We start from the raw sequence: 55192 nt of genomic DNA, 5'->3' as shown, positions 1-55192 counted from the left end.
GGCTGGAGAACAGCACCACGATTCGCGCCAGCGCGCCGGGCTCGTTGCGCAGCAACAGGGAAAGCGAATGTCTGGTCATCACTCTTCCTCGTCGAACAGGGGCCGGATGCCCCGTGCGGCCATGATCTCGTCGTTGCCCGCGCCCGCGGCGACCATCGGCCAGACCTGGGCGTCCTGCCCCACCACGAAGTCGACGACGACGGGCCGGTCGTGGACCGCCATCGCCTCCAGGATGATGCCGTCCACTTCGGACTGGCTCTCGCAGCGCAGCCCGACGCAGCCGAGCGCGTCGGCCAGCTTCACGAAGTCGGGGTGGCGCTGGTGCGTGCCGAGCCGGGTGTTGGAGTACCGGCCCTCGTAGAACAGGGTCTGCCACTGGCGCACCATGCCGAGGTTGCCGTTGTTGATGATCGCGACCTTGATCGGGATGCCCTCGGCGGCGCAGGTCGCGAGTTCCTGGTTGGTCATCTGGAAGCAGCCGTCGCCGTCGATGGCCCACACCGTGCGGTCCGGTGCGCCCGCCTGCGCGCCCATCGCCGCCGGCACCGCGAAGCCCATCGTGCCCGCGCCGCCGGAGTTGATGAACGAGCCGGGGCGTTCGTACTTCACGTACTGCGCCGCCCACATCTGGTGCTGCCCGACACCGGAGGTGTAGATGGCCTCGGGACCGGCGAGCTTGCTGATGCGTTCGATCACGTACTGCGGCGCGAGCATGCCGTCCGCCGGCCAGTCGTAGCCGAGCGGGTAGGTCGTGAGCAGGCCGCCGAGGTAGTTCCACCAGTCCGTGAGATCGGTTTTCCGCGTTATCACCGCTGAGAGCGCGGCCATGACGTCGCGGCAGTCGCCGACGATGCCGACGTCCGCCTTGCGGTTCTTGGAGATCTCGGCGGGATCGATGTCGGCGTGGACCACCGCAGCGTGCGGGGCGAACTCCGGCAGCAGACCGGTGACCCGGTCGTCGAACCGGGTCCCGAGCGCGATCAGCAGGTCGGCCCGCTGCAGTGCGGCCACGGCGGGCACCGTGCCGTGCATGCCGGGCATCCCCAGGTGCAGCGGGTGCGAGTCGGGGAACGCACCTCGGGCCATGAGCGTGGTGACGACCGGGATCCCGGTCTTCTCCGCCAGTTTCCGGAGCTCCTGCGCCGCACCGCTGCGGATCACACCGCCACCCACGTAGAACACCGGCCGCTTCGACGAACCGATGAGCTGGGCGGCGTTGCGGATCTGCACCGGCGAGAGCACAGGGCGCGACGGCGTCGTGAGCTTCGGCGGTGTGTAGGTCGTGGCGGTGGCCAGCACGTCCTTGGGCAGGTCCACCAGCACCGGGCCCGGCCGCCCCGTGGACGCGAGCGTGAACGCCTCGGCGATCACCCGCGGAATGTCGGCCGGGTCGTGCACCTGGAAGCTGTGCTTGGTGATCGGCAGCGTGATGCTGCGGATGTCCGCCTCCTGGAAGGCGTCCGTCCCGATCATCGACCTGGCGACCTGGCCGGTGATCGCCACGATCGGCACCGAGTCCATGTAGGCGTCCGCGAGCGGCGTCACCAGGTTGGTCGCCCCCGGCCCCGATGTCGCCATGCAGACGCCCACTCGTCCGGTCGCCTGCGCGTACCCCTGGGCGGCGTGCCCGGCGCCCTGTTCGTGGCGCACCAGCACGTGCCGGATCTTCGAGTCGTACAGCGGGTCGTACGCGGGCAGGATCGCCCCGCCCGGCATCCCGAAGATCACTTCGCAGCCGACGTCCTCGAGCGCCTTGATCAACGCACCTGCACCGGTGGTATCCACGGTTGCTCCCGAACGGATCTCAGCCCGCGAGCTGGCGCTCCAGCTGGCGAGGCGACAACGGCTTGTCGAGCGACGGCTCGGAGCTCAGGATCGCCCGCTGCAACTGACGCAGCCTTTCGGACGGCTCAAGCCCCAGCTCCTCGATCAGCGTGTCGCGCAGCGACTGGTAGGCCTCCAGCGACTTCCACTGCCGTCCCGCCCGGTAGAGCGCGAGCATGTACTGCGCACAGAGGTTCTCGTGCATCGGGTGCTGCGCGGTGAGCACCGACAGTTCGGACAGCAGCGACTGGTGCTTGCCCAGCTGCAGGTCGGCCTCGATGCGGGTCTCCAGCACGCCGAGGCGGCTTTCCTGCAACCGGGTGACCTCCATGCCGAGCCGGACGCCGATCTGCACGTCCACGAGCACCGGTCCGCGCCACACCTCGGCGGCGCTGCGCAGCAACCTGCTGGCGGACTCCAGGTCGCCGATCTCGAACGCGCGCTGACCGGCACTCGCGAGCCGCTCGTAGCTGCGGACGTCGACGCTCTCCGGCGGAACGTCCAGCATGTAGCCGCCGTACCGGGTCACCAGAACGTTCTTCGCGACACCGGGACCCTCGCCCGGCATGGCCGCCTCGATGCGCCGGCGGACCTGCAGCACGTACGTCTGCAAAGTCGTGAGTGCGCTGCGTGGCGGTGTCATTCCCCAAAGCTCTTCGATCAACGTCGGAACCGTGACGACGTGTCCTGCCTGCAGTCCGAGCAGCGAGAGCACCTGCCTGGGCTTCACCGCGCTCGGCGCGATCGAAACGCCGTTCTCCCGTGCCTCCAGCGGTCCAAGAACCTTGATCTCCATTGGAGCCTCCCCTGCTCAGCGGCGGTCGACTTGGTCGTGCCACCAAGTTCACCTGAGCGGGGCTATCGAACGCCACGTATGCGGCCACGACTCTCGGATGGCGAACTACTGCGCCCGGCGTGAGATATTCATATACTCGGACGAACCCAAACCGTCCCGCCCGGTAATCGTTCGAACACAAGCCGTGACGGCTACCGATAAATACTCGTCCATTGGCGTGACATTGAGCGGCGAGTCAATGCGACTTCGCATTCTGAACCGATTCAGTTGCCGTCCCGAACTGCCTTCGCATGTCTAGTATTCGGCCTTGGGCGCGCGCCGTGCGAGGTCTTTGACCGGCGTTGACTCTCAGACTTTGCTCTGGAGCAGTTGCTCTTGGGGGGGCACGTGAATGCTTCGCCTGCGATACCGAGATACCGCGCGATCATCGTCGCGGTCTTCGTCGCGGTGTGCCTGACCGACCTGACCCGCGCGCTACTCGTCACGGGTGAAGTCACCGAATTGGCGGTGTCGGTCATTGATTTAGTGGTACTTGTCCTGCTGCAAGTGTCGTATTTCCGGCATCTGAGCACACTGCGCCGGCACCTCGCACTGGGCGCCCAAGCGGTACTGCTGGTCCTGCCCTTCGTCCTCTTCGGCCATTCCTGGGCGGGTGTCGCGGGCCTGGTCGCCGGCAACGCCCTGCTGGTCCTGCGCCCGGTTTTCGGCTGGTCGGTGTTCGTCCTGACCGTGGTCGCCACAGGCCTCGCCCAGGCCGTCCACGGCGAGGCGATGGTGGCCACCGCGGCCACCGCCCTGCTCCTCGCGGGCCTGGCCACGGGCTTCGCGACCCACCGCGACTGGCCCGCCGCCCCCGAGCCCCGGCCGAGCGCCCCTCCGGCCGCTCAGGAGACCGCCGCCACCCCGGACACCGCGGTCACCACCACCGCCGCGGTGACCGCCGAACGCGTCCGCGTGGCCCGCGACCTGCACGACCTGCTCGGCTACAGCCTCAGCGCGATCAAGCTGAAGAGCGAACTGGCCCACCGGATCGTCGCCGACCGCCCGGACCACGTCTGGGAGTTCATGCAGGAGCACATCACCGACATCCTGGACATCACCCACCACGCCCTGGCCGACGTGCGCTCCATCGCCCGCGCCTACCGCCCGCTGTCCCTGGCGGACACCTCGGACTCGGCCAAGGCGATGCTGGCGGCGTCGAACATCGACGTCCGCGTCGAACTGGCGCACGACCCGCTCCCGGAGCCGGTCGAGACCGTCCTGGCCGCCGTCCTGTGCGAGGCCGTCACGAACGTCCTGCGCCACAGCGACGCCAGCACCTGCACCATCGGCGTGCACCAGCGAGGCGCCACGATCCTGCTCGACGTCATCAACGACGGCGCCGCCGACCGCCCTGCCTCAGCCGACTGCAACGGCGTCCGCAACCAGGCCGAACGCGTCCGGGCGGCCGGCGGCACGTTCACGGCCCGCCACATCGGCGACGGCTCGTTCCACGTGCACGCCGCCATCCCGGCCGCCGCCCCGAAGCCCTAGCTTCCGAGCCCTCCGCCGCCGTTCACCCCGAAGACGATCTTCACGCAAGGCTCTGACCTGGCCCCTAGCAATGACTCTTTGGACTTCGTCGGCAAAAGAGTCGTTGCAAGGGCCAGGTGAAGATCAGCACGGGCCGCCGGAGAGAGGTCAGAACCAGCCGGACTTGCGGGCGATGCGGACCGCGTCGACCCGGTTGCGGGCGTCGAGCTTGGCCGTCGCCGCCGTCAGGTAGTTGCGGACCGTGCCGACCGACAGGAACAGCGTCGTGGCGATTTCCATGGCGTCCGCGCCGTCCGAGGCGAGCCTCAGCACTTCCAGTTCGCGGGGCGTCAGCGGGCACTCGTCGGTGTCCCACGCGGAAAGCGCGAGCTGCGAGTCGATCACGCGCCGACCAATTGAGACGCCGCGAATGGCGTCAGCGAGTTCTCCAACCGGAGCATCCTTGAGGATGAACCCGTTGACGCGTGCGTTGAGCGCGCGGCGCAGAGTGCCCGGCCGGCCGAGGCTCGTGAGAATGAGAGTGCGCGTCTCCGGTGCGGTGTCGTGGATGACGGTGGCGGCGGAAAGGCCGTCCATACCGGGCAGGTCGATGTCGAGCACCGCTACGTCCGGTTTGTTCTTCTCCACTGCGGAGATGATTTCGTCACCCGTGGCCACGGACGCGACGACCTCAATATCCGGTTCGAGATTCAACAAGGCGACCAAAGCACCGCGGACCATTTGCACGTCCTCGGCTAGTAGCACTCTGATCATCCGACCCCCTTGCTTGCCCCCAGGTCACCATTTCGAGTCTTACACTCGGTCACCATGCAGGACAAGCATTGAGTCCGGCTGCGCCGAGCGTTACTCCAAATGCGCTAGGAGCAATTAATAAGGGTAATCGGCGGATGACTTGGGGTCACCACTCGCTCACAGATAGCTCAAGGGCCGAATCGCGAACCGGTACGGCTCGAGCGGTGCCCGAGCACAAAGCGGTACAAGCGATTCGGCCCCTGAAGCGAGTCTCGGAGCGTGCGCGGTGATGGCGACTCAGCGCGTCTCGCCCCACCGCTCCAGCAGTTCCAGTCCACCGTCGACAGTGATCACCTGACCCTGAATCCACGCGGCTTCGTCGGTGCACAGCAACGAAACGGCGTTCGCAATGTCCTGGGGCAGCGTGACGCGACCTGACGGGCTCTTGATCGCGAGCCGGTCCACCAGGTCCGGGTCGATGTTCATGGGGCCGTTGTCGACGACGGTGGTGACGACGGCGTTCACCGCGACCTTGTACCAAGCCATTTCCAGCGCCAGCGTCCGGATCACGCCGTGGACCGGCGTCACCGTGTAGCCGGCGATGACGACGCGGCCGCCGTCGACGAGTGCCTTGGCGAGCGGCTCCACGATGTTGAGCAACGGCGTGAGGTCCGGCGACACGGCGTGGTGGACGAACACGTCCAGCTGGCCGCGCTCTTCCTTGACCCGGTCGAGCAGCAGCCGGACCGAGTGCTCGTCGTGGATGTTGAGCTTGGTGACCGTCACCGAGCCGGGCTTGCCCGCGAGCACGGTCTTCGCGCGCTCCAGGTCGACGTTGTCCTCGTCGGAGGTCGTGAGGATGACGTGGGCGCCGTTGTCGCAGAGCTTGCTCGCGATGGCGAGACCGAGCCCGTGCGTTCCCGACGTGACAACTGCGATCTTGCCGTCGAGGCCCAGGCGCGTGTTGACAGGTTCGATCATGATGCCGACCACCTCTGTTGTCCGCGTGGTGATCGACGTTGCGCCCGGCCGCTAGGGCCCAACTCGACTACTTCTTGCGCAAACCTTCCAAAACACGCAGGATCGCTCCTTCGACCTCGCGGCCGGTGCGCTTCGGATCGGACGAACTCGCGATGGTGCTGGCACCCGCGGACAGCGCCCCGAACAGCAGCCGGGCCATGATCTCGACCGGCGCCTCCTCGATCTCACCGGCGTCCACCAGCAGTTGCACGGCCGTCCGGAGCAGACCGAAGCTGAACTGCTCTTCCGCCTCACGCCAGCGTTCCCAGCCCATCACCACCGGCGCCTCGTGGACGATGATCCGCTGGTACTCCGGCTCCAGGCACTTGCGGACGTACGCGCGCAGGCCTCCCACCGCGGTCTCCCACGGGTCGCCGTCCGCCGTGATCAGCGCGGTCAGCGAGGAGATCGACTGGGTCTCGACCTGGGTGAAGGCCGCCTCGAACAACGCCTGCTTGCCGCTGAAGTGGTGGTAGAGCGCGCCTTTTGTCACGCGGGCGCGTTTGACGACCTCGTCGAGCGAGGTGCCGGCGTAGCCGCGTTTGGTGAACAGGTGCACGGCGCTGTCTACGAGCGCCTGCCTGGTCGACTCCGAGTACTCGGCGCGTCGTGTTCGCACACACGAAACGTATCTCACATACCGCCGGTACGTACCGGTGGTATGGTCGTGTCATACCGACAGTATGCGAGAGACCGGGGGTACGAGACATGGGCTGGGCAGACCACTACCGCCGCCGTGACGCGCTGGACGCCGTCCTGAGCGACGCCCGCCGCGACCCGTCCGCACCGCTGATCGTGGATCCGGACGTCTTCGGCTCACTGCACGAACTGCTGCTGGCGCTCGACCACCGCTGGCAGAACAAGCTGACCGCACGCATGGAGAGCGCCAGGCTCGACGGCCACGTGGACGAGGACCGCGTCGCCGCCGAACTCGCCGCCGAGGAGCCGGTGTTGCGAGCAGTACTGGACGCACACCTTTCGCTCGGCAGTTACCGGACGGTAGGAATGACTCCATGAGTCGTTGGACCGAAGCCGACATCCCCGACCAGACCGGCCGCACAGTCCTGGTGACCGGTGCGAACTCCGGCCTGGGCCTGCGCACCGCCCAGGTGCTCGCGGCCAAGGGGGCCCACGTGATCATGGGCTGTCGCTCGGTCCAGCGCGGCGAGACCGCGCGCCGCACGGTCGAGGGCTCGGCCGAGGTCCTCGAACTCGACCTCGCCGACCTCTCCTCCGTGCGCGCCGCCGCGGAGCAGGTCGAAGCACTCGACGTCCTCGTCAACAACGCCGGCATCATGGCCGTCCCGAACGGCCGGACCGTCGACGGCTTCGAGCGCCAGTTCGGCACGAACCACCTGGGCCACGCCGCTCTGACGTGGCTGCTGCTGCCCGCGCTGAGGCAACGCCCCGGCGCCCGCGTCGTCACCGTCTCGTCGCTGATGCACCGGGCCGGCCGCATCGACTTCGAGGACCCCAACTGGGATCGGCGCCCGTACAGCCTCCAGGGCTCCTACGGGCAGTCGAAGCTCGCCAACCTCCTGTTCGCACGGGAGCTGGAACGCCGCTCGCCGGACGTGACGTCCATCGCGGCGCACCCCGGCATGACCGCCACCGAGCTCACGAACAACATGGCCGACGCGCACAAGTCCGCGGTCATGAAGATCGGCGGCAAGATCGGCAGCCTGATCTCGCAGTCCGTGGAGATGGGCGCGCTGCCACAGCTCTACGCGGCGACGGCACCCGAGGCACGCGGCGGCGAGTACTACGGCCCGGGCGGGTTCAAGGGCCTGCGCGGCTACCCCGCCGTCGCGCCGATGACCGCCGCGGCCCGCGACGACCTCGCCGCCAACCGACTCTGGGAGCTCACGATCAAGCTGACCGGAATCGCTCCAGATCTTCCGTAGGGGTGTCGGCGCTCTCGCCCTGGAAGGCGCCGACGAGGCCCGGTCGTCACCTCCGGGCCGGGAACATCTTCGGCCCGGCGGGGTTGTTCATGTTCGACGGACCTGCGTCAACAACAGATCGTGAACAACGAGCGCTCCACCGGAAGCCCGGTTTCAGCACTTGGCCTGACCTGGGAGTGCGTGACCCCGGACACTTGAGCGCGCAGCGTAGGGTGAGGACGTGACTGTGGTACCTGAGGGTCGGAAGCTGCTGCGGCTCGAGGTCCGCAACAGCCAGACGCCGATCGAGAAGAAGCCCTCGTGGATCAAGACGCGGGCGAAGATGGGCCCCGAGTACCGAGAGCTCAAGGGCCTGGTCAAACGCGAAGGCCTGCACACGGTCTGCGAAGAGGCCGGTTGTCCCAACATCTACGAGTGCTGGGAAGACCGCGAGGCCACGTTCCTGATCGGCGGCGAGCAGTGCACCAGGCGCTGCGACTTCTGCCAGATCGACACGGGCAAGCCCGCCGACCTCGACCGCGACGAACCCCGCCGCGTCGCCGAGTCGGTCCAGGCGATGGGCCTGCGTTACTCCACGGTCACCGGCGTAGCCCGTGACGACCTGGAGGACGGCGGCGCGTGGCTCTACGCGGAGACCGTTCGCCAGATCCACGAGATGAACCCCGGCACGGGCGTCGAGCTGCTGATTCCGGACTTCAACGCGGTCCCGGAGCAGCTGGCCGAGGTCTTCGAGTCCCGTCCCGAGGTGCTCGCGCACAACCTGGAGACCGTCCCGCGGATCTTCAAGCGCATCCGCCCGGCGTTCCGCTACGAGCGTTCCCTCGAGGTCATCACCAAGGCCCGCGAGTTCGGCCTGGTCACCAAGTCGAACCTGATCCTCGGCATGGGCGAGACCCCCGAGGAGGTCACGGAGGCGCTCGCCGACCTCCACGACGCGGGCTGCGACATCATCACCATCACCCAGTACCTGCGCCCGTCGCCGCGGCACCACCCGGTCGAGCGCTGGGTGAAGCCGGAGGAGTTCGTCCAGCACAAGGAGACGGCCGAGGAGATCGGCTTCCTCGGTGTGATGGCGGGCCCGCTCGTCCGCTCCTCCTACCGCGCCGGCCGCCTCTACGCGCAGGCGAAGCAGAAGCGCGGCGAGGACCTGCCGGAGAACCTCCAGCACCTGCTGACGGTGTCGGCGTCCCAGGAGATCACGAGCCTGCTCGCCCCGCGCTAGGCGGAGTGAACGGCGGAGCAACCGATATATCAGCTGGTCACCCACCTAGGGTGACCAGCTGTTTTGCATCCGGATGCAAAAAACGTTTGCGGACGTCCGCAAACGTTTTTTGCACAACCGATATATCAGTGCACTCGGGCGTCGGCCCTGGAGGCCGACATCCGGAACTCCACGACGGCCCGGAGGTCGGGCGTGCCGAGTGCCTCGCGGAGGCGAGGAAGGCCCTCGTCGTCGATGCGGCGGCGGATCCCCCGCAGATCGGCGTCGCCGTGGGCGCGGACGACGAGGGCCAGGCGTGGAGCGGTGTGCGGACCGGTCAGCGCGGCCTCGACCTTGCGCACACCGGGGTAGGCGGTGATCTCTTCGGCGAACGGCGCGGCGGCCGTCGCCGTGCTGATGCGGGTGGTGCCGGCCTCGTCGGCCCAGCGCCAGGTCGCGACCTTGCGGCGCGGGATCTGGGCGGCGAGCCAGCGCAGGCACACGAGCGCGACGACGACCGCCGCGGCCGCGACCACCCACAGCACCCACGTCGGTGGCAACGCCGTGCCGGGCAGCACCGCGGCGTTGCGGTCCACCTGGGGCACGCGGCCCAGGTGGACGGCGATCGCGGAACCACCCGCGACCAGCAGGACGAGGCCCAGCAGGCCCAGCGAGAACCGGTTCATGACGTGCTCCTGAGGGCCTTGACCCGCACCACGACCTGCGGCGGCCGGGCGAGGGCGAACTCTCCGACGCGGTTTTCCAGCGCGGTGCGGACGGCGTCACCGAGACCGTCGGCCACGGAGCGCCGGGTGCGCACGACCGCGCGGACCCGGCGGCGGCGCACCTTCACCGCCGCGGACTCGACGCCGTCCACCTGGGCGGCGGACCGCAGCGCGTTGCGCAGGCCGCGCACCGACACGGCGGTGTGCTCGTCCAGTGCCGCGGTCCGCGCCTTTCCGGGCACCACCGCGACGAGGAGCAGGAGGAGCCCGATGGCCGCGACGACCCCGCTCGCCACGGCCACCTCCCGCGCCGACCACGTCATGTCGTGCAACGAGCCGACGAGCGAGTCGTACGGCAGCAACGGGCGTTCGCCGAGCGCGAGCTGGATCGCGCACACCGCGACCAGCACCGACGCTGCCAGCAGGACGAACGCCGTGAGCGTGGCGGGCAGGGCCCGGCGGGAGCGGCGGGTCACTGGACCCTCCGCACCGGGGCCGTGTCCGCGCGCAGCACGCCGACCGACACGTCCACCACGGAGACTCGCAGGCCGGTGAGGGCGGCCACCCGTTCGACCAGGTGAGCACGCACACGAGCGGCGGTCGACGCGACCGGCGCCGGGTAGCGCAGGTCGACGCGTGCGTCGAGCGTCGCCACTCCGCCGGTCACCCGTGCGGTGACGGCGCAGTCGAGCACGTCCGGGACCTCCATGGCGGCACGTCCGGCGATGCGGCCCACCGCGCGGTCGGCGACGGTGGTCAATCCTGGCTGTGCGGTGAGCGTCGTCATGGTCAGTCCCGATCCCTGCCCAGCAACTGCGCGAGGTCGAGCTTGCCCTCGGCGACCCGGCCCGCGATCAGGCCGAGCGCGCCGAAGACGAGCACGAGCAGGAACGCGCTGAAGCCCCCGAACGCGGCGGCCAGGCCGAGCGCGAGCCCGGTCAGCAGGCCCAGTGCGGTGGTGCTCATGGCGTTTCCTCTCACTGCACGCGGGCGGTTTCGGGCTCTTCGCCCTCGGAGTCGCTCGGGATGTGCACGTCGTTGACGTTGATGTTGACCTCGACGACCTCGAGGCCGGTGATCTGCTCGATCGCGGTGATCACGTTGGTGCGCACCGACTTCGCGAGGTCCGCGATCGGCACGCCGTACTCGACCACGAGCTCCAGGTCGACGGCGGCCTGCTTCTCGCCGACCTCGACCGACACGCCCTGGCCCGCGCTCGCGGTGGCGCCGGGGATCCGGTCGCGCAACGCGCTCAGCGCACGCGTCGCGCCGCCGCCCAGCGCGTGCACGCCGCGGATCTCCCGCGCCGCGAGGCCCGCGACCTTCTGGACCACGACGTCCGCGATGGTGGTGGATCCCTTGTCGGTCACCAGCTTCCCGCCCGTGACACCGTTCTTCTCCACAGTCTGCGTGCTCATCACAATTCCTTCCTTCGAAGCGTCCACAACAGAGAGACATCGACTGAGGACGAAACGTCACGACCCGTTCAGGTGATCGAGGGCACGTTTGTCCACATCGGTCACAACGATGCGCACGACGGCGCTTTCCCACTGCGTGCCAAGGAGAACGGACCGCAGCGCCGCGCCTGCCTCCGTGAGCGCCAGCGGGAGCCGGGTGGCGACGACCCGGACGCACACCAGGCCGTCCTCGACGTCGACGGCCAACGTGTCGACGTCCCAGGAGATCCAGGAACGCGCGGGCTCGGGCACCGACGGCCGCAGTCCGTCGACCTTCTCCAGTGCCTTCAACAACTCCGTCACGATCACCATGCGACGTCCACCACCGTGACCACCACGGACTCCACCGCGACACCGGTCAGTTCCGGCACGAGCGCGCACACCGACCGTTGCACGGCACGAGCCACGGCTGCGGCCTGGTCCTGGCCCGAGATCACCACGTCCACCTCCAGCAACGCGACGGCACCGGACCACCGCACCCGCACGCCCTCCACCGGCGCCGGCTGCAGCCCCTTGATCTGCTGCCGCGCCGCGCGCACCACCGAACTCACCAGGCCCGCCACGCCGGGCTGCACCCGCACGCCCGCGACCTTCTCGGCCGCGTGCACCGCGACCGCCGCCACCGCCGGAGCGGACACGACTGTTTCGATCACTCGCTCATCCTTCGAGAACGTCGGCCACGACGAGGTCCAGGCGGGCGAGCCGCACACCGATCCGCGCGGAGGCCGCCGCCAGCACCCGGCGCCGCACCTCGTCGTACACCTCGTGCGTGACGAGGCCCGCGGTGATCGCGATGCTCAGCTCGACCTCGATCACCGGATCTGACACGGTCGACTCCGGCGCTTCCGTGACACGGCACGCGCGCGCTCGCACGCCGTCCACGCCGTCCGCCGCGTACCGCAGCACCGCCGCGACGGCGCGCGTGCTGATCCGAGCCAGGCCGTCACCGGGCAACGGCACGACGTCGGACCTCCGCACGTCGGCGCGCACTGCGGACATCACGCGGCTGACCAGGTCGAACGGTGGCTCGACCTCTTCGCGGACCATCTCGTCGGTGGCCGCGCGCAACACCAGAAGGCTCTCTCTCACGGCCGCGCAGTGCGGGCACGAGCGCGTGTGCTCGTCAGAGAGGTCGATCGCCTCCCAGACTTCTTCGACGTCCCGACCGCATGGCAGGACGTAGTCGGACGTCACCGCCACGGCGCCATCACCTCCGCGAGTTGTGCCCGTGCTCGCGCGAGCCTGCCGCGCACCGACTGCTGGGTCGTGCCGATCGCCTCGGCGATCTCGTCGTAGGACCGGCCGTGGACCTCGCGCAGCACCCAGCACGCCCGCTGTTCCGGTGTGAGATCGCGCAGTGCGGCTTGCAGCGCGTCGAGCTGCGCGTTCACCTCCACCGCGCGTTCGGGCCGGGTGCGCGGTGCCGCCGACTCCTGCTCGTCGAGCTCGGTGTCGGCGTGCGGTTTGCGCTTGCGCAGCACGTTCAGGCACTGGTTGGTGGTGGTGCGGTAGAGCCAGCCGAGGAACGCCCCGTCGTCGTTGAGCTGCCCGAGCCGCCTCCACGCGGTCAGGAACACGTCCTGCACCGCGTCCTCAGCGTCACCGCTGCTGCCCACGATGCGCAACGCCAGCCGGTACATCGGTCTCTGGTAACGACGGACAAGCTGCTCATAGGCACGCATGTCACCGTCACGAGACCTTGCCACCAGCGTGGCATCGTCGAGTGCGGCTGCCTCAGCCACGCCCATGCGCACACCCCCGCCCCAATTTGCTTCGTCGCCCGATGGACACGTTCGATCGCGGAACGTCACGCGGTTCCCAGATTTCCCGCCGGTGACCACACTCACCCGGTTTTCACCCGACCGTGGCGTGACGAAGGGACTGCGGCGCGTATCGAACAGACGTCAGACGAACTCAAGCCCAGGAGGACGCGATGTCTCTGTCGGACAAGATCGGCAACAAGGCGGAAGAGCTCGGCGGCAAGGCCAAGGAGACCGCGGGTGAGGTCACCGGCGACGAGCAGCTCGCCAATGAGGGCCGCGCCGATCAGGCGAAGGCGGCCGTGAAGGACGGCGTGGAGAAGGTGAAGGACGCTGTCGGCGGAGTCGTCGACAGCGTCGCCAAGCACCTCAAGAAGTGAAGCGGACCTCACTCGCGACGACGCCGTCGAGCTCGCGCACGAAGTCGGCGCCGAACGCGCTGGACGGCGTGTGCGAGCCGGGCGCCACGCCGTCGATCCTGCCGACGGCGCGGAGCACGGAGTCCGCGGTGAGGCTGTAGGCGTTCGGGGTGGTGATCGCGCATTCGACCTTCGTCTGCGCGTCCCACGCCTCGCCGAACACCTCGGCCCTGGTGTTCGCGCGCTTGCGTTCGTCAGGGCCTTTGACCTTGCCGGCGAGGTTCTTCGCGACGTTCTGCACGAGCGATGTCCGCAGCACGGGCGCGAACACCTGCTGCAACTGACCGAGCATGCCCGGCACGGTGGTGAACGTGGTGATGTTCGGGATGCCGGTCGAGCGGTAGGCGGTGCTCACATCGCCCCACGGGATGCTGCCGACCTCGCGCGACCCCGACCGGAAGTGCGCGGTGCGCCTGCGGTGGCCGATGCGGACGCTCCTCAGTTCGCCGTTCACCCGGATCCGCCCACCCACCGCGGCGCCCTCGACGGACGTCTTGGTCGTGCCGGCGCTCGCCCCTCCGCCGACGACGAACGCGAGGTCGAGGTGCGTGGCGGACGGCAGGGCGTTCTTCAGGATCACGGCGAGGCAGTCCGTCGGCACGACGTCGAACCCCGCACCGGGCAACAGCACGATGCCCGCCTCGCGCGCGTCGGAGTCCCTCAGTGCGATGGACTCGAAGACGTCGATCTCACCGGTGATGTCGAGGTAGTGCGTGCGGGTCTGCAGGCAGGCGTCGACCATCGCGCTGGACGTGCGCGAGAACGGTCCCGCGCAGTGCACGACGGCCTCGACGTCCTCGAGGTTGCTCCGCGCCTGGTCCAGGTCGAACGCCCGGTGCTCCAGCCCCAGTGCGGCGGCGATCGGCTCGACCTTCTCGAGCGAGCGTCCGGCGAGGATCGGCCGCTCCCCGCGTTGGACCGCGAGCTCGGCGATGAGACGTCCGGTGTAGCCGTTGGCGCCGTAGACCATCCACGTCATGCCGCGACCTTACCGGCGAGTAGCCCGTCGGGAACCGACCAAAGAGCCGATCAGCAGCAACGCGCCGAGCCCGATCACCGGCAACCCCCACAGCAGCCGGCGGTGCCGCAGGTCGGCGCAGATGTCCACATAGGCCGGACCGGCCGCGGACGCCACCGGCTCCTCGAACCCGATGCCCAGGCTGTTGCCGCACGGGATCAGTGCCCCGCTCGGCGCCTCGACGGCCAGCATCACGAACAGGATCGCACCCCCACCGAGCAAGAACGCGAGACCGACCACGACGGCGAAGGTGCGCACTGACATGAGCAAAAGTTACGTCTCAAATGGACTTTGGGATAGCCCTGGTCAGACGCATTGGGGTTGATCCCCTAATCCCCCGCTGAACGCCATCACGCCCCCGGATCCCACGATGCGGGCGAGAACGCGTAACGCTGCTCCACCCGGCCGTCACGCGGATGCGGCACAGGGTCGCCGACCTTGATCCAGCCGAGGCGCTCGTAGAGCCGCACGCCACGGACGTTGTCGACGTAGACCATCAACTCGGCCTTCTCGTATCCATTCTTGATCAACACTTCGGGCAGCGCCCGCAACAGCGCCTCACCGACGCCCTTGCCCCACGCGTCGGGGTGCACGCCGACGTAGTTGACGAAGGCGGTGTTCGTCTCTTGTGGACCTCCGGCGAGGAAGCCCACCGCCCGGCCGCCTTCCCAGGCGAGCAGCAGCAACGACGGCTCGTTCGCGAGAGCGCTCTCCAGACCCGGCCGTGCCAGTTCGAGCGACGGAACCTCGTCGTAGCCGTCCCTCTCGGCGACCGCGTGCGCCCAGAGCATCGCCGCCGTGTCGACGTGCTCGGGGCCGCCTTGAATGATCTCCATGCCGGCCAGCCTGTCAGCGCCTGAGCACGACCGGTAGCGATTTGAGGCTGGCCATGATGTCGTTGTGCGTCACCTCGGGCTGCCCGTCGCCCGCGTAGACGGTGCGCGGGAACCGGCTCGTCAGCTGCCGCAGCACGGTCTCGGTCTCCAGCCGCGCGAGCGCCGACCCGAGGCAGAAGTGCGGGCCGTGCCCGAACGTCGCGTGGCCGGTCGTCTCGCGGTCCAGCCGGTACTCCCCGGCCTTCTCGTGCGCCTGCGGACAGCGTCCGGCGGCGCCGAGGTTGATCAGCAGCAGCGTGTTCGCGGGGATGGTCGTGCCACCGATCTCGACCGGTTCGGTGGCGATGCGATGCGTGGCACTGCGGACGGGCGAGTTGTGGCGCAACGTCTCCTCCACGAGCCGTGGCACCAGTTCGGGATCTTCAGCGACCTCGTGCCACAGACCGTTGTCCAACGCGTCATGCACAACGTTCGCGATGAGGCCCGCCGACGTCTCATGGCCGGCGACCACGAGCAGGAACGCCATCGCCATCAGTTCGTCGTGGCTGAGGTGGTCACCATCGTCATCGGCGGCCAAGGCCAGCACGCCGAACAACGACCGCGGATCCAGACCGTCGCCGGTGAGCAGTGCGTGGAAGTAGCCGCCCAGCTCGTCGCTCGCCGGCTGCGACACCTCGGGTTCCATCGACATCATCGTCTCGATCAACGTGCGGACGTGCGCGCGATCTTGCGCCGGCAGCCCGAGAACCTCACCGATGACGTGCATGGGCATCGGCACGGTCAGCTCTTCGACGAGGTCGATCTCCTCGTTCTCGGGAAGCCCGGCGACCAGTTCCGCGCAGATCTCCTCGATGCGCGGCGCGAGCTGCTGCACCGCCTTGCCGTTGAACGCCTTCACCGCCAACGCCCTGAGGCGCGCGTGCTGCGGGTTGTCGCTGTTGAGCATGCTCGGCCCGAACAACCCGGCAAGGTTCTCCTGCGCACTTCCGCGTTCCGCGAGCTGCCGCTTGATCTCGCGTTGCAGCTTCGCGCTGTCCTTGGAGAGCCGCTGGTCGGCGAGCAGCTGACGGGTGAGCTCCAGCCCGACCGTCACCACCTGCATCCTCACGCCGTTGGGCAACGTCACGGGATGCAGCGGCCCCTCTTCGCGTGCGTCGTCCTCAATCCGGTGGTGGTCACGTGCGCGCAAGTCGCCGCCGGTCAACAGGTTCGACATGGCCGGTCTCCGCCTCCGTTTGGATTCGACTAAGACCGTTCTACCGGGCTACTGCAGCGCGTCCAACGCCCTGATCGTCTCGACCGACGGCAACCGAGGCGGCTCCGCGGCGATGGCCTTCCGCCCGAGCACCCACTCCGGCAGGTGGTGCCGCAGCGCGGCCCTTCCTTGCACCGTGATGTCGACCGGCGCCGCCATCCCGTGGTCCATGTCCCGCTCGGGCCTGACCCACGTGATCCAGTCCCTGACGCGGAGGATCTCCAGGTCGTCCGCGTCCCACTGCTTGGCGGGCCGGTGCTCCAGGTACCAGCTCGTTGCGCCGCGGTGCACGCCTCCCTGTTCCACCAGGGCGAGCAGCTTGATCTGCTCCTGCGTGATGGTGGCGGTGTCGGGCTTCGCGGCCTTGGCCTTGCGTCTCACAGGTGGACGTCCTTCGGAGCTGGCGGGTCCAAACGTCCCCGACGAACTCGAACAAGGTACGGCACGGTCCCGGCTCGTTCCAGACGTCAGCCAGCGGTCATCGACTTAAGGATTCAACGTACTTGTCGACGTCGAACCCGTGGTCTTCGAGACGCTGGCGTGCCACACGCAGTTCCTCTTCGGAAAAGAGCACCGCGTACTTCGGTCGGAGCACGTAAGCCTCGACGCTGTGGCCGAGTTCGCCCTCTTGCCACAGCCGGACGAAACCATCGTGGGTATGGGGCCCGCGGAGGAGGATCTGCGCAGCACCAACACCTTTGTGCAGTGCCACCATCTCTATGAAGGCCTTGGCGCGATACCTGATCTTGCGCACCAGGTAGCGGTAGCTCTCATGCAAGTCGTCCGTGAACTCGCGGGCGAGCTGCTCGATGTTCGGCTCCGTGCCAGCCATCAGACCACTCCTCGTCAGGTAGCACCCCTATCGGCCGACGGCCCATGCGCGTTAGCGAGCTCGTTGAGCGCCGACACGGAAGCGATGACCCGAAACCGAACCGCAAGACCTCTCGGCCTGCGGGGTACGAACGAGATCGGAAGTGGTGGGCTTCGTTGAGGCCCATTCACACCACGCGACCACCGCTGGGGGTCCGGGGGCGAAGCCCGCCGGGCGGGGCCTGGGGGTTGCACCCCCAGAAAGCACTGAGGCGACGTGGTCTGCGCTGTCCGCAGACACACGTCGCCCGAGACGAGTGGGCGCGACAGGGTTCGAACCTGCGACCGCTCGGGTGTAAGCCGAGTGCTCTTCCGCTGAGCTACACGCCCCGACCCCAGAGGGGTTACAGCTACATCATGCCTTGAGAGAGGCTACGGCCTTCTTCCAGGCGTCCTGATCGCGGGCCTGACCGGGCGCGTTCACCTGGGCGAAGCGCACGACGCCGGAGACGTCGATCAGGAACGTGCCGCGCAGCGCCATGCCCACGGCCTCGTTGAACACGCCGTAGGACTGCGCGACGGCCCCGTGCGGCCAGAAGTCGGACAGCAGCGGGAACTGGAAGCCCTCCTGGTTCGCCCACGCCTTCAGTGCGAACGGCGAGTCCACGGAGACGCCCAGCACCTGGACGTTCTCGTCCTCGTAGGTCGCCAGTTCGTCACGCAGCTGGCAGAGCTCGCCACGGCAGGTGCCGCTGAAGGCGAACGGGTAGAACACCAGCAGCACGGCCCGGGAGCCTCGGAACGACGACAACGTCACGCGTTGCTTGTTGTAGTCGTTCAGCGTGAAGTCCGGGGCCTCCGAACCGACCTCGACCGCCATGAGACAAGAACCTCCGGTGCGACACAGGACCACGAGCGGGTGAGCGCCCGTGGTTCAACCCTATGTCAACGAAGATCAGCGCTTGGCCTTGGCCGACTTCGGCCACACCAGGCGGATGCCGGCCCAGTCGTCGCCCACGCTGATGTTGGAGGTCTGCGACAGGCCGGCGGTCGGGACCGCTTCGGCGACGTCGCTCGGCTCCACGTGGCCGGGGCGGCCGGTCTTCGGGGTGAGAACCCAGATCACGCCGTCCTCGGCGAGCACGCCGGTGGCTTCGAGGAGAGCGTCGACCAGGTCGCCGTCGTCCTCCCGCCACCAGAGCAGGACGACGCTCACCGTCTCGTCGGCATCCTCGTCGAGGAGGTCGCCCCCGATTCGCTCCTCGACAGCGGCACGCAAGGCGTCGTCGACGTCCTCGTCCCAGCCGAGTTCCTGGACGACCATGCCTGATTCGATCCCGAGCTTGTCGGCGACGCCGAGCTTGCCGGCGTCTTCCGCGGCGACCACGGTTTTCACTCCTCCAACTACGCAAGAGCGACAGCCCTAAGACTGCCGCTGAAGTCTGTTACTCCGGCTAGCGAACACTGTCAGCTACCTCCGGCGCAACTGTTGACCACGTGACACGCCGTAAGGGGCACCCCTGTGGAGATCTCTACACTGGCATGAGGCACGCTCTACATACCTCTTATCGCGCGCGCGTGAGCGACACGATCCAGAACTACCGACCGGTAGCGATGACGAAGTCGTCGCGCAAGGACAACGATAGGGGCGCGTGGCACGGTTTCCGGGCCAGCGCGAGTACCGCCAACGAAGCCGAGGAGACACCTTGAGCCCGCAGAACACCGGCCCCGAGCGGGTGCGTGTCATTCGCGACGGTCTGGCAGCGCACCTGCCGGACATCGACCCCGAGGAGACCTCGGAATGGCTCGAGTCGTTCGACGAGGTGCTCAAGGGCGGCGGTCAGCAACGTGCTCGCTATCTGATGCTGCGGCTGCTCGAACGTGCTGGTGAGAACCAGGTCGGCATGCCCTCGCTGATCAGCACCGACTACGTCAACACCATCCCCACCGAGCGGGAGCCGTGGTTCCCCGGTGACGAGGAGGTGGAGCGTCGTTACCGTGCGTGGATCCGCTGGAACGCCGCGATGACGGTGCACCGCGCGCAGCGACCCGGCGTGGGTGTCGGTGGACACATTTCGACCTACGCCTCCAGCGCCTCGCTCTACGAGGTCGGCTTCAACCACTTCTTCCGCGGCAAGAACCACCCCGGTGGCGGCGACCAGATCTTCATCCAGGGTCACGCCTCCCCCGGTGTCTACGCCCGCGCGTACCTCGAGGGCCGCCTGTCCGAGCACCAGCTCGACGGCTTCCGCCAGGAGTACTCGCACGCCGGACCGGGCGGCGGCCTGCCGTCGTACCCGCACCCGCGCCTCATGCCGGACTTCTGGGAGTTCCCCACGGTCTCCATGGGCATCGGCCCGATGAACGCGATCTACCAGGCGCGGTTCAACCGCTACCTGCGTGACCGCGGCATCAAGGACACGTCCGACCAGCACGTGTGGGCGTTCCTCGGCGACGGTGAGATGGACGAGCCCGAGTCGCGCGGCCTGCTGCAGCTCGCCGCGAACGAGCAGCTCGACAACCTGACGTTCGTGGTCAACTGCAACCTGCAGCGCCTCGACGGCCCGGTGCGCGGCAACGGCAAGATCATCCAGGAGCTGGAGTCGTTCTTCCGCGGCGCCGGCTGGAACGTCATCAAGGTCGTCTGGGGCCGCGAGTGGGACGCGCTGCTGCACGCCGACCGCGACGGCGCTCTCGTCAACCTGATGAACAACACGCCCGACGGCGACTACCAGACGTACAAGGCGAACGACGGCGCGTACATCAAGGAGCACTTCTTCGGCCGCGACCCGCGGACGAAGGCGCTCGTCGAGCCGATGACCGACGACGAGGTGTGGAACCTCAAGCGCGGCGGCCACGACTACCGCAAGGTCTACGCGGCCTACAAGGCGGCGACCGAGACCGTCGGCCAGCCGACCGTCATCCTCGCGAAGACGATCAAGGGCTACTCGCTCGGCAAGCACTTCGCGGCGCGCAACGCGACGCACCAGATGAAGAAGATGACCCTGGACGACCTCAAGGGCTTCCGGGACAGCCTGCGCATCCCGATCTCCGACGAGGTCCTCGAGAAGGACCCGTACCTGCCGCCGTACTACCACCCCGGGCAGGACAACCCGGAGATCCAGTACATGCTGGAGCGCCGCCGTCAGCTGGGTGGCTTCCTGCCGGAGCGCCGCACGAAGTCCAAGGCGCTCGTGCTGCCGGGCGACAAGGTCTACGACGGCATCAAGCGCGGCTCCGGCAAGCAGGAGGTCGCCACGACGATGGCGTTCGTCCGGCTCGTCCGCGACCTCGCGAAGGACCCGGAGATCGGCCCGCGCATCGTGCCGATCATCCCGGACGAGGCACGAACGTTCGGCATGGACTCCATGTTCCCGACGCAGAAGATCTACAACCCGAACGGCCAGGCGTACACCTCGGTGGACGCCAACCTGATGCTCGCCTACAAGGAGTCCGAGCAGGGCCAGATCCTGCACGAGGGCATCAACGAGGCGGGTTCCACGGCGTCGTTCACGGCGGTCGGCACGTCCTACGCCACGCAGGGCGAGCCGATGATCCCGATCTACATCTTCTACTCGATGTTCGGCTTCCAGCGCACGGGCGACGGCCTGTGGGCGGCGGCGGACCAGATGGCGCGCGGCTTCGTGCTGGGTGCCACCGCGGGCCGCACCACGCTGACCGGTGAGGGCCTGCAGCACGCCGACGGCCACTCGCTGCTGCTGGCGCACACGAACCCGGCCGTCGTCTCGTACGACCCGGCGTGGTCCTTCGAGGTGGCGCACATCGTCAAGGACGGTCTGCGCAGGATGTACGGCGAGAACGCCGAGAACATCTTCTACTACATGACGGTCTACAACGAGCCGTACGTGCAGCCGGCCGAGCCGGAGGGCCTGGACGTGGAAGGCCTCCTGCGGGGCCTCTACAAGTACCAGGACGGCCCGCAGACCGGTGGCCCCCGTGCCCAGATCCTCGGCTCGGGTGTCGGCCTCCCGTGGGCTCTCAAGGCCCAGAAGATGCTCGCCGAGGAGTGGGGCGTGTCCGCGGACGTGTGGTCCGCGACGTCGTACTCGGAGCTGCGCCGCGACGCCGTCGAGACCGACCGCCACAACCTGCTGCACGTGGACGCCGAGCCGCGCGTGCCGTACGTGACGCAGGTGCTGAAGGACGTGCAGGGCCCGGTGATCGCCGTGTCCGACTGGGCGTCGGCGATCCCGGACCTGATCCGCCCGTACGTCCCGACCGACATGACGACCCTGGGCACGGACGGCTTCGGCTTCTCCGACACCCGCCCGGCCGCCCGCCGCCACTTCCTGGTGGACGCGGAGTCCGTCGTCGTCGCCACGCTGGCCGCACTGGCCCGCCGCGGCGAGGTCGAGCAGGCCAAGGTCGTCGAGGCGGCCCGCAAGTACCGCATCGACGACGTGCAGGCGGCCGGCCCGTCCACGGGCGACGCGGGCCTCGCGTAGTCACTCGCTGAACCGAGGGGCCGCTCCGCACGCGCGGGGCGGCCCCTCTTCACGCCCTGAGGGCGTACTCGGTGAACTGACCGGCGATGGTGAACCCGAGACGCCGGTAGACGGTCTCGCCGTCCTCAGAGGCTTGCAGGACGGCTATGCGGTACCCCTCGGCGCGTGCGGTGCGCAACGCGGCCACGGTGATGGCACCGCCGTAGCCGCGGCGGCGATCTCCGGCGAGGGTCGCGATGTTGTAGATCCCGGCGACTCCCGCGTGCAGGAACACCTCCGCCGAGCACACCGCACGACCATCCACGTAGCCGACGAGGTAACGCGCTGAGCTGGTCAACGCGTGCGGAGCGGCCTCGGCGTAGAAGCGGCGGACCGTGTCGGCGGGCGGGTCCCAGTTGGCGGCGAGAACCGCGGCGTAGTCGGCGAGCTCCGCCTCCGTGGTCACCCGGCGGATCTTCAGCCCCTCGGCACCGAGCTCGGGCAGGGCGGCGTCGGCGAGGTCCAGCCACATCGCGGCCTCGGTCTCCGCCGCCGCGATGCCGGACTGCACCAGCACCGCGCCCAGGTCAGCCGGGGTGGAGGCGGGTCCGACCCACCACGAGCAGGGCCTCCTGATCGACCGCAGGGTCTCGGCGACGCGGACCCCGACGTTCGACGCGGTGAACCGGGCCGCCGCGACGATGTTGAACGTGTCGTCGTCCAGACCGCTGTCCGCGATCAGCAGGTCGTCCGTCTCGGTCACGGTGGCGCCCGCCAGACGCCTGTGCAGGTGACACGCGTGCTCGGCGAGGTTCTGTTCCATGCTCGTCAGCAGGGTGGCGGTGACCTGCCTCAACGGTTCGTCGGCAGGCTCGACGTAGTCGTACTCGTCGACGTCGAGCGAAGCACGCACGGACGTGAGGAAGGCCAGAGCTTCGGCAGAGATCCACCAGCCGAGGTCCGCGCCGTCGCCGTCGCGGCAAAAGCGCACGACGACCAGACTGGCTGACATGTCGGACATCGCTGTGAGCGCGACGAGTTCGTCGCGGATGGGAAGCAGCCGATCGACGACGTTCTGGATCTTCTCGTCGAGCCGCCCTGCGCCGCGGTCGACGATCTTCCACGCGTGCACCCGTGGAACGTCGTGCTCCGGCCGCTTGCTGCCCCGGACGAGCACCTCGTCCGGCTCCAGTCCCAGACGCTGAGCGATCTCGGCGGCGGACACGGTGTCGCTCTCGAGAGCGAAGTAGGCGTACTGATCGACACGCACGACGCCCATCGGACCACGCCGCCGAGATCACTCGCGAGCGATATACGCCCTAGCACTGCGCGACGGGCTGGGCCTTCAGCAGCGGCTCGTCGGCGCGGGCGTCCATCAGCAACGGGATCAGGGCGCGGGCCTCCTGCTTCAGCGGCACGATGCGGTCGCCGCCCCGCAGGTACTGGGACTTGACGCCGTGCAGAGCCAACTCGTCCCGCACGTCGGCGTACTGCGCACCGGTCAGGACATACCCGCACGGAGGCGTCGCGACGACGTCCGCGGGGTCGGGAGCCTGGTTGTCCGCCCCGCCGAAGTAGATCGGACCGGACCGCACGGCCCGGGACGCGGCGTTGGCGGCCTCGATGGCCGGGCGGTTCGCGCCGACGAACGACTGCGTGCCGTCCAGCGCCTTCAGGTGCGAGTCGACGCGGAAGAGCGGCGTGTTGTCGACGTTGGTCTCGACCAGCAGGCCCATGCCGTGCTTCAACCCGCCCGTGTTGCGCAGGATGCGTTCCTGGCCGTCGCCGGCGACCTGGCGGACGGGCTCGCCGGTCACCGGGTCGACGTAGATGCCGTAGACGCCGGAGGTGCGGCCGGCGGCTTCGACGGACGGCCGCACGTAGGAGCGGGAGAGCGTCTCCGACAGGTCGTGCACGCCGTCGGCGACGTTGAGGTTGCGCGGCCACAGCCAGAGGACGTCCTTCACGTAGTAGGGCGCGGAAGGGCCGAACTCGTGCAGGTCGTGGATGACGTCGGGCTGCCAGTCGCGGATCACGGAGGCCATCGCGCGCGCCTCGGCGGTGCGCAGCAGCAGGTGGTCGCGGTTGATGTCGATGCCGGCGGAGTTGCCGCGGGTGTCGGCCGCGCGGCCGTCCGGGTTGGCGTTCGGCACGAAGAGGTAGGTCGTGTCGGACGAGCGCGGCAGTGAGCGCATGCGGATCAGGCACGCCTCACGACCGGCGGGTTCGTCGCCGTGCTGGGAACAGATGAAGAGCACCACCGTGCGCGCGGAGCGGGAACCCACGCGCACGAGCTGGACGGGACGGCCTTGGGAGGTCGTGCCGATCTGGGTCACGGGGAGGCCGGTGGCGCGCAGGTACGCCTGCTCCTCGGCCTCGGTGGTCCACTTGCCGGTGAGCTCGAACCCGGTGCGCGGCGGAGGAGCAGCGACGGCCGGAACAGCGACCAGCAACGAGACAGCAGCCAGTAAAGCGATCAACAGTCCCCTCATAGGGGAGACTTTGCCGCCTGTGTCAACCGGTGGGCGGTGCGGTTCCAGTCGATGAAACCGTGGATCACCAGGCCCGCGAAGATCACGTAGACGAACGCGCTGAAGTACAGGCCCGACTGGATCTGCAGCGGCACGCCGACGGCGTCGACCACCAGCCACACCAGCCAGAACTCCACCAGGCCGAGGCCCTGCAACGCGAAAGCCAGGATGGTGCCGATGAAGATCGCGGCGTCCGGCCAGGGCGCCCATGAGGCGTCCAGGGCGTCCAGCACCAGCGCGAACGCGACCGTGCCGGCGACGAAGGCGCCGGCGATCGCGAGCCGTTCGCGCCGGGAGCCCTTGCGCACCACCACGCCGAAGACCGGGTCACGCCGGCGCACCCACGCGTACCAGCCGTAGACGGCGATCGCACCGACGGCGACCTGCCTGGTGGCCAGGCCGCCCAGGTGCGCCGACAGGTAGACGGTGAAGAGCAGTGCGACCGAGACCAGCTGAACGGGCCAGGTCAAGAGTGAACGGCGCTGCGCCAGGAACACGACCGCGAGCGCCAGCACCTGCCCGACCAGCTCCGTGTACGCGATCTTCTGCCCGAAGATCGTCAGTCCTGTCTCGTACCACACGGCTTGTTCCCCCGCGGTTCAGTCGCAGTACATCGGTGTTTCCTACGGTCGCACCATGTCATCTTCCTTAGCGCTGGCGCTCGTGCCTTTGTTCCTCACCGCTCCCGCGACCCCCGTCATCACACCGACGGTCATCACGCAGACGTTCGAGGAGCCCGCCGACGCGGACGACCCGGCCATCTGGGTGAACCCGCGCAACACCGAACGCAGTGTGGTCCTGGGCACGCTGAAGGAAGGCGGCCTGGCGGCGTTCGACCTGAACGGCCGCACGATCGGCGTCCACCCGGCCCCGCAGCCGCCGACGCCGGACGCGAAGCCCGGCCGCTTCAACAACGTCGACGTCCTCGGCGACCTCGCGTTCGTCAGCGACCGCGGCCGCGACCGCATCCGGGTGTTCCAAGTGGACGAACGTGGCGTGAAGGACGTCACGAACCCCGCCACCAAGCCGGTGTTCTCCGGGACCGAGGCCGAGGTCGACGACCAGCACACCGTCTACGGCCTGGCCGCCGGACGCGTCGACGGCAGGGACGTCGTCGTCACCAGCCGCCGCAACGAGACCAGCATCGCACTCCTCCAGGTCGTGAAGGGCGCCCGGTACGACACCAGGAAGGTGTCCACTCTGGACCTGCCGAGCACCTTCACCCTTCCGAACGGCAAGCAGTGGACCGTGTGCGGCGAGCCCGGTGAGGGCCCGCAGGTCGAGGGCATGGTGATCGACGAACGCACGAACACTCTTTACGCCGCACAGGAGGACGTCGGCATCTGGCGCATCCCGTTGCGCTCCAACGGCTTCGGCAGGCCGCAGCTCGTCGACAAGGTCCGCACCTGGGGCGCGCCGCAGAAGTACGACCCCGAGACCGAGGAGTGCGAGGCGGACGGCCCGAACCCCGGCTTCGGCGGCCAGTGGCTCGAAGCGGACGCCGAGGGCCTCACGATCGCGGGCGACGTGCTGCTCGCGTCCAGCCAGGGTGACTCGCGGTTCGTCGCGTACCGCAAGGCCGACATGAAGCCGCTGAAGGACTTCAAGGTCGACGGCGTCGAGCACTCCGACGGCGCCGACATCGTCCTGGGCAAGCTCAACCTGCTCGTCGTCCACGACGGAGAACGCCCGAACGGCACCGGATTCGCGTTCATCAGAATTTCCTCTGTGGATGCCCAGGCCTTCAGGCCGGGAGGAAACGGACCCCTGTGGAGCAGGGCAGGGTTTCGCCCCTAGGGCGAAAAAACGTGCTCTGACCCGCGGGTGTGGCGGTTGACGGAGCGGCTGGTACGGTTGTCGCGCCCGTTCGGCGATAGCCAAGTCGGCGGGTCTACCGCCGGGCTGGTGGGATGTCAGGTCTGTGGAGCTTGTGTAGGACCGTGGGCGGTACACCGTCCCTTGCTGGTAACCCAGGCGGCAACGGGCTGTGAAGCAGAAAGTCAACCCGCGAGGGAAGAATCTCCTTGCTTCAGCTGGGAGAGATGTCAACAGGTTCTAGTCTGTCCCGATGGGGACGCTCAGCCAGGACCAGCTCAACAGAGCACTGATCGAACGCCAGATGCTGCGCGAGCGCGCCGGCATGAGCGCGCTCGCCACCATCGAGCACCTCTTCGGCATCCAGGCGCAGGAACCGAAGTCGCCCTACCTCGGCCTCTGGACCCGCCTCCGGAACTTCCAGCCGAAAGAGCTCGAAGACCTCCTGACCAACCGCGAAGCCGTCCGCATGCTGCTGATGCGTGGCACGATCCACCTGGTCAGCGCACGGGACGCGCTCGGCCTGCGCCCCCACACCCAGCTCAAGCTCGACCGCGAACTGCAGAGCGGCCCGTTCGCCGCCCGCCTGAAGGGCCTCGACTTCGACGAGATCGCCGAGGCGGGCCGCAAGATCCTCGACGACACCCCGCAGGGCACCGCGGACGCCGGCAGGCGACTCAAAGAACGCTGGCCCGACCGCGAGCACACCGTCCTGGGCAACGCCCTGCGCAACAAGCTCGCCCTCGTCCAGCTCCCGCCGCGCGGCCTGTGGCACAGCAGCGGCAGGGCCGTCTGCACGACCGTCGAGAACTGGCTCGGCAGACCGCAGCAGGCCATGGACAAGGAAGAGCTCGTCCTGCGCTACCTCGGGGCTTTCGGCCCGGCCACCGTCATGGACGCCCAGCAGTGGTCCGGCCTCACCAGGCTCGCCGAGACGTTCGCGGCGCTGCGCCCGCGGCTCGTGACGTTCCGCACCGAGGCGGGCAAGGAGCTCTTCGACCTCCCCGACGCCCCGCGCCCCGACCCGGACACCCCTGTCCCGGTGCGGCTTCTGCCCGAGTTCGACAACATCCTGCTCGCCCACGCCGACCGCAGGAGGGTCATCGCGGACGACCGGCTCGGCGTCGTCATCGGCGGCAAGCCCACGGTCCTCGTCGACGGCTACGTCGTCGCCACCTGGGCCATTTCCAAGGAGCGCACGATCTCCGTCGACTACATCGACCAACAGCCGAAGAGCAGGCAGAAGGCGGTCGCCGAGGAGTGCGACCGCCTTCGGGACTGGATTCGAGGCTAGGCGCTAGGCGGCGACCTCGACGTGTGCGCCGTCACCGACGACCAGCCGGTGCTGGCGCGCCGAGCCGACGCGGGCCCGGCGCCCGATCAACGACGTCTCGATGCCGGACACGTTCTGCACGGTGGCCTCGTTCAGCACGATCGAGTCGGCCAGCCCGGAGTCGACGATCCGGCAGTCCGCCCCGATCGACGTGTACGGCCCGATGATCGACTCCTCGACCAGCGTCCCGGCACCGATGATCGCGGGCCCGACGATGCACGACCGCACCACGCGCGCACCCTCCTCGACCACGACGTCACCGATCAGCCGCGACTCGTCGTCGACGATGCCCTGGATGTCGGTCCGCAGCCCCATCAGCAGCTCGCGGTTGCACTCCAGCACGTCCTCGACCTTCCCGGTGTCCTTCCAGAACCCCGAGTACATCCGAGCCCGCACGTCGCGTTCGTGCGTCACCAGCCACTGCAGCGCGTCGGTGATCTCGAACTCGCCGCGCCACGACGGTTCGATCGCGTCGACGGCGGCGTGGATCGCGGGTGTGAAGAAGTAGACGCCGATCATCGCGAGATCGCTGCGCGGCTCCTGCGGGTGCTCGATCAGCCGCGTCACGCGCGAGTTCTCGTCCACCTCCGCGACGCCGTACAGGCGCGGGTCCTCCACCTTGTCCACGAGCACCTGCGCGGACGGCCGCAGCCGCGCGAACTCGTCGGCGATCTGGCCGATGCCCTCGACGAGCACGTTGTCGCCCATGTACATCACGAAGTCGTCGTCACCCAGGAACGGCCGGGCGATCCGCACGCAGTGGGCCAGGCCCAACGCCACGTCCTGCTGGATGTAGGTGATCGAGACACCCAGGTACGAGCCGTCGCCGAACAGCTCGGAGATCTCCTGCGCACCCTCGCCGACGACGATGCCGATGTCGGTGATGCCGACGTCCCGCAGGTTCTCCACGACGTACTCGAGCACCGGCTTGTTCGCGATGGGGACGATCTGCCGAGGCAGCGAGCATCCGGCCGGGCGCACGCCCGCGGACAGCACAAGGGCTTTCATAGGTCCTCCACCGCGACGGAACAGTTCGGGTGGCTACGAGGCTGCGTGCGGGCGCTGGACCGGAACTGGAGAACTGTCAGAACACCAGAAAGGGGCCGTGCGCAAGATGTTTGCGCACGGCCCCTTTCAGGAGGTAGGACTACTTTCCCAAATGTCTACTTGTCAGACATCGGGGTGCCCGACGGAGGGGTCGGCATGTCCCCCATCCGGCCGCCCACGGTCTGCGGCATCTCCTGCGACGCGCGCGGCATCGGCGACTGGGTCTGCGCCTCGTCCTGCACGCGGGTCAGCCAGCCCTCCCAGCGCGCCTGCATCGGGCGGACCAGGCCGCCACCCACACCGATGACGATCACGCCGGCGACGGTGGCGAGCACGGCGATCAGGACCGGCATGGTCACCGAGATCGCGATGCCCAGCTGGTTGAGCGCCGCGATGATGCCGAGCGCCATCACGAAGCCGTAGGTGATGTTGCCCATGAGCTTCGTGTACGAGCGCTGACCCAACGCACCGGTGACGAGACCCTTGAGCGCGGTGCCGATGGCCGACGCGACGATCACGAGCACGATCGCCACGACGATGCGCGGCAGGTACGCGATGACCTCGTTGAGCAGCGTGCTGACCGGGTTCGAGGCGCCGAAGACGCCGAACGCCAGCTGCAGCGCGATGAGCAGCACGAAGTAGTACACGATCTTGGCGATCAGGGCGGACGCGTCCATCGACGACTGCCGCATAGCGCCGTTGAGGCCCGACTTGTCGACGAGCTTCTCGAAGCCGACGCGCTTGAGAAGGAACTGAACACCCTTGGCGAGCGCCTTGGCGATGAACCAGCCGATGACCAGAACGAGCAGGAAGCCGAGCAGCTTCGGCACGAACGTGGCGACCATGGCCCACGCCTGGCCCAGGCCCTCGGTGATTTGCGAGCCCACGGGCCCTCCTAGAACAAAGTTGCGGTGAGTGAAGATCAGACGAGGTGATCGTTTCGTGGATCACACCGCTCCACAACTCCGACACTGCTACACGAAAGGGTGGCTGACGTGGATTTTTGTCGCAATACAGTCCAGAGTGGAACTACCGGTGGGGACCGGGGAGAGGGAAGCGCCCGCCACGCTCCGTGGCGGGCGCTTCCACATGTCTAGGGTCGTGCGGAGAAGCCGCGGCCGTCCAGATAGGCCTGCATCCCCTCCGGTGACAACGCCGGGGCGGCGCCTCCCCGACCGTCCTTCGGCACGTCGGGCCGGGGGTCGCCGGTGCACTCGGAACTGCTGCCCGGCAGCGCCCCGTCGACCAGGTACCGGTTGACCTTGTCGTCGACGCACTTGTTGCCACCGTTGTAGAGGCCGTGCTTGCCCTCGTCGGTGACGGTGATCAGGTTGTGCCCGAGGCGCTGCGCCATCGCCGGCCCGCTCGCGTACTGGGTCTGCGTGTCACCCTCGGACTGCACGACGACGCCGATGGGGTAGCCGCTGCGCCCGATCTTGACCGGCGGCTCCGGAGGCGTGAACGAGCGGAACGTGCACGTCATGGGCGCGGCCCGCACGATGCCGAAGCCGTACGGGTAGCGCTCGCGGAACATCCGCATGTCCTCGTAGTAGTTGTGCAGGTCGGTCGGCCAGTCCGACTCGCAGGTGACCGTGTCGAAGACACCCGACCGCAGTTCTTCCAGACCGGTCCGCGCGAGCACCTGAGCGGCCTTGGCGCCCTCGGCGTTCACCGGCTTCTCCCCCGACCGCAGCTTGGTCACGATCGACGCCAGGTCCGACCACAGTGGACGGTAGCGGGCACCGACACCCATCGCGCCGTCGAAGGAGGAGCGGTTGTGCTCGCCGACCGGCGTCACGTGCAGCTTCGCGGCGACCTTCTCGACCTCGGCCAGCACCTCCTCACGCGAGCGGCCCAGCCCGAACTTCTCGTTGCGCTCTCCGGCCCATGTCGCCCACGTCTCGACGTCCTTCCGGTAGGCGACGGCCTGCTGGCGGAACTGCTCGTGCCAGATCCACTCCGGGTGCACGGCCGAGTCGAGCACGCTGCGGTCGAGCCGGTTCGGGAACAACGTCCCGTACACCGCGCCCAGGTACGTGCCGTACGAGTAACCCAGGTAGTTGATCTTCGATTCGCCCAGCACGGCCCGCACGACGTCCATGTCCCGCGCGGTGTTCGCGGTGCTGATGAACTGCCGGATCCCGCCACTGGACTTCTGACAGGCCTCCTCGGCCTCGCGCGCCTCGGCCGCCCACTTGCCGAACTCGCTGTCCGCGGGCCGCGACTCCGGCGCGGCGATCGCGGGCGCGGTGCGGCAGTTCAGCGCCGTCGACCCGCCCACACCGCGCGGATCGATGCCGATCACGTCGTAGACCTGGGCGAGTTCGGACTTCGCGAGGAACAGCGGCAGGCCGAGCCCCGACCCGCCGGGTCCACCCGGATTGGTGAACAGCACGCCACGCCGGCGATCGGGCGCCGCGGCCTTCTTGCGGCTGATCGTCAGGTTGATCCTGTCGCCGGCCGGTTTGAGGTGGTCGAGCGGCGCGATGAGCGTGGCGCACTCCAGCTCGGCGAGCTTTCCCTCGCACGGCGCCCACTTGACCGGCTGGGCGTGGAATTCGGCGAGCGGGTCTGGTGGATCGGCGGCGGCGGTCGCGCTCGTGGTCAGGAGAGCGACGCCGCCCAGGACGAGTGCCGGGAACCTACGCAAGACGAAACCTCCGAGCCGGGCGAACTAAACCTCTGCTGCCCGAAGGTATGGCGGTTCATTCAGGTACATGGGTTCTGTCACCCATCCCGGTGATGTCACCTCGGTAGCCCTAAGCTGCGGGTATGACCAGCAGCAAGGCCAAGGAGGAGCACCCGCCGACGCTCTCCGCCCGCACCATGCGCAAGATCGAACGCGCGTCGGGCTCGCTCGCGACCGCGAGCGTGGCCGAGATGGAGCGGCGCCTGCCGTGGTTCGCGCGGATGCCCGCCGACCAGCGCGCGAGCGTCCTGCTGCTGATCCAGAACGGCGTGGCCGGGTTCGTGGAGTGGCTGCACGACCGGCAGCAGGCGATCCGGCTGACCGCGGACGCGTTCCGCAGCGCCCCCAAGGACATCTCCCGCTGGGTGAGCCTGCGTCAGACCGTCGAGCTGGTCCGGATAGCGCTGGAGCTGTTCGAGGAGCAGATGCCGCTGATGGCGGCGAACGAGGCGGAGCGCGCGCTGCTGATGGAGGGCGTGCTGCGGTACGGGCGCGAGATCGCCTTCTCGGCCGCCACCTCCTACGCGGCCGCCGCCGAGGCACGCGGTGCCTGGGACGCGCGGCTGGAAGCGCTGGTCGTGGACGGCGTCGTGCGTGGCGACCCCGAGGAGTCGCTGCTGTCCCGCGCCGCCGCGCTCGGCTGGGACCCGGCGCTGGAAGCGACGGTGCTGGTCGGCAACCCCGGCGGGGAGGACCCGCCCGCGATCATCTACTCGGTGCGCAGCAAGGCCGCCCGCGCGGGCCGTCCGGTGCTGCTGTCCGTGCAGGGCTCACGGCTGGTCGTCGTGCTCGGCGGCCCGACGGAGACCGGCGAGGACGTCCTGGGCCGCATCTCCGAGGGCTTCGGCGAGGGTCCGGTCGTGGCAGGGCCCACCGTGGCCAGCCTCGCCGAGGCGCATCGCAGTGCGAGCGACGCGCTGAGCGGGCTGCGCGCCGTCGTGGGCTGGCCCGCCGCCCCTCGCCCCGTCCGCTCGCTCGACCTGCTGCCGGAACGGGCACTGGCCGGTGATCCGGAGGCCGAGTGGCAGCTCGTCGACAGGGTCGCCCGGCCGCTGGAGGACGCGGGCGGCGCGCTGCTGGAGACCGTGGACGCGTTCCTGGAGGTCGGCGGCGTGCTGGAGACGTGCGCGAAAAGACTGTTCGTGCACCCGAACACGGTCAGATATCGCCTTCGGCGCGTTCAGGAAATGACGGGAAGAAATGCACATGACGCTCGAGACGCGCTTGTGCTTCGCGTCGCATTGTCTGTAGGACGCCTAGCGCGGTCCCGTGGCCTGTGGTAGCGATCGGCCTGTGACCGACTTCGCACACATCCGTTAGGGTGAGGGCCAAACGACCCTCCACTGCGCTGAGCTGGACTTACGTCGCGGAGCGTTCACTTGACCGACACTTTTGTAGGATCTCTACAAATACGATCGCAGTACTTCGTTCTTCACAGCATGGGGTACCGGTGGGTCCACCAGCTTTAGTAATCGACGTGATCGCACTCCTCGCGCCCGGACAAGGGTCCCAGACGCCCGGCATGCTCGCCCCCTGGCTCGAACTGGAGGGGGCCGAGAAGCAGGTGCGCACGTGGTCGGAGATCACGGGCCTGGACCTGGTGCGTCTCGGCACCACCGCGGAGGCCGACGAGATCGTCGACACCGCGATCACCCAACCGCTCGTCGTGGCTCTCGCCGTGCTCGCGTTCGGTGAGCTGCGCCGCCGCGTCGAACTGCCCTCCGCCGTGATCGTCGGCGGCCACTCGGTCGGCGAACTCGCCGCCGCCGCGGTCGCGGGTGTCATCAGCGCCGACGACGCCGTCGCCCTGGCCGCTGTGCGCGGTGCGGCGATGGCGCAGGCGTGCGCTCTGGAGCCGACCGGCATGGCCGCGGTGCTCGGTGGCGACGAGCCGGAGGTGCTCGCGCGCCTCGAGGAGCTCGGCCTCGTGCCCGCCAACCGCAACGGCGCGGGCCAGATCGTCGCGGCCGGTCCGCACCCCGCGCTCGACGAGCTCGCGGCGAACCCGCCGGGCCCGGCGAAGATCCGCAAGCTGGCGGTCGCGGGCGCGTTCCACACCAAGTACATGGCGCCTGCGGAAGACGCAGTGCGCGCGCGTGCCGCCGAAGTCACCACGCACGACCCGTCACTGCCGCTGGTGTCCAACAAGGACGGTCAGGTCGTCACCGAGGGCGCCGAGGTGCTGCGGCGCCTGGTCTCCCAGGTCACGAGCCCCGTCCGCTGGGACCTCTGCCAGGCCACCTTCGTCGAGAAGGGCATCGCCGGCTCGGTCGAGCTGCCGCCCGCCGGCGTGCTGACGGGTCTCGCCAAGCGTGCGATGAAGGGCACCGCGACTCTCGCCCTGAAGACGCCCGACCAGCTGGAGAAGGTCGCGGAGCTCTTCGACACCGTTGGAGCCGATAAGTGACAGTCTTCCAGGCCCCGCAGGCAGTGGCGGGTAGCCGCATCATCGGTCTCGGCAGCTACCAGCCCGAGACCGTGGTGAGCAACCACGACCTCGCCGCTCGCATGGACACCTCGGACGAGTGGATCCGCGAGCGCGTCGGCATCGTCAACCGGCGGGTGGCGGCGAAGGACGAGGGCGTCGTCGACATGTCCGTCATCGCGGGCAGCAGGGCGATCGAGGACGCGGGCCTCACGCCCGCGGACATCGGCGGCATCATCGTGGCGACGTGCACCATGCCGTCGACCATCCCGAACGCCGCCGCGCAGATCGCCACCAAGATCGGCATCCAGGCCGCGGCCGCGTTCGACCTGAACGCCGCGTGCGCGGGCTTCTGCTACGCCGTCGCGACGGCGGCGGACATCGTCCGCGGCGGCTCGGTGCGCAACATCCTCGTCATCGGCGCGGAGAAGCTCACCGACTGGACCCACCAGGACGACCGCTCGACCGCGATCATCTTCGCGGACGGCGCGGGTGCCGTCGTGGTCGGCGCCAGCGACACGAACGAGATCGGCCCCGTCGCCTGGGGCTCGGACGGCTCGATGTCCGAGGTCATCAGGATCGACGACCGCGACTCGTTCATCCACCAGGAAGGCCAGACGGTCTTCCGGTGGGCCACCACGCAGGTCGCCCCGGTCGCGATCCGCGCGGTCGAACTCGCGGGGGTCGAACTGTCCGATGTGGACGTCTTCGCCCCGCACCAGGCGAACCTCAGGATCATCGAGGCGATCGCCAAGCGCCTGCGCAAGAATGGTGCGCGCGAGGACCTGAAGGTCGCTCGAGACATCGTCGAATCCGGCAACACCTCCTCGGCCTCGATCCCCATGGCGCTGGACCACATGCGGGCGGCGGGCGAGATCTCCTCCGGAGACGTGGTGCTGATGGTCGGTTTCGGCGCGGGCCTGTCCTACGCGGGGCAGGTGGTCCGGTGCCCGTGAGTACCACCCCGAGTTTTTCCATCGTTTCAATCGAAAGGGAACTTCAGTGAGCGAGAACGTCCTGTCCGGCCTTGCCGAGATCGTCGAAGAGGTCGCCGGCGTTGCCGCCGACGACGTCACCGCTGACAAGTCCTTCGTGGACGACCTCGACATCGACTCGCTGTCGATGGTCGAGATCGCCGTCCAGGCTGAGGACAAGTTCGGCGTGAAGATCCCGGACGACGAGCTGGCCAACCTCAAGACCGTTGGTGACGCGGTGAACTACATCACCAGCAACAAGTGACTTCGGGCATCGAGGTCGTCATCACCGGGCTGGGTGCCACCACCCCGCTCGGTGGTGATGTCACGTCCACCTGGGACGCCCTTCTGGCCGGCAAGAGCGGGGTTCGCCCCATGACCCACGACTGGGTCGAGAAGTACGACCTGCCGGTCAAGATCGCGTCGCAGCTCGTGGTGGACCCGACCGAGGTGCTCCCCCGTGTAGAGGCACGCCGCCTCGACCGCTCCGAGCAGGTCGCCATCGTCGCGTCCCGCCAGGCGTGGTCCGACGCGGGCCACAACGACGACACCGTCGACCGCCAGCGCCTCGCCGTGATCATCGGCACGGGCATCGGCGGCGCGATCACCCTGCTGACCCAGGACGACCTCCTGGAGCAGCACGGCCTGCGCAAGGTGTCGCCGCTGACCGTCCCGATGCTGATGCCGAACGGCCCGGCCGCGCACGTGGGCCTGGAACTGAAGGCACAGGCGGGCGTGCACGCCCCGGTCTCCGCCTGCGCGTCAGGCGCCGAGGCCATCGCGTGGGCCTACCGCATGATCATGGCCGGCGAAGCCGACGTGGTGGTGGCAGGCGGCGCGGAAGCGTGCATCACGGCCATCCCGGTAGCGGGCTTCTCGCAGGCCCGCACCATGAGCACCCGCAACGACGAGCCGGAGAAGGCCTCGCGCCCGTTCGACACGGGCCGCGACGGCTTCGTCCTCGGTGAGGGCGCGGGCGTCATGGTCCTGGAACGCCGCGAGTTCGCGGAGGCCCGCGGGGCGAAAATCTACGGCCGCCTCGCAGGCATCGGCACCTCGGCCGACGGCTACCACATCACGGCCCCGGACCCCGAGGGCGTCGGCCAGTCGCGCGCCATCGCCGCAGCCCTGCGCTCCGGCGGCATCGACCCGTCCGACGTGGGCCACGTGAACTGCCACGCCACCTCCACCCCGGTGGGCGACGTGGCGGAGACCGTGGCAATCCGCAAGGCGATCGGCGACCACCCGATCCTGACCGCGCCGAAGGGCGCGCTGGGTCACCTGCTGGGAGCAGCAGGAGCGGTCGAGGCCATCGTGACCGTCCTGTCCATCCGCGACGGCATCGTTCCCCAGACCCTCAACCTGGAGAACCTGGACCCGGCCGTCACGCTGGACGTGGTCGCGGGCGAACCACGCAAGATCAAGCTGGACGCGGCGGTGAACGACTCGTTCGGGTTCGGCGGCCACAACGTGGCCCTGGCCTTCACCCCGGCCTAAGCACGACAGCACCACCACAAGGCCCCGGCCCGCGATGCGGACCGGGGCCTTGTGCTTGCCCTGCAAGGGGTTCGGGCACGCTCGCGCAGGGGTCCCCTCGGGTTGAGGCTCCCCCGCGACCCAACCTAGTGAGCAGGTCTGACAGTCCAGCGAGGACGACGAGGACAAGGCACGCGCAGGGCGGGGAACGCAGGGCCGAGGCCGCAGGTACGGCGAGGGTGGGGCAAGGACCGAGAACGCGGGCCGGGCGAGGGTGGGGCGGACACGTGCCGGGCGCGGCGGGCCGTGCTCAGGGCGTGGTGGGCCCAGAGCACGGCAGGGCTGGGGCGGGCTCGGGCTGAGTTCAGAGACTGGGACTGGGCAGGGAGTCGTGTCGGCTGGGTCGCGTCACGGCAGGCCGGGTTGCGCCGGGGCCGGGTCGTGTCAGACCCGGTCGTCTCGTGTCGAACAGGTCGGGTCGTGTCGGACAGGTCGGGTCGGGCCGTGTCGGGTTGGCAAAAACGCAACCACAAGCACGCAACCGCAACCCACCTACGAACACCAAACCGCCGGACGCCAACGAAACAGGGGGACGACCCACCCAACCGACGCGACGCCGACGCCGACGCCGAAGGCGAAGTCGAAGGCGAGGTCAGCACTTCTCCATCTGAGGGTTCCGGTTCTCCGGCGCCTCATCCACCTTCAACACCCCACCCTCCCAGACCAACACATAAACCACCCGCCACCGAATACACCGCTCCGGCAAGGCAGGCGGAGCCTTGGCAACGTCCTGAGTGGACACGAACGAGATCAACACCCGCAACCGCCGAGAAACCACATCGGACTCGACCCGCTGCACCACCACCCCACCATCCCGAGTGGTCTCATAGGCAGCAACCCACCCGGCCTCAGGCGTGGAAGAAACCCGCCGAGCCGACACCACTTCACGCCACCCGGCGAAGTCGAGCGCGTTGATCGAGTCGAAGTAGGCCTGCAGCACGCGCTGCACGGCGGTCCGATCGGGATGGGTGAACGAGTCCGGGCTCAGCCGGACCTCCGAAGACCCGGGCAACGGCCCCGCGACCGACGAGGACGCGACGGCCGGCGCTCCCCGCGCCTCCGCTGGGCGCGAGTACACGGTCCTGCCCACCATCCCTGCCGCCACCGCCGCGCCGGTGATCACGACCACGGCCGGCACCAGCCAGCGGCTCGCCACGCTCCCCACACGCGCAGCCTAGCCGCACGACACGCGGGACAGCAGAGGGCCGTTCACAAAACAGGCTGCGTTACATCGAAACACGAAATTTCACTCGAACGATTACATCACATGCGTATTTAGCAAGTTGGATGTAGCAAGACAATGTTTGATACACAAAAGCCGATGGGCAATCTCATCCTACGAATGAGTACGAATGGGGGTCTCCGTACCGCCATTCGGCCGTACCAAACACGCAATAGCAGCCAAACAAGGCTTCACCCGGAAAGAGCAGCCAACACAGCGCGTAAACGACGGTTGTCCCCACCTAACTATACGTAAGCATCCGTCTGGAATACCGCAGCTCAGCGGCGTGCAAGATCAGGAACGCGGCGGTGCCGTTTAGTGGAAGCACTGCTCGCCACCGCCCAAGCACATTTGAGCAAACATCTCAACCGGGTGAGATGGACCCAAACCTCATCACTGCGAGTGATATACGCACCGGTAACCAATGGTCTTTCGGCCACGAACGGGCCACCCATATGACTCGAACGGCGGATTCCCCATAGGCGCGTGATTGTGCGGAGATATGACGCATCAAAGAAAAAGCAAACGAGTCGAGGAGGGGAATTCGGTGGACCTCAGATACGAGGCGTACTGCTTCGCCGATCGGCAGTTCTACGATCTGCAGAGCAGCACCGAAAGCACTCCCAAGGACGACTTCTCGACCGAACTGCCCGCGCTCCCTCCCGACTGGACGACGGTGGAGCGCAACGTGTGGCGGCACCACCACCCGAAGGGGGTGCTGCTTCCCAACGAAGGGTGGAAGATCCACGTCTCCGCCGGCCTCGACAACGCCGGCCAGGTGCTGAAGGCCACTTACGACTACTGCGTCGAGCGGCGAATTCCCTTCAAGTACCTGCAGACGATCTCGATCGTCCTGGCCCGCAACTCGAAGTACGCGCCCCGCGAAGGCAGCGGCAAGCTGGTCACGATCTACCCGACGGACACCGTGCAGCTCGAGACGATCTGCACCGAGCTGGCGCGGGTGCTCGACGGCGAGCACGGGGCTTACATCCTGAGCGACCTGCGCTTCGGCAAGGGACCGCTGTACGTGCGCTACGGCGGGTTCGCCGAGCAGTGGCTCGAGGTCGACGGGCAGCAGGTGCTCGCCATCGCCGGGCCGGACGGCGCACTCGTCCCGGACAAACGCAAGCCGGTGTTCAGCCTCCCCGAGTGGATCGAGCTGCCCGCCTTCCTGAAGCCGCACCTGGCCGAGCGCAACGCCGGCGACGCCGAGAAGTTCCCGTACCAGATCAAGAGCTCGCTGCACTTCTCCAACGGCGGTGGCGTCTACCTCGCGACGCGCAAGAGCGACGGCAAGGAGGTCGTGCTCAAGGAGGCTCGGCCGCACGCCGGGCTCGACCGCGAGGGTCGTGACGCCGTGGCGCGGCTGGAGCTCGAGCACGAGATCCTCACGAGGCTGCACGGCATCGACGGTGTTCCCGAGGTGTACGACCGCTTCACGGAGTGGGAGCACCTGTTCGTGGCCATGGAGTTCATGCCGGGGCGTTCGCTCGGGCAGTGGCTCGGCCACAACTACCCGTTGACGCACAGGGACACCACCGACGAGCTCCTCCGGAACTACCGCACGAGGGCCGAAGCGCTCATCGCCAAGGTCGAGGACCTGGTGGGGCGGGTGCACGAACGCGGTGTCGTGTTCGGTGACCTGCACACGATGAACATCCTGGTCGGCGAGGACGACGAGGTCTCGCTCATCGACTTCGAGCTGTCGTCGACGATCGAGGACGTGCACCGGCCGACGCTCGGTGCGCCGGGGTTCCAGGCGCCGAACGACCGCGAGGGCTTCGACATCGACGCCTACCCGCTGGCCGCGCTCAAGCTGTGGATCTTCATGCCGCTCAACGCGGTGCTGGAGCTCGCGCCGGCCAAGCTGCGCCAGCACGTGCACGTCGTCGCGGAGCGGTTCGGCCTGAGCGAGGACTACCAGCGGCAGATCCTCGATGTGCTCACACCGCGCGTCGACCCGCCGGCCGATCCCGCGTTCACCGCGTTCGACGACGAGAACCCGGACTGGACGGTCGTGCGCAAGGAGATCGCCACGGCGATCCTGCACAGCGCGACCCCGCACCGGAAGGACCGCCTGTTCCCCGGCGACATCGAGCAGTTCGAGACCGGCGGTGCGGGCTTCGGCCACGGCGCCGCGGGCGTGCTGCACGCGCTCGCGGAGAGCGGCGAGGGCCGTTACCCCGAACACGAGGACTGGCTGATCAGGTCGGTTCGCACCGACCCGGCGAAGCAACCCGGCTTCTTCATCGGCGCGCACGGCATCGCGCACGTGCTCGAGAACTTCGGCCACCACGACGTCGCCACAGAGCTCGTCGAGAGCTACGCCCCGCTCGTCCGCACCACGCAGGACCACGGGCTCAGCGCCGGCCTGTCCGGCATCGGCCTCAACCTCCTGCACTTCGCGGAGTCGCGCGACGACCAGAACTTCGTCGCACAGGCCGTGGAGCTGGCCGAACGGCTCGCGAAGCAGCTCCAGCAGGCACCACCGCCCGGTGACAAGGCGAAGGCGGGTCTGCTGCACGGCTGGTCCGGTCCCGCGTTGTTCTTCCTGCGCATGTTCGAGCACACCGCGCAGCCGCGCTGGCTCGACCTGTCCGAACAGGCGCTCGAACGCGACCTGGCCGAGACGATGGTCGCGCTGGACGGATCGCTGCAGGTGCGCGACGGCACGTTCCGAAGCCTGCCGTACGTCGGCATCGGCGGTGCGGGAATCGCGTTGGTGCTCACGGAGTTCGCGAAGGTCGCGCCGGAACGTCCCTGCGTGGCGAAGCTTCCCGAGCTGCTCGGCGGCTGCACCGGCGAGTTCGTGATCCAGCCCGCGTTCACGCTGGGCAGGGCGGGACTGATGGCCACACTGGCCCACGCGACCAGGCACCGGCCGGACGAGCGCCTCGAACGCTCCGTCCAGCAGCACCTCAAGGCACTCGGCTGGCACGCGGTGCGCTACGGCGGAGGGCTCGCCTTCCCCGGTGTGCAGCTGCGCCGGCTCTCCATGGACCTCAACACCGGCGGCGCGGGCGTCCTGCTCGCCATCGCCTCCACAGTGGACGGACGTTCACCGCTCCCCTTCCTCGGAAGGGCCCAGGCCCCGGTCCTCGCGGACCGGTAGCAAGAGATCGATCCCTCGAAACTAGGAGACAGTCATGGGCTTCATCCTCGACATGCAGGACCTCGAGACCCCCGAGGCGCCGAGCAACGCGATGGCGTCGGGCAGCGGTGGCGGCGGTGGCGGCTCCACGACCGCGTCCAACGCGTCGCTGCTGCTCCCCTGCTCGCACAGCACCGTCAGCCTGCTGGCCTGCTGACCTGCGCCTAACTGAAACACCGCGGTGAGTGAGCGGCATAGGCGAAGTATGCCGCTCACCCGCCAACTGCAGGGCCCGGCAGCCGGCCAGCTGTCGGGCCCTCGCTCATGATGCGCCACCGTGACCCTCCGGAGGAACAGCCGATGGCCAGACCAGGCGACGCCCTGCTGTTCTCCGTCGTCCGCCGCGACCACCGCCCGTGGTTGCTGATGCTCAACGCCGCGGTCGCCACGACCGGCGGCCTGCTGCTCCCCGCCGCACTCGCCGACGCCGTCGACATGGCGCTCAGCGGCACGTTCGTGCTGTTCACCGTGGTGTGGCTGCTCCTGCTGGCGGCGACCGAGATCATCGGGGACGCGATCGGCATCGTGCTCGCCGCGAGCACCGCCAGCCGTGCCACGGCGTGGCTGCGCCGCAAGCTCTCCAGGAAGCTGCTCGACCTCGGTCACCCCTCCCCGTTCGCCGCCGGTGACGCGGTGAGCCGGGTCACGGGTGACTGCGGCAACGCGGGCGGGATCGCGGTCACGCTGATCACGCTCGCCGTCACCGCCGTGTCCTCGGCGGGCGCCGTCGTCGCGCTGGCGTTGCTGGACTGGCGGCTCGCGGCGGTGTTCGTGCTGAGCGTGCCGCTGGCGGGCCTGCTGATCCGCACCCACATGCGCATGACCGCCGACGACGTGCTGACCTACCAGGAAGTGTCGGGCGAGGTGTCCGCGCGGCTGCTCGACTCGGTGTCCGGCCTGCGCACGATCGCGGCCGCCGGCATCGCCGACCGCGAGACCGACCGCGTGCTGGAGCCGCTGCCCCGGCTCGCCGCGGCCGGCGCCGGCATGTGGCGCACCCAGGCCAAGATGATGTGGCGGGCCGGGTTGTTGCTGCCCGCCGTCGAGATCGCCGTGCTCACCGCCGCCGGTTTCGGTGTCATGGAAGGCAGGCTGAGCACCGGTGACGTGCTCGCCGCCCTCGGTTACTCGGCACTCGGCATGGGCATCGTCGGCCAGATGACCCAGCTGACCGTCCTCGAACGGACCCGCGCGTCCGCCTCCAGGATCGTCGAGGTCCTCGACGCGAAAACACCGGAACGCCCTGCTCCCAAGCGGTCCAACGGCGTCATCGAGCTGCGGGACGTCAGCGTCGGCGAAGCGCTGCGCGACGTGAACCTGATGATCCCGGCCGGCACGTTCGCCGCGGTCGTCGGCAGCTCCGGCGCCGGCAAGTCGACGCTGGCGGCGGTGCTCGGCGGACTGTCCGCCGTGGACGCCGGGGAGGTCTCCGGCCACGACGCGGTCGGGTACGCGTTCGAACGACCGGCGTTGCTGGGCACCACGATCGGCCGTTCGATCGGCTATGGAACGGACGCGGACGAGATCCAGGTCAGGGACGCGGCCGTGGCCGCCCAGGTGCACGACGTGCTGATCCGTCTGCCGCAGGGCTACGAGACGCCGGTCGCCGACGCCCCGCTGTCCGGCGGTGAGGCGCAACGAATCGGCCTCGCCCGCGCGATCATCCGGGATCCGGACGTGCTCGTGCTCGACGACGCCACCGCGAGTCTGGACACCGTGACCGAAGCCAAAGTGGACAAAGCGCTCACCACGGCACTGCCCGGCCGGACCCGAGTCGTCGTGACGCACCGCGCGGCGACGGCCGCGAGGGCAGACCTCGTGGTGTGGCTGGAAGACGGCCGCATCAGGGGCACCGGCACCCACCAGGAGCTGTGGAACGACGCGGACTACCGAGCCGTGTTCACCGGAGGCGAGTGATGCGTTTCTACCTCTCGACGCTGGCGGGACATCGCCGAGGCGTCCTGGTCCTGCTCGGCTGGTCGCTGCTCGAAGGCATTCCCGCGTTCTTCGGCGGCAGGTTCGTCGGCTCCGCCGTCGACAAGGGCTTCGCGGCGGGAGATCCGCTGGCCGGCGTGCTGTGGCTGCTCGCGTTCGCCGCCCTCGCGGTGGTGGGCGCGCTGGGCCAGCGGCAGGTGTTCGCCCGGCTCGGCTCCGTCGTCGAACCGATGCGCGACGCCCTGGTCGCACGGGTGGTGAACGGTGTGCTGAACGACCCGTCGCACCGCCGCACCCCGGACGCCAGCGCCGTCGCCATGATCACCCGGCACGTCGAGGTGGTCCGCGACGCCACGGCGGGCGTGCTGGTGCAGGCTCGTGCCCTTCTGGTCACGACCCTCGCCGCGCTCATCGGGCTCGCGACCACGGCGGCCGCGCTGATCTGGCTGGTCGTGCTCCCGATCGTGGCCGCGCTGGTGCTCTTCGGCCTGATGCTCCCCTCGCTGGCCAAACGGCAACGCGACGCCGTGATGGCGGACGAGCACACCGCGGAAGCGTCCGGCGCGGTGCTGACCGGCCTGCGTGACGTCGCCGCCTGCGGCGCGGCCGCCGAGGCGTACGGGGACATCGCGAAGCAGATCAACCTGCAGGCCAAGGCCACGGTCACCGTCGCGTGGGCGAACTCGCTGCGCGCCACGGTGATCGCGTTGGGCGGCTTCGCTCCCATCGCCCTGCTGGTCGCGTTCGCTCCCCCGCTCGTCGCGTCCGGTCAGCTCACGAAGGGCGCGGTCCTGGCGGCCGTCGTCTACCTGACCAACAGCGTGAACCCCGCGCTGCACGGCCTGGCCCGCACCACCAGCACGGTCGTGATGCGGTTGATGGTCGCACTCAAACGACTTCAGGAAGCGGCACCACGCACCGACCGGGACGTGGGCACCGAGACCCCGTCCAACGGCGAGTTCGTGCTGCGGGACGTCACGTTCGGCTGGAGCCCGGACGCGGAACCGGTGGTGCGCGGCCTGTCGCTCGACCTGCGTCCCGGCGACCACCTGGCCGTGGTCGGCCCGTCCGGCATCGGCAAGTCCACAATGGCCAGTCTGCTCACCGGCCTGATGGCACCGGACGACGGCTCCGTCCTCTTCGGCGGCGCGCCCGTCGACCGGGTGACGCCGGCGGTCCGGCACCACGCGATCGCACTGATTCCGCAGGAGACGTACCTGTTCACCGGCACTGTGCGGGAGAACCTCACGCTTCTGGCACCGTGGGCGACCGATGAGGATCTCGTCGACGCGGTGAAAAAGGTTGGCGCCAAACCACTTCTGGACGGGATCGGTGGTCTGGACGCGGCGCTCGGCCACGGCGGGGAAGGACTTTCCGCTGGTGAGGCCCAGCTGCTGGCACTCGCGCGGGTCTACGTCACGTCCGCGAGCGTCGTCATCCTCGACGAGGCGACCTCACATCTGGATCCCGCCGCCGAGGCCCGAGTCGAACGGGCTTTCGCGGAGCGGAACGGAATTCTCGTGGTGATCGCGCACCGGCTGAGCTCGGCGCTGCGAGCGAACCGGGTGCTGGTCATGGACGGCGGCAGGCCGTTGCTCGGCACCCACGAGCACCTGCTCAAGACGTCCCCGCTCTACGGGCAGCTCATGCTGGCCTGGGATCCCACGCACCGAGAAGAAACCCCGCTGCCCAAACGGTGAGCGGGGTCCACTCAGGACTCATCCGACGCGGTGCAGCCACGTCACCGGAGCGCCGTCGCCCGCGCGACGGAACGGTTCCAGCGCGTCGTCCCACGCGGCACCGAGCAGTTCGTCGACGCCGTGTGCGAAGGATTCACCGCCACGAGCACGAACCGCGAGTGAACGCAGCTGGTCCTCGTTGACGACGATGTCGCCGTTGGCCGAGGTTCTGGCGTGCCAGAGCCCCAGAACGGGCGCGAAGCAGAAACGCTCGCCGTCCTGACCTGAGGACGGTTCTTCGGTCACCTCGAACCGGAGCATGGGCCACGCGCGCAGCGCAGCCACGAGTTTCGCGCCGGTGCCGGCGTCGCCGGTCCATGCGCATTCAGCGCGCAACTGGCCTGGTGCCGCTGGCTGCGCTGCCCACCTGAGGTCTACCCGGACACCGAGGGTGCCCGAGATCGCCCACTCGACGTGCGGACAGACCGCAGACGGCGACGAGTGGACGTAAACCACGCCACTGGTGCTGCCACGGGTGCTCACTGCTGACCTCCGCTACTCGACGAGGGACGTCTTCCCCTACGCCTTTGCCGAGTGAGGTGATCACCGCGAAACCCGTTCGCTGCATTCTGCCTCGACTTGAGGCATGTCCGCCATAAGAACCAGCTCGATCATCACCCGACCGGGGCAGATACAGGTCTTAAGTCCCGATCTCCCCGGCCGAGCGATGCCTGATCGTGATCTACAGAGCGTTTACCGCGGCGACCACGTCGACCAGACCCGTGCCCTTGTCGAACGACGAGGTGTAGAGGCCTGCCGGCTGGTAGCCGGTGCCGTACTTGTACGCCGTCGACTTCAGCGCCCGCTCGATGTCGGCGGGGGTCGCGGAGGGCTTGGCCTGGAACAGCTGTGCGACGATCCCGGCGATGTGCGGTGCCGCCATCGACGTGCCGCTGATCGTGTTGAACGTGCCGAGGTCGAGCAGTCCCGGCCCGTTCTGCGGCGCCAGGCCGGTCGCGCAGATCGGCAGGTAGAGCCGGCAGGACGAGGTGATGTTCTCGCCCGGCGCCGAGATGTCCGGCCACGTCGCGGAGTTCGTGGCGAGACCGCGCGACGAGAAGTCGGACAGGGCGCCGTCGCGGGTACCGTTCTCCTGGTCGTTGTAGGAGGCCACCGAGATCACGCCGGGGGTCGGGTCGACGCCGGGCGGGTTGGACAGGTTCGCTGAACCGTCGCCGCCGTCGTTGCCGTTCGCCCAGACCACGACGACACCTTCGGCCACCAGCTGGCGCTGCAGCTTCACGGTCACCGACTCGGGGTCGAACGCACCGCCGCCAGATGGACCATAGGAGTTGTTGATCACCTTGATCGGCGGGCACGCCGAGGCGGGCACACCGGCGCCGCAGGGAGCCCGGTGGTTCTCCAGCACCCAGTTCAGCGCCGCGTCGGCGCCGAGGATGAGGATCGCCGCGCCGGTCGAGATCACGACGCCCTTCGCACCCGGCGCCGCGCCGCGGATCACCGGGCCGCCGGTGGTCTGCACGTCGCCGCCGATCGCGATGCCGGTGACGTGCGTGCCGTGGCCGCCCAGCGACGTCGTGTCGGTGTCGAGGAAGTTCGGCACCGGCACGATGCAGTTCGTCTGGGTCGAGCCGTCCAGGCACAGGCTCTTCAGGTTGCGGACGATCCGGCCGCCGAACGACGGGTGCGTCGGGTCGACACCCGAGTCGATCACCGCGACCGACACGCCCGCGCCCGTGAGCCCGAGGCTGTTGCGGGCGTCCAGGCCGCGGGTCGCGGTGTGCGAGGTCGAGCCGAGGAACTTGATCGGCTTCTGGACCTCGACGCGCGTCACGCCCGCCTTGGCCCTGGCGGAGGAGATCTGCGCGGAGTCGCCCCGCGCGGCTACGACGCCGATCTTGCGGAAGCTCGTGAGCTTCTGCAGACCGGCGGCCTCGACCGCCTGTTCCGCGGCGGCGATGTCGGCTCCGTGGACGTAGACCGTGGAGGCCGGTGCGGCCGTCGCGACAGGGGATGCGACGGCCACGAGCAGTACGGCGAGCGATGCAGCGCGTTTGTACATGGACCCTCCGTGAACATTGGCAGGCAATCCATCTAACGAGTGATCCACTTATCGGTGACGGCCATCACCGAATGTCTCGACCGAGTGCGTTTGGGCGACCCCGGACCGCTACGGTGTCCCCCCGTGCGGAAAGGTAGGGACTCGTGCGGCTGATCCGTCTGGGCGCTGAACCCTCGGCCATTGGGGCGGACATCCGTGCCGCCCTCACGGCGTGGGGCGCGGGTACCGGAGTTCTGGGTGGTATCGCGCTGATCGGCGTCCAACCACCTGACTGCCCGATGCCGCTGGACGCGATCGTCGTGCTCCCCAAGGGTGTTCTCGTGATCGTCGGCGTCGACCTGCCCGATCCCGGGATGAAGCTCGAGGCACCGCTCGGCGGTCAGTGGAAGATCGACGGCTGGCCGCTCGTCGCCAAGGACGGCACGGCGAACCCGGCGACGGAGGCCGTGGCGGCGGCGACCGCGGTGGCGCAGCGGATCCAGGCGATGCGCGCGGAACCGCTTCCGGTCAGCACTGTCGTGGCGGTCGGCCCGTTCGTGGGCCAGGTCGTGCAGCCGACGGTCGACCTCAACCGCGGCGTGCGGGTGCTGCACCCCAAACCGTCCACTGTGCTCAGTGCGGCCCGCGAGCTCGCGACGTCGACGGTGCCCTGCACGGCGGACCACGCGGCGAAGCTCTTCGCGATCCTGCAGAACACCGGCTCGCCGCCGGACGCGAAGGCGTTCATCGAGGAGGGTTTCAGCGACGCGGTCTCCCCCGACCTCGCGGCCGCCAGCACGATGCTGATCCCCAAGGCGCAACTGCAGCAGGTGATCGGCCGCAAACGCTTGCCAGGCAAGCTGACCTGGCTCTATCTCGCAGCAGCCGCACTGCTCGCGCTGATCCTCGTGGTGTGGCTCGTGGTGGCGTTGCCCGGCGACGACAAGCCGGCCGACGCCACGCCCGCGCCGACATCCGCACAGCCGACGACGGTGGTCGTGGACGGCACGACGTTCGTGCCGAAGGAGATGAAGAAGGACCAGGAGTGCCAGGCGCAGGCGTTCGGCGACGTGAAGGCGTGGCTGATCGCGAACGACTGCGGAGTGCTCCTGCGCGCCACCTACGAGACGACCGTGCAGGGCAAGCAGGTGACGGTGCTGGTGGCGGACATGGACGTGTACGACGCCCCCAGCGCGAAGTCGTTGCACGCGGTCGTCGCGCTGCCGGGGTCCGGCGGTGTGCACGGGCTGGACGGCAAGCCGCTGGAGAGCGCGGCGTTCGCGAACGGCACCAAGGGCAGCCACGTGACGCTGGCGTTCGCGGTGTGGACGGGCGGCGCGGGCGACCCGACGCTCGACCCGATCGCCAAGCAGGCGTTGCGACTGCCCACCACCCGGTAGCAAGGTGGAGGGCATGGTCGGACAACTTCGTTCTGTCGTACTCGACTGCCCGAACCCCTCCGAGCTCGCGTCGTTCTACGAGAAGCTGCTCGGCGCCGAACGCCTTCCCGGCGACGACGAGACCTGGGTCGTGATCGTGGCGAACGGCACGCGGCTCGCGTTCCAGCTGGCCCCCGAGTACCAGCCGCCCACGTTCCCCGATCCGCACGGCTCGCAGCAGTTCCACCTCGACGTGCTGGTCGAGGACATCGAGGAGGCCGAGCCGAAGGCGTTGGAGCTCGGCGCACGGTTGGTGCAGAAGGACAACGACGACACGTTCCGGGTCTACTCGGACCCGGTCGGGCACACCTTCTGCCTCGTGTGGCTTTCTTGATCGAGGCCTAGTCTGGCGGTCATGGACTTCGACGTCATCGTCATCGGTGGTGGCCCCGTAGGTGAGAACGTGGCCTGGCGGACGGCCGCGGGTGGCCTGTCCACCGCCATGATCGAGAAGGAACTGGTCGGCGGCGAGTGCTCGTACTGGGCGTGCATGCCTTCCAAGGCGTTGCTGCGGCCCGGTCACGCGCTCGCGGCCGCCCGCCGCGTGCAGGGCGTGAACGCGGGTTCGCTGGACGCGAAGGAGGTGCTCGCGCGGCGCACGGGCTTCACCTCCGACTGGGACGACTCGGGCCAGGTCAAGTGGGCCGAGTCGGAGAACATCCACGTCATCCGCGGCGAGGGTGAGGTCACCGGCGAGCGCGAGGTCACCGTGGGCGGCGAGGTCCACCGCGCCCGTCAGGCCGTCGTGGTGTGCACCGGCAGCGTGCCGAAGATGCCGCCGCTGGAAGGTCTCGCCGACACTCCCGTGTGGACTTCGCGCGAAGCCACGTCGGCGCGGGAGGTGCCGGAGTCGCTCGTCGTGCTCGGCGGTGGCGTCGTCGGTGTCGAGATGGCGCAGGCGTGGGCCCGGTTGGGCTCCAAGGTGAAGCTGGTGGTGTCGGGTGACCGGCCGCTGCCGAAGTTCGAGGAGTTCGTCGGCCCGCTGGTCGTGGAGGGCCTCGAGGAGGACGGCGTCGAGGTGCTGCTCAACGGGCGCGCCTCGTCGATCAAGCCGGGCGAGCTGACGTTGCAGGACGGCCGGGTCGTGCAGGGGTCGCACATCCTCGTCGCCACCGGGCGGGTGCCCGCGACCAAGGACGGCAAGCCGCTGACCATCGACGACTCCTGTCTGGTGTCCGGCGTGGACGGACGCTGGCTGTACGCGGCCGGTGACGTCACCGGCCGGGCGTTGCTGACGCACCAGGGCAAGTACCAGGCCAGGGCGGCCGGCACGGCGATCCTGGAGCGGTCCCGCGGGTTCGAGCCGAAGCAGTGGTCGGCCGGGCAGGCGTGGGCGGACCACGTGGCGGTGCCGCAGGTCGTGTTCACCGACCCCGAGGTGGCGTTCGTCGGGCACACCGCGGCGGAGGCACGGGCGGCGGGGCGTGAGGTCAGGGTCGTCGACCTGGACATCGCGGTCGCCGGGTCGTCGCTGCACGCGGACGGGTACAAGGGCAAGGCGCGGATGGTCGTGGACGAGCGCACGCGGACGCTGGTCGGCGTCACGTTCGTCGGTCAGGACGTCGCCGAGCTGCTGCACTCGGCCACGGTCGCGATCGTCGGAGAGGTCACCGTGGACCGGTTGTGGCACGCGGTGCCCTCGTACCCGACGATCAGCGAGGTCTGGCTCCGGCTGCTCGAGGCCTACGGCCTCTGAACCGGGTCCTGGGGTCGTTCCAGCACGGACCCGAGCATCCCGGCGAGCAGTTCGTTCGCCGTGCCGACCACGTACGCGCGGTCGTCCTCGCCGACTCGTTCGGCGAGCTTGAACAGCGCGTCCGCGGTCTGCACGGCGATCCGGAACGTCAGCATCACCGGGGCGTCGCCGTGGGCGCCGAACCGGTTGACGAACATCTCCGCCAGCCGTTCGGCCATCAGTTCGTACTGGTCGACGCTGGAGTCGAGGCGGTGGCTGTCCAGCATGTCGCTGAACCGCACCCGCCCGAAGCCGGGCAGCTCGTGCAGCATCCGCATGTACACGGCGACGACCTGCGTCATGGCCTCGCGCCACGTGTCCGCGATCAGATCCGCGGTGAACAACTCCTCCACTTCGCGGAGATAGGTCTCCATACCGCGAAGCGCGAGGGTGTGCACAACGGATCTTTTGTCGGGGAAGTACTGATAGAAGGAACCAATGGGCACTCCGGCCACGTCGACGATGCGAGCCGTGGTGATGTCGTCGTAGTCGTATTCGTTCAGCAGGCCCGCGCAAGCGTCGAGGATCGCGGAAACAGTTGCCGCGCCGCGCTGTTGCACAGGCTGCCGACGCATCACCCTGGCTAATCTGCCTTTTGCCGGATCTTCATGCACGCCGACATCTTTATCCATAAGAGCGCTTGAGCCCAAGCACAGGTTCCTGACAGGTTTCAGCCTGGATCTCCGCGGCGTTTGCGATGAACCACCCAGGCGAAGTCCACGACGCACACGACGGCGAGCAGCAAAAGCACCACGCCGAGCCAAACGAGGTCGGCTCGCAGCGCCAGCCACCCGGCCACCGAGTTGAAGACCAGGCCGAATCCGGCCAGCCACAACCTCAGGGTCAGCGCACTGCGCGGAGGCGCAGGGGGTGGCAGGTAGTCGCTCACCTCATCCGGTTTCCCGCAGCAGCTGCGTCTCAACCGGCCTGAGCCGTCGCGGCGGTTTCGTCACGTAGGGGCGAACGAGACGCGTCAGGGCCAGGCCAGGAGCGATCAGCGGGACCACGGCGGTCAGCACGGCGGCGGTGATGCCGGCCCGCACGACGTCCTGGGGCATGACGGCGACGCGGTCGACGACGAACGCACGCCGCCCGGTGATCGACACGGCCGCCAGGACGAGCAGGAACACGACCATGCTGAGGATCGCCCGCCGCACCGCGTGCTCGTACCCCGCCGCTTCGCCTGCGACCAGCACCGCGAACCACCCGGCGAGAGCGGGCAGCTGACCTCGTTCGGTGGTGGCCGCCCAGCTCAGGCCTCCCAGCGTGGCGAGCCAGGCGAGGACGTCGGCACGCTGCTGAGCCCATAGGGATGCCGAATCGAGGGGAATGCCGGTCCAGGTCAGCAGACCGAGCGGGCTGAGGGGATCGGCGGCGAGCTGGCCCAGCACCCAGGCCAGTGTCCACGCGGACAGCAGCACGGCCAGGACGAGTTGCCACCGGGGCCGGCGCACCACGCACTGGGCGAGCCGGACGATCTCCGCACGCGTCATACCCCCACCTTGCCGCCCCCTGGTGGTTTGTGGAGAAACGTCACCCCAACGCTCACCCTGTCGGCCCTCGTCCGGGCGCTTTCATCACGCAGCGCAATCCACGATCGGGGGACAGATCTTTCCTAGACTGAGGGACATGAGCATTGATCAGCTTCTGCGTCTTCCCAGCTACCTGATGCTCGGGCTGGTGCGCGAAGCTCGCCGGATCGGCCGCGCGGACCTGCGCGGGCCTCACCTGACGGTGCTCGCCTACCTGTCCGAGCAGGAGGCCGTGGCGCAGAAGCGGATCAGCGACCGGGTGCGGATGGACCCGAGCGACCTCGTGTCGGTGCTCGACGCCCTGGAAGAGCTCGGGTTCGCGCAGCGCAGACGCGACGAGAGAGACCGGCGCCGGTTCACCGTGTCGATCACCGAAGGCGGCAGGAGGGCGCTGCACGAGCGCCTGGAGGCGGCTCGGGCGCACGAGGAAGAGCTGCTGGCGCCGTTGACTCCGCACGAGCGCGATACGTTGGCCACACTGCTGCGTAAGGCGTACCTGCATCACGCTGATATGCGTGTAGATTAGACAGTCTGCGCTCAGCGACCCAGCGCGGGCAGGACAGTGCGAATCGGAATAAAAGCCGACGCCGCATGATATCGAGAAATGAGGCAAGTTGTCAAGCCCCTCCGATGACCTCCGGCTCGCCGAAATGGAGCCGGAGCAGGAATACGTGGCCATGTTGTACGGCCGGCTCGACGACCTCCGTGAACAGACGTCGAAACGACTCGCACAGTCGTTGCGACAAACCGGCGGCACGCACCAGATGCGGTCCGAGCGCGACACGTCCGTCGCGATGTACACAGATCAACTGGCCCAGTACAGCGCGGTCGAGAACGGCCTGGCGTTCGGCCGGCTCGATTTCCACAACGAAGACCGCTTCTACATCGGCCGAATCGGTCTCTTCGACGAGGACAAGGAATACGAGCCGCTGCTGATGGACTGGCGCGCGCCCGCCGCCAGGCCGTTCTACCTCGCCACCGCCGCCTCCCCCGACGGCGTGCGGCGGCGCAGGCACCTGCGGACCCGCTCGCGCAAGGTGATCGGCCTCGACGACGAGGTGCTCGACATCAACTCGGCCGACGTGACCCGCAGCGAGTCGCTGACCGGCGAGGCGACGCTGCTCGCCGCGCTGAACGAGTCGCGCACCGGCCAGATGAGCGACATCGTCGCGACGATCCAGGCCGAGCAGGACAAGATCATCCGGTCCGAGCTCAACGGCGTCGTCGTCGTGCAGGGCGGGCCCGGCACCGGCAAGACCGCGGTGGCCCTGCACCGAGCCGCGTACCTGCTGTACACGCACCGCCGACAGCTGGCGAAGCGCGGCGTGCTCGTCGTCGGCCCGAACACGACGTTCCTGCGCTACATCAGTCAGGTCCTCCCCTCGCTGGGCGAGACGGGCGTGCTGCTGTCCACGGTCGGCGAGCTGTACCCGAACCTGACGGCGACCGGCCGCGAGTCCGCCGAGGCGGCGGCCGTGAAGGGCCGCATCCAGATGGCGGACGTGATCGCCGCGGCCGTGCGGGACCGCCAGGAGGCGCCGCCGTCCGTCGAGATCCGCTTCGACAACGATGTGCTGCGCCTGGACCGGCGCGCGATCTCCGACGCGCGGGGCAGGGCGCGCCGGACCCGCCGTCCCCACAACGAGGCGCGCCGCACGTTCGCCCGCGAGATCATCTCGACGCTGTCGGGCATGGTCGCCAACCGCCTCGGCGGGCACCTGCTCGACAAGACGGACATGGACGACATCCGCCGCGAGCTGCGCGAGTCCGACGAGGTCCAGGCGGCGATCTCGTCGCTGTGGCCGGTGCTGACCCCGTTCTCGCTGCTCTCGGAGCTCTACCGGAACCCGAAGCGCCGCAACCGCGCGATGGCGAAGTTCACCCGCGAGGAGCGCGACCTGCTGCAGCGCTCCACCGACGACTGGACGCCGGCGGACGTGCCGTTGCTGGACGAGGCCGCCGAACTGCTCGGCGAGGACGACACGGAGGCCAAGGCACGCGCCGAACGCCAGCGCCGCCAGGCCATCGAGTACGCCCAGGGAGTTCTCGACATCCTCGACCTGGAGGATGACGCGGACCCCGACATCCTGATGGCAACGGACCTGATGGACGCTTACCGCCTGGCCGAGCGCCACGGCGTCGACCGCTACGAGACCGCCGCGGAACGCGCCGCGGCCGACCGCACCTGGACGTTCGGCCACGTCATCGTGGACGAGGCGCAGGAGTTGTCGGCGATGGCCTGGCGCACGCTGATGCGCCGCTGCCCCAGCAAGTCCATGACGGTCGTCGGCGACATCGCGCAGACCGGCGACATCGGCGGTGCGACCTCATGGGGTTCCGTGCTGTCGCCGTACGTGCAGAACCGTTGGCGCCTCACGGAACTGACGGTCAACTACCGCACGCCGGCCGAGATCATGGAGGTGGCCGCGGACGTGCTCGCCTCGGTCGACGCCTCCCTGGTGCCGCCGACGTCGGTGCGCGAGACCGGTGTGGCCCCCTGGGTCTCCACCGTGTCGTCGTTCGCGTCCGAGGTGCCCGCGCTGATCGCACGCGAGGTCGCCGCCGTCGGCGACGGCAAGATCGCGGTGATCGTGCCGGCCGCGCTGCTGCCGGCGGTGGGGTCGTCGATCGCCGACGCGGTGCCGGGTTCGTCCGTGGGCAACGAACTGGAAGAGGCCCAGGTCGTGGTGCTCGGCGTGACCGACGCGAAGGGCCTGGAGTTCGACTCGGTGGTCGTGGTCGACCCGGACGGCATCCTCGCCGAGTCGCCACGTGGCGCGTCGGACCTGTACGTCGCGCTGACCCGTGCCACGCAACGGCTCGGCGTCGTGCACACCGGAACGCTGCCGGACATGTTGTCCCGCTTGAAGGACGTTTCGTAGCGGTCGAGCGGAAGCCTGGGTGGCGACCAGAACGCCCCCAGGCTCACCGCGGCGGGGTCAGTGCGCCAGAGCAAGACCGACAGCCGCCGCGCCGACACCGAGCACGACGCTGACGACGACGTTCAGCAAGGCTGACCGGTACTTCTCGGTTTCCAGCAGCTTCACCGTCTCGTAGCTGAACGTCGAGTACGTCGTGAGCCCACCGCAGAACCCGACACCGAGCAGCGGCATCCAGGACGTGCCGACGACGAACCCGATGAGCAGGCACCCGACGACGTTGACCGTCAAAGTGCCCCAGGGGAAGTCCGAGGAGTGCCGCGACTGCACGAACCGGTCGAGCAGATAGCGGGTCGGCGCACCAAGAGCGGCACCGAGGAACACCACGAGCACGGTCATCGAGTCACCCGCAGCCCGAGAAACGCGGCCAGCACAGCACAAACCGGCGTGGCCGGCAGCGCCCACGACCACGACACGGCGTACGACGAGAACGTCGTGAAGCCGCCCAGAAGTCCAACGCCGAAGAAGGCACGCACCAACGGCCGGGGCACCAGCCCCATCAGCACGCCGATGAGGAACGACCCCAGCACGTTGATGACGAAGAGCCCCCACGCGCCGGGCACGAAGACCGACAGGCCGTAGCGCGCCACGCCGCCGAGCCCTCCGCCCAGCGACACCAGCGAGACGAACGCCAGCGGACGGTCAGGTCGTGGGTTCGGCAAGGTGCTCCACCAGGTGGTCCAGAGCCTTCAACGCGCGCACGACGTCCTCCCTCTCCGAGGACTCCAGCTTGGCCAGTGCCGCGCCGATCCGCTTCTCGTGTTCGCGCTGCCAGACGAGCAGCTGTTCGTGTCCACGGGGTGAGACGGACAGCCGTGCTACCCGCCTGTCCCTGGGGTCTCCGCCGCGGACGACGAGGCCTGAGTCGATCAGTTGGGACACCAGCCCGGACACGGTGTTGGGGGCGAGACGCAACGCGGCGGCCAGGTCGCCGACCTTCATCGGCGGGCGCTCGGCGAGGGTCTGCAGCAGCTCTACCTGCGCCATCGGCAGGGATTCCCACGGCCAGTCGGCCCGGATGCTCGTCCGCAACGCCCGGCGCAGGCGAGTGACGACGTCGGTGAGCGTGCGGGCTTCGTCTGACATGCGGAAATCCTACTGAACACCGGCTAATAGCTCTGTGTCAGATATAATCTGTTCACGATGAACTGGTTCGTCACGGAGTCGCCCAGACCGGCGTGGATCGCGCGCCGGTCGTACGCGCCTTGGCTGGTCATCGCGACGGTCTGCTTCGGTGCGTTCATGGGGCAGCTCGACGCCTCGATCGTCACGCTGGCGTTCCCCGCGATGAGCGCGCACTTCCACGCCGACCCGGAGTGGATCTCGCTCAGCTACCTGATCACGCTCGTGGCGCTGCTCGTCCCAATGGGCAGGATCGCGGACCGGGTCGGGCGCAAGATCGTCTACATCTAC

The 55192-nt window shown here is 68.7% G+C and carries 62 protein-coding genes and 1 tRNA gene (2 of these 63 running past the window's edge); 24 read left to right on the top strand and 39 right to left on the bottom strand.

Annotated elements, in window-relative coordinates; translation table 11 throughout:
- The 3 genes in view from ilvN to SK571_RS12365 are tightly spaced (at most 19 nt apart) and all read right to left on the bottom strand, a layout consistent with a single transcriptional unit that may run on beyond the window.
- Positions 1 to 79 carry the 5' end (the start) of an acetolactate synthase small subunit gene (ilvN, locus tag SK571_RS12375; protein ID WP_319984185.1) on the bottom strand. The gene continues 188 nt to the left of window position 1, outside the view, so 79 of the gene's 267 nt are visible here — the first part of the coding sequence; its start codon is at positions 77 to 79; the stop codon falls past the left edge of the window.
- Positions 79 to 1785, bottom strand: a complete 1707-nt coding sequence (locus tag SK571_RS12370; protein ID WP_319984184.1) for an acetolactate synthase large subunit — start codon at positions 1783 to 1785, stop codon at positions 79 to 81. Before SK571_RS12370 ends, ilvN begins: the two co-directional genes overlap by 1 nt.
- A gap of 19 nt (positions 1786 to 1804) precedes the next feature.
- Entirely contained in the window at positions 1805 to 2620 is an 816-nt protein-coding gene (locus SK571_RS12365; RefSeq protein ID WP_030474542.1) for an AfsR/SARP family transcriptional regulator, read from the bottom strand.
- 387 nt (positions 2621 to 3007) lie between these two features.
- Between SK571_RS12365 and SK571_RS12360 the strand changes: the two genes are divergently transcribed.
- Positions 3008 to 4153 carry a sensor histidine kinase gene (locus SK571_RS12360; protein ID WP_319984183.1) on the top strand — a complete coding sequence of 382 codons (1146 nt, stop codon included), beginning with the start codon at positions 3008 to 3010 and terminating at the stop codon, positions 4151 to 4153.
- Between the two features lie 147 nt (positions 4154 to 4300).
- Here the strand turns inward: SK571_RS12360 and SK571_RS12355 are convergent, their stop codons facing one another.
- The 3 genes from SK571_RS12355 to SK571_RS12345 form a co-directional block, all read right to left on the bottom strand.
- Positions 4301 to 4906, bottom strand: coding sequence for a response regulator transcription factor (locus SK571_RS12355; protein WP_030474540.1), 606 nt, complete (start codon positions 4904 to 4906; stop codon positions 4301 to 4303).
- Between the two features lie 276 nt (positions 4907 to 5182).
- A complete protein-coding gene (locus SK571_RS12350; protein WP_319984182.1) occupies positions 5183 to 5866 on the bottom strand; it encodes an SDR family NAD(P)-dependent oxidoreductase in 684 nt (227 codons plus the stop codon).
- A 67-nt stretch (positions 5867 to 5933) separates the two neighbouring features.
- A complete protein-coding gene (locus SK571_RS12345; protein WP_319984181.1) occupies positions 5934 to 6524 on the bottom strand; it encodes a TetR/AcrR family transcriptional regulator in 591 nt (196 codons plus the stop codon).
- A gap of 89 nt (positions 6525 to 6613) precedes the next feature.
- Here SK571_RS12345 and SK571_RS12340 point away from each other — a divergent pair, with 89 nt between their 5' ends.
- The 3 genes from SK571_RS12340 (at position 6614) to lipA (ending at position 9031) form a co-directional block, all read left to right on the top strand.
- Positions 6614 to 6922, top strand: coding sequence for a hypothetical protein (locus SK571_RS12340; RefSeq protein WP_266043497.1), 309 nt, complete (start codon positions 6614 to 6616; stop codon positions 6920 to 6922).
- A complete protein-coding gene (locus SK571_RS12335) occupies positions 6919 to 7809 on the top strand; it encodes an oxidoreductase (RefSeq protein ID WP_319984180.1) in 891 nt (296 codons plus the stop codon). The genes SK571_RS12340 and SK571_RS12335 overlap by 4 nt, the downstream gene beginning before the upstream one ends.
- 220 nt (positions 7810 to 8029) lie before the next feature.
- A complete protein-coding gene (gene lipA / locus SK571_RS12330) occupies positions 8030 to 9031 on the top strand; it encodes a lipoyl synthase (RefSeq protein WP_319984179.1) in 1002 nt (333 codons plus the stop codon).
- Between the two features lie 125 nt (positions 9032 to 9156).
- Here lipA and SK571_RS12325 read toward each other — a convergent pair whose 3' ends face one another.
- From SK571_RS12325 to SK571_RS12285, 9 genes are read right to left on the bottom strand one after another with little or no spacing between them, the layout of a single operon-like run.
- Positions 9157 to 9696, bottom strand: a complete 540-nt coding sequence (locus SK571_RS12325) for an alkaline shock response membrane anchor protein AmaP (RefSeq protein ID WP_319984178.1) — start codon at positions 9694 to 9696, stop codon at positions 9157 to 9159.
- A complete protein-coding gene (locus SK571_RS12320) occupies positions 9693 to 10211 on the bottom strand; it encodes a DUF6286 domain-containing protein (protein WP_319984177.1) in 519 nt (172 codons plus the stop codon). The genes SK571_RS12325 and SK571_RS12320 overlap by 4 nt, the downstream gene beginning before the upstream one ends.
- The gene (locus SK571_RS12315) at positions 10208 to 10522 is read right to left on the bottom strand and encodes an Asp23/Gls24 family envelope stress response protein (protein WP_319984176.1); all 315 of its coding nucleotides are present in this window, start codon (positions 10520 to 10522) and stop codon (positions 10208 to 10210) included. Before SK571_RS12315 ends, SK571_RS12320 begins: the two co-directional genes overlap by 4 nt.
- 2 nt (positions 10523 to 10524) lie before the next feature.
- Positions 10525 to 10701, bottom strand: a complete 177-nt coding sequence (locus SK571_RS12310; protein WP_089922533.1) for a hypothetical protein — start codon at positions 10699 to 10701, stop codon at positions 10525 to 10527.
- Positions 10702 to 10712: 11 nt separating this feature from the next.
- On the bottom strand, positions 10713 to 11153 hold the full coding sequence (locus tag SK571_RS12305) for an Asp23/Gls24 family envelope stress response protein (protein WP_319984175.1): 441 nt from the start codon (positions 11151 to 11153) through the stop codon (positions 10713 to 10715).
- 57 nt (positions 11154 to 11210) lie between these two features.
- Positions 11211 to 11495 carry a hypothetical protein gene (locus SK571_RS12300; RefSeq protein WP_319984174.1) on the bottom strand — a complete coding sequence of 95 codons (285 nt, stop codon included), beginning with the start codon at positions 11493 to 11495 and terminating at the stop codon, positions 11211 to 11213.
- Between the two features lie 2 nt (positions 11496 to 11497).
- On the bottom strand, positions 11498 to 11845 hold the full coding sequence (locus SK571_RS12295) for an Asp23/Gls24 family envelope stress response protein (RefSeq protein ID WP_266043505.1): 348 nt from the start codon (positions 11843 to 11845) through the stop codon (positions 11498 to 11500).
- 4 nt (positions 11846 to 11849) lie between these two features.
- Positions 11850 to 12392, bottom strand: a complete 543-nt coding sequence (locus SK571_RS12290; RefSeq protein WP_319984173.1) for an Asp23/Gls24 family envelope stress response protein — start codon at positions 12390 to 12392, stop codon at positions 11850 to 11852.
- On the bottom strand, positions 12383 to 12940 hold the full coding sequence (locus tag SK571_RS12285; protein WP_319984172.1) for an RNA polymerase sigma factor: 558 nt from the start codon (positions 12938 to 12940) through the stop codon (positions 12383 to 12385). The genes SK571_RS12290 and SK571_RS12285 overlap by 10 nt, the downstream gene beginning before the upstream one ends.
- Positions 12941 to 13125: 185 nt before the next feature.
- On the opposite strand from SK571_RS12285, the gene SK571_RS12280 reads away from it, so the two are divergent.
- Positions 13126 to 13332 (top strand): CsbD family protein, encoded by a 207-nt coding sequence (locus tag SK571_RS12280; protein ID WP_266043508.1) that lies wholly within the window; start codon positions 13126 to 13128, stop codon positions 13330 to 13332.
- Here SK571_RS12280 and SK571_RS12275 read toward each other — a convergent pair.
- The 9 genes from SK571_RS12275 to SK571_RS12235 all read right to left on the bottom strand — a co-directional run bounded on the left by SK571_RS12275 (position 13322) and on the right by SK571_RS12235 (position 18677).
- The gene (locus SK571_RS12275) at positions 13322 to 14350 is read right to left on the bottom strand and encodes a saccharopine dehydrogenase family protein (protein ID WP_319984171.1); all 1029 of its coding nucleotides are present in this window, start codon (positions 14348 to 14350) and stop codon (positions 13322 to 13324) included. The two genes, SK571_RS12280 and SK571_RS12275, sit on opposite strands and share 11 nt — an antisense overlap.
- A gap of 9 nt (positions 14351 to 14359) precedes the next feature.
- Positions 14360 to 14653 carry a hypothetical protein gene (locus tag SK571_RS12270; protein WP_319984170.1) on the bottom strand — a complete coding sequence of 98 codons (294 nt, stop codon included), beginning with the start codon at positions 14651 to 14653 and terminating at the stop codon, positions 14360 to 14362.
- An 86-nt stretch (positions 14654 to 14739) separates the two neighbouring features.
- On the bottom strand, positions 14740 to 15225 hold the full coding sequence (locus SK571_RS12265) for a GNAT family N-acetyltransferase (protein ID WP_319984169.1): 486 nt from the start codon (positions 15223 to 15225) through the stop codon (positions 14740 to 14742).
- 13 nt (positions 15226 to 15238) lie between these two features.
- Positions 15239 to 16441 carry a cytochrome P450 gene (locus tag SK571_RS12260; protein WP_319984168.1) on the bottom strand — a complete coding sequence of 401 codons (1203 nt, stop codon included), beginning with the start codon at positions 16439 to 16441 and terminating at the stop codon, positions 15239 to 15241.
- A 48-nt stretch (positions 16442 to 16489) separates the two neighbouring features.
- Entirely contained in the window at positions 16490 to 16861 is a 372-nt protein-coding gene (locus SK571_RS12255; RefSeq protein ID WP_319984167.1) for a hypothetical protein, read from the bottom strand.
- 97 nt (positions 16862 to 16958) lie between these two features.
- A complete protein-coding gene (locus SK571_RS12250; RefSeq protein WP_319984166.1) occupies positions 16959 to 17312 on the bottom strand; it encodes a hypothetical protein in 354 nt (117 codons plus the stop codon).
- 296 nt (positions 17313 to 17608) lie between these two features.
- Positions 17609 to 17680: transfer RNA gene (locus tag SK571_RS12245), tRNA-Val, on the bottom strand.
- 25 nt (positions 17681 to 17705) lie between these two features.
- A complete protein-coding gene (locus SK571_RS12240; protein ID WP_319984165.1) occupies positions 17706 to 18170 on the bottom strand; it encodes a peroxiredoxin in 465 nt (154 codons plus the stop codon).
- Between the two features lie 75 nt (positions 18171 to 18245).
- Positions 18246 to 18677 carry a DUF3052 domain-containing protein gene (locus tag SK571_RS12235; protein WP_090071059.1) on the bottom strand — a complete coding sequence of 144 codons (432 nt, stop codon included), beginning with the start codon at positions 18675 to 18677 and terminating at the stop codon, positions 18246 to 18248.
- A 319-nt stretch (positions 18678 to 18996) separates the two neighbouring features.
- Here SK571_RS12235 and aceE point away from each other — a divergent pair, with 319 nt between their 5' ends.
- Positions 18997 to 21756: a pyruvate dehydrogenase (acetyl-transferring), homodimeric type gene (aceE, locus tag SK571_RS12230; protein ID WP_319984164.1), complete on the top strand. Its 2760-nt coding sequence runs from the start codon at positions 18997 to 18999 to the stop codon at positions 21754 to 21756.
- A 49-nt stretch (positions 21757 to 21805) separates the two neighbouring features.
- Here aceE and SK571_RS12225 read toward each other — a convergent pair whose 3' ends face one another.
- From SK571_RS12225 to pnuC, 3 genes are read right to left on the bottom strand one after another with little or no spacing between them, the layout of a single operon-like run.
- Positions 21806 to 23005 (bottom strand): GNAT family N-acetyltransferase, encoded by a 1200-nt coding sequence (locus SK571_RS12225; protein WP_319984163.1) that lies wholly within the window; start codon positions 23003 to 23005, stop codon positions 21806 to 21808.
- 49 nt (positions 23006 to 23054) lie between these two features.
- The gene (locus SK571_RS12220; protein WP_319984162.1) at positions 23055 to 24227 is read right to left on the bottom strand and encodes a M14 family zinc carboxypeptidase; all 1173 of its coding nucleotides are present in this window, start codon (positions 24225 to 24227) and stop codon (positions 23055 to 23057) included.
- Positions 24224 to 24847 carry a nicotinamide riboside transporter PnuC gene (gene pnuC, locus SK571_RS12215; RefSeq protein WP_319984161.1) on the bottom strand — a complete coding sequence of 208 codons (624 nt, stop codon included), beginning with the start codon at positions 24845 to 24847 and terminating at the stop codon, positions 24224 to 24226. Before pnuC ends, SK571_RS12220 begins: the two co-directional genes overlap by 4 nt.
- Positions 24848 to 24902: 55 nt before the next feature.
- On the opposite strand from pnuC, the gene SK571_RS12210 reads away from it, so the two are divergent.
- Both SK571_RS12210 and SK571_RS12205 read left to right on the top strand, forming a co-directional pair.
- Positions 24903 to 26063 (top strand): phytase, encoded by a 1161-nt coding sequence (locus SK571_RS12210; protein ID WP_319984160.1) that lies wholly within the window; start codon positions 24903 to 24905, stop codon positions 26061 to 26063.
- A gap of 271 nt (positions 26064 to 26334) precedes the next feature.
- Complete coding sequence (locus tag SK571_RS12205; RefSeq protein WP_319984159.1) at positions 26335 to 27375, top strand: winged helix DNA-binding domain-containing protein; 1041 nt, start codon at positions 26335 to 26337, stop codon at positions 27373 to 27375.
- 3 nt (positions 27376 to 27378) lie between these two features.
- On the opposite strand, the gene SK571_RS12200 is transcribed toward SK571_RS12205, so the two are convergent.
- From SK571_RS12200 to SK571_RS12190, 3 genes are all read right to left on the bottom strand, one after another.
- Positions 27379 to 28422, bottom strand: coding sequence for a glucose-1-phosphate thymidylyltransferase (locus tag SK571_RS12200; protein WP_319984158.1), 1044 nt, complete (start codon positions 28420 to 28422; stop codon positions 27379 to 27381).
- Positions 28423 to 28577: 155 nt separating this feature from the next.
- Positions 28578 to 29348, bottom strand: a complete 771-nt coding sequence (locus SK571_RS12195) for a mechanosensitive ion channel family protein (protein ID WP_319984157.1) — start codon at positions 29346 to 29348, stop codon at positions 28578 to 28580.
- A 206-nt stretch (positions 29349 to 29554) separates the two neighbouring features.
- Entirely contained in the window at positions 29555 to 31111 is a 1557-nt protein-coding gene (locus tag SK571_RS12190; RefSeq protein WP_319984156.1) for an alpha/beta hydrolase, read from the bottom strand.
- A gap of 122 nt (positions 31112 to 31233) precedes the next feature.
- On the opposite strand from SK571_RS12190, the gene SK571_RS12185 reads away from it, so the two are divergent.
- The 5 genes from SK571_RS12185 to fabF all read left to right on the top strand — a co-directional run bounded on the left by SK571_RS12185 (position 31234) and on the right by fabF (position 36046).
- The gene (locus SK571_RS12185) at positions 31234 to 32433 is read left to right on the top strand and encodes a PucR family transcriptional regulator (protein ID WP_319984155.1); all 1200 of its coding nucleotides are present in this window, start codon (positions 31234 to 31236) and stop codon (positions 32431 to 32433) included.
- 194 nt (positions 32434 to 32627) lie between these two features.
- Positions 32628 to 33557, top strand: coding sequence for an ACP S-malonyltransferase (locus SK571_RS12180; protein WP_319984154.1), 930 nt, complete (start codon positions 32628 to 32630; stop codon positions 33555 to 33557).
- Positions 33554 to 34531, top strand: coding sequence for a beta-ketoacyl-ACP synthase III (locus SK571_RS12175; protein WP_319984153.1), 978 nt, complete (start codon positions 33554 to 33556; stop codon positions 34529 to 34531). Before SK571_RS12180 ends, SK571_RS12175 begins: the two co-directional genes overlap by 4 nt.
- A gap of 46 nt (positions 34532 to 34577) precedes the next feature.
- Positions 34578 to 34814 (top strand): acyl carrier protein, encoded by a 237-nt coding sequence (locus SK571_RS12170; protein ID WP_030474507.1) that lies wholly within the window; start codon positions 34578 to 34580, stop codon positions 34812 to 34814.
- Positions 34811 to 36046, top strand: a complete 1236-nt coding sequence (gene fabF / locus SK571_RS12165) for a beta-ketoacyl-ACP synthase II (RefSeq protein WP_319984152.1) — start codon at positions 34811 to 34813, stop codon at positions 36044 to 36046. The genes SK571_RS12170 and fabF overlap by 4 nt, the downstream gene beginning before the upstream one ends.
- 631 nt (positions 36047 to 36677) lie before the next feature.
- Here the strand turns inward: fabF and SK571_RS12160 are convergent.
- Positions 36678 to 37034 carry a hypothetical protein gene (locus SK571_RS12160; protein ID WP_319984151.1) on the bottom strand — a complete coding sequence of 119 codons (357 nt, stop codon included), beginning with the start codon at positions 37032 to 37034 and terminating at the stop codon, positions 36678 to 36680.
- Positions 37035 to 37053: 19 nt separating this feature from the next.
- On the opposite strand from SK571_RS12160, the gene SK571_RS12155 reads away from it, so the two are divergent.
- The 5 genes from SK571_RS12155 to SK571_RS12135 all read left to right on the top strand — a co-directional run bounded on the left by SK571_RS12155 (position 37054) and on the right by SK571_RS12135 (position 44093).
- Positions 37054 to 37263: a hypothetical protein gene (locus SK571_RS12155; protein ID WP_319984150.1), complete on the top strand. Its 210-nt coding sequence runs from the start codon at positions 37054 to 37056 to the stop codon at positions 37261 to 37263.
- Between the two features lie 591 nt (positions 37264 to 37854).
- Positions 37855 to 40419, top strand: coding sequence for a class III lanthionine synthetase LanKC (gene lanKC / locus SK571_RS12150; RefSeq protein WP_319984149.1), 2565 nt, complete (start codon positions 37855 to 37857; stop codon positions 40417 to 40419).
- 34 nt (positions 40420 to 40453) lie between these two features.
- Entirely contained in the window at positions 40454 to 40615 is a 162-nt protein-coding gene (locus SK571_RS12145) for a SapB/AmfS family lanthipeptide (protein WP_319984148.1), read from the top strand.
- A 143-nt stretch (positions 40616 to 40758) separates the two neighbouring features.
- Positions 40759 to 42375 carry an ABC transporter ATP-binding protein gene (locus SK571_RS12140; protein WP_319984147.1) on the top strand — a complete coding sequence of 539 codons (1617 nt, stop codon included), beginning with the start codon at positions 40759 to 40761 and terminating at the stop codon, positions 42373 to 42375.
- A complete protein-coding gene (locus SK571_RS12135; RefSeq protein WP_319984146.1) occupies positions 42375 to 44093 on the top strand; it encodes an ABC transporter ATP-binding protein in 1719 nt (572 codons plus the stop codon). The genes SK571_RS12140 and SK571_RS12135 overlap by 1 nt, the downstream gene beginning before the upstream one ends.
- A gap of 18 nt (positions 44094 to 44111) precedes the next feature.
- Here the strand turns inward: SK571_RS12135 and SK571_RS12130 are convergent, their stop codons facing one another.
- Both SK571_RS12130 and SK571_RS12125 read right to left on the bottom strand, forming a co-directional pair.
- Positions 44112 to 44615, bottom strand: coding sequence for a DUF3145 domain-containing protein (locus tag SK571_RS12130; RefSeq protein ID WP_030474501.1), 504 nt, complete (start codon positions 44613 to 44615; stop codon positions 44112 to 44114).
- 199 nt (positions 44616 to 44814) lie between these two features.
- The gene (locus SK571_RS12125) at positions 44815 to 46155 is read right to left on the bottom strand and encodes a S8 family peptidase (protein ID WP_319984145.1); all 1341 of its coding nucleotides are present in this window, start codon (positions 46153 to 46155) and stop codon (positions 44815 to 44817) included.
- A 143-nt stretch (positions 46156 to 46298) separates the two neighbouring features.
- Between SK571_RS12125 and SK571_RS12120 the strand changes: the two genes are divergently transcribed.
- Genes SK571_RS12120 through SK571_RS12110 form a run of 3 tightly spaced genes read left to right on the top strand, consistent with a single transcriptional unit; the run spans position 46299 to position 49269 of the window.
- Positions 46299 to 47534 (top strand): hypothetical protein, encoded by a 1236-nt coding sequence (locus SK571_RS12120; RefSeq protein WP_319984144.1) that lies wholly within the window; start codon positions 46299 to 46301, stop codon positions 47532 to 47534.
- A 13-nt stretch (positions 47535 to 47547) separates the two neighbouring features.
- Entirely contained in the window at positions 47548 to 47907 is a 360-nt protein-coding gene (locus tag SK571_RS12115) for a VOC family protein (protein ID WP_319984143.1), read from the top strand.
- Between the two features lie 21 nt (positions 47908 to 47928).
- Positions 47929 to 49269, top strand: a complete 1341-nt coding sequence (locus SK571_RS12110; RefSeq protein ID WP_319984142.1) for a dihydrolipoyl dehydrogenase family protein — start codon at positions 47929 to 47931, stop codon at positions 49267 to 49269.
- Here the strand turns inward: SK571_RS12110 and SK571_RS12105 are convergent.
- The 3 genes from SK571_RS12105 to SK571_RS12095 all read right to left on the bottom strand — a co-directional run bounded on the left by SK571_RS12105 (position 49257) and on the right by SK571_RS12095 (position 50801).
- A complete protein-coding gene (locus SK571_RS12105; protein WP_319984141.1) occupies positions 49257 to 49883 on the bottom strand; it encodes a TetR/AcrR family transcriptional regulator in 627 nt (208 codons plus the stop codon). The two genes, SK571_RS12110 and SK571_RS12105, sit on opposite strands and share 13 nt — an antisense overlap.
- A gap of 95 nt (positions 49884 to 49978) precedes the next feature.
- On the bottom strand, positions 49979 to 50197 hold the full coding sequence (locus SK571_RS12100) for a DUF6343 family protein (protein WP_319984140.1): 219 nt from the start codon (positions 50195 to 50197) through the stop codon (positions 49979 to 49981).
- 1 nt (position 50198) lies between these two features.
- Positions 50199 to 50801, bottom strand: a complete 603-nt coding sequence (locus SK571_RS12095) for a hypothetical protein (RefSeq protein ID WP_319984139.1) — start codon at positions 50799 to 50801, stop codon at positions 50199 to 50201.
- A gap of 136 nt (positions 50802 to 50937) precedes the next feature.
- Here SK571_RS12095 and SK571_RS12090 point away from each other — a divergent pair, with 136 nt between their 5' ends.
- Both SK571_RS12090 and SK571_RS12085 read left to right on the top strand, forming a co-directional pair.
- A complete protein-coding gene (locus SK571_RS12090) occupies positions 50938 to 51366 on the top strand; it encodes a MarR family winged helix-turn-helix transcriptional regulator (RefSeq protein WP_319984138.1) in 429 nt (142 codons plus the stop codon).
- 124 nt (positions 51367 to 51490) lie between these two features.
- On the top strand, positions 51491 to 53722 hold the full coding sequence (locus SK571_RS12085; protein ID WP_319984464.1) for a HelD family protein: 2232 nt from the start codon (positions 51491 to 51493) through the stop codon (positions 53720 to 53722).
- A 57-nt stretch (positions 53723 to 53779) separates the two neighbouring features.
- Here the strand turns inward: SK571_RS12085 and crcB are convergent, their stop codons facing one another.
- Genes crcB through SK571_RS12070 form a run of 3 tightly spaced genes read right to left on the bottom strand, consistent with a single transcriptional unit; the run spans position 53780 to position 54865 of the window.
- Positions 53780 to 54118: a fluoride efflux transporter CrcB gene (gene crcB / locus SK571_RS12080; protein ID WP_319984137.1), complete on the bottom strand. Its 339-nt coding sequence runs from the start codon at positions 54116 to 54118 to the stop codon at positions 53780 to 53782.
- Positions 54115 to 54441 (bottom strand): fluoride efflux transporter FluC, encoded by a 327-nt coding sequence (locus tag SK571_RS12075; RefSeq protein ID WP_319984136.1) that lies wholly within the window; start codon positions 54439 to 54441, stop codon positions 54115 to 54117. Before SK571_RS12075 ends, crcB begins: the two co-directional genes overlap by 4 nt.
- Entirely contained in the window at positions 54422 to 54865 is a 444-nt protein-coding gene (locus tag SK571_RS12070; protein WP_319984135.1) for a MarR family winged helix-turn-helix transcriptional regulator, read from the bottom strand. The genes SK571_RS12075 and SK571_RS12070 overlap by 20 nt, the downstream gene beginning before the upstream one ends.
- Positions 54866 to 54922: 57 nt before the next feature.
- Between SK571_RS12070 and SK571_RS12065 the strand changes: the two genes are divergently transcribed.
- Positions 54923 to 55192, top strand: partial view of an MFS transporter gene (locus SK571_RS12065; protein ID WP_319984134.1) — the start only. Its footprint extends 765 nt past the window's final position; the window shows 270 of its 1035 coding nt (coding positions 1–270); its start codon is at positions 54923 to 54925; the stop codon falls past the right edge of the window.

It is taken from the genome of Lentzea kristufekii (assembly GCF_033949925.1).
GTDB lineage: Bacteria > Actinomycetota > Actinomycetes > Mycobacteriales > Pseudonocardiaceae > Lentzea > Lentzea kristufekii.
Note: the sequence above shows the minus strand (reverse complement) of the source record. Positions and strands in the feature narration are given on the sequence as shown.

What these genes read in the sequence shown, in the direction of transcription:
- SK571_RS12365 (WP_030474542.1), bottom strand. Translation starts at nt 2,620, where the DNA reads ATGGAGATCAAGGTTCTTGGACCGCTGGAGGCACGGGAGAACGGCGTT.
- SK571_RS12355 (WP_030474540.1), bottom strand. Translation starts at nt 4,906, where the DNA reads ATGATCAGAGTGCTACTAGCCGAGGACGTGCAAATGGTCCGCGGTGCT.
- SK571_RS12350 (WP_319984182.1), bottom strand. Translation starts at nt 5,866, where the DNA reads ATGATCGAACCTGTCAACACGCGCCTGGGCCTCGACGGCAAGATCGCA.
- SK571_RS12340 (WP_266043497.1), top strand. Translation starts at nt 6,614, where the DNA reads ATGGGCTGGGCAGACCACTACCGCCGCCGTGACGCGCTGGACGCCGTC.
- SK571_RS12335 (WP_319984180.1), top strand. Translation starts at nt 6,919, where the DNA reads ATGAGTCGTTGGACCGAAGCCGACATCCCCGACCAGACCGGCCGCACA.
- SK571_RS12325 (WP_319984178.1), bottom strand. Translation starts at nt 9,696, where the DNA reads ATGAACCGGTTCTCGCTGGGCCTGCTGGGCCTCGTCCTGCTGGTCGCG.
- SK571_RS12315 (WP_319984176.1), bottom strand. Translation starts at nt 10,522, where the DNA reads ATGACGACGCTCACCGCACAGCCAGGATTGACCACCGTCGCCGACCGC.
- SK571_RS12310 (WP_089922533.1), bottom strand. Translation starts at nt 10,701, where the DNA reads ATGAGCACCACCGCACTGGGCCTGCTGACCGGGCTCGCGCTCGGCCTG.
- SK571_RS12305 (WP_319984175.1), bottom strand. Translation starts at nt 11,153, where the DNA reads ATGAGCACGCAGACTGTGGAGAAGAACGGTGTCACGGGCGGGAAGCTG.
- SK571_RS12285 (WP_319984172.1), bottom strand. Translation starts at nt 12,940, where the DNA reads ATGGGCGTGGCTGAGGCAGCCGCACTCGACGATGCCACGCTGGTGGCA.
- SK571_RS12280 (WP_266043508.1), top strand. Translation starts at nt 13,126, where the DNA reads ATGTCTCTGTCGGACAAGATCGGCAACAAGGCGGAAGAGCTCGGCGGC.
- SK571_RS12275 (WP_319984171.1), bottom strand. Translation starts at nt 14,350, where the DNA reads ATGACGTGGATGGTCTACGGCGCCAACGGCTACACCGGACGTCTCATC.
- SK571_RS12270 (WP_319984170.1), bottom strand. Translation starts at nt 14,653, where the DNA reads ATGTCAGTGCGCACCTTCGCCGTCGTGGTCGGTCTCGCGTTCTTGCTC.
- SK571_RS12265 (WP_319984169.1), bottom strand. Translation starts at nt 15,225, where the DNA reads ATGGAGATCATTCAAGGCGGCCCCGAGCACGTCGACACGGCGGCGATG.
- SK571_RS12260 (WP_319984168.1), bottom strand. Translation starts at nt 16,441, where the DNA reads ATGTCGAACCTGTTGACCGGCGGCGACTTGCGCGCACGTGACCACCAC.
- SK571_RS12250 (WP_319984166.1), bottom strand. Translation starts at nt 17,312, where the DNA reads ATGGCTGGCACGGAGCCGAACATCGAGCAGCTCGCCCGCGAGTTCACG.
- SK571_RS12240 (WP_319984165.1), bottom strand. Translation starts at nt 18,170, where the DNA reads ATGGCGGTCGAGGTCGGTTCGGAGGCCCCGGACTTCACGCTGAACGAC.
- SK571_RS12220 (WP_319984162.1), bottom strand. Translation starts at nt 24,227, where the DNA reads ATGAGGGGACTGTTGATCGCTTTACTGGCTGCTGTCTCGTTGCTGGTC.
- SK571_RS12210 (WP_319984160.1), top strand. Translation starts at nt 24,903, where the DNA reads ATGTCATCTTCCTTAGCGCTGGCGCTCGTGCCTTTGTTCCTCACCGCT.
- SK571_RS12205 (WP_319984159.1), top strand. Translation starts at nt 26,335, where the DNA reads ATGGGGACGCTCAGCCAGGACCAGCTCAACAGAGCACTGATCGAACGC.
- SK571_RS12200 (WP_319984158.1), bottom strand. Translation starts at nt 28,422, where the DNA reads ATGAAAGCCCTTGTGCTGTCCGCGGGCGTGCGCCCGGCCGGATGCTCG.
- SK571_RS12185 (WP_319984155.1), top strand. Translation starts at nt 31,234, where the DNA reads ATGACCAGCAGCAAGGCCAAGGAGGAGCACCCGCCGACGCTCTCCGCC.
- SK571_RS12145 (WP_319984148.1), top strand. Translation starts at nt 40,454, where the DNA reads ATGGGCTTCATCCTCGACATGCAGGACCTCGAGACCCCCGAGGCGCCG.
- SK571_RS12140 (WP_319984147.1), top strand. Translation starts at nt 40,759, where the DNA reads ATGGCCAGACCAGGCGACGCCCTGCTGTTCTCCGTCGTCCGCCGCGAC.
- SK571_RS12135 (WP_319984146.1), top strand. Translation starts at nt 42,375, where the DNA reads ATGCGTTTCTACCTCTCGACGCTGGCGGGACATCGCCGAGGCGTCCTG.
- SK571_RS12125 (WP_319984145.1), bottom strand. Translation starts at nt 46,155, where the DNA reads ATGTACAAACGCGCTGCATCGCTCGCCGTACTGCTCGTGGCCGTCGCA.
- SK571_RS12115 (WP_319984143.1), top strand. Translation starts at nt 47,548, where the DNA reads ATGGTCGGACAACTTCGTTCTGTCGTACTCGACTGCCCGAACCCCTCC.
- SK571_RS12110 (WP_319984142.1), top strand. Translation starts at nt 47,929, where the DNA reads ATGGACTTCGACGTCATCGTCATCGGTGGTGGCCCCGTAGGTGAGAAC.
- SK571_RS12105 (WP_319984141.1), bottom strand. Translation starts at nt 49,883, where the DNA reads ATGCGTCGGCAGCCTGTGCAACAGCGCGGCGCGGCAACTGTTTCCGCG.
- SK571_RS12095 (WP_319984139.1), bottom strand. Translation starts at nt 50,801, where the DNA reads ATGACGCGTGCGGAGATCGTCCGGCTCGCCCAGTGCGTGGTGCGCCGG.
- SK571_RS12090 (WP_319984138.1), top strand. Translation starts at nt 50,938, where the DNA reads ATGAGCATTGATCAGCTTCTGCGTCTTCCCAGCTACCTGATGCTCGGG.
- SK571_RS12085 (WP_319984464.1), top strand. Translation starts at nt 51,491, where the DNA reads ATGGAGCCGGAGCAGGAATACGTGGCCATGTTGTACGGCCGGCTCGAC.
- crcB (WP_319984137.1), bottom strand. Translation starts at nt 54,118, where the DNA reads ATGACCGTGCTCGTGGTGTTCCTCGGTGCCGCTCTTGGTGCGCCGACC.
- SK571_RS12070 (WP_319984135.1), bottom strand. Translation starts at nt 54,865, where the DNA reads ATGTCAGACGAAGCCCGCACGCTCACCGACGTCGTCACTCGCCTGCGC.